The sequence below is a fragment of the Kitasatospora sp. NPDC085879 genome (genome assembly GCF_040686255.1).
GTDB lineage: Bacteria > Actinomycetota > Actinomycetes > Streptomycetales > Streptomycetaceae > Kitasatospora.
This window is the reverse complement of sequence record NZ_JBFBJZ010000039.1, coordinates 1-55,855: the sequence shown is the minus strand read 5'-3', so window position 1 is coordinate 55,855 and position 55,855 is coordinate 1. Positions and strand designations below refer to the sequence as shown.

48 protein-coding genes, 1 pseudogene and 1 riboswitch (1 of these 50 cut by a window edge) are annotated in these 55,855 nt (G+C 74.5%); of the genes and pseudogenes, 19 read left to right on the top strand and 30 right to left on the bottom strand.

Going from position 1 to position 55,855, the window contains the following annotated elements; translation table 11 throughout:
• The 5 genes from AB0P35_RS26760 to sbnA form a co-directional block, all read right to left on the bottom strand.
• A protein-coding gene (locus AB0P35_RS26760) for an amino acid adenylation domain-containing protein (protein WP_363515337.1) crosses the window boundary here: on the bottom strand, positions 1–4,263 show its 5' portion. It extends 3,060 nt beyond the left edge of the window; the window shows 4,263 of its 7,323 coding nt (coding positions 1–4,263); its start codon is at positions 4,261–4,263; its stop codon lies off the left edge, out of view.
• Positions 4,260–10,721: an amino acid adenylation domain-containing protein gene (locus AB0P35_RS26755; RefSeq protein ID WP_363515334.1), complete on the bottom strand. Its 6,462-nt coding sequence runs from the start codon at positions 10,719–10,721 to the stop codon at positions 4,260–4,262. Before AB0P35_RS26755 ends, AB0P35_RS26760 begins: the two co-directional genes overlap by 4 nt.
• Positions 10,718–10,972, bottom strand: coding sequence for an MbtH family NRPS accessory protein (locus AB0P35_RS26750; RefSeq protein WP_363515331.1), 255 nt, complete (start codon positions 10,970–10,972; stop codon positions 10,718–10,720). Before AB0P35_RS26750 ends, AB0P35_RS26755 begins: the two co-directional genes overlap by 4 nt.
• Before the next feature lie 97 nt (positions 10,973–11,069).
• A complete protein-coding gene (gene sbnB / locus AB0P35_RS26745) occupies positions 11,070–12,056 on the bottom strand; it encodes a 2,3-diaminopropionate biosynthesis protein SbnB (RefSeq protein ID WP_363515328.1) in 987 nt (328 codons plus the stop codon).
• A complete protein-coding gene (gene sbnA, locus AB0P35_RS26740; protein ID WP_363515364.1) occupies positions 12,050–13,114 on the bottom strand; it encodes a 2,3-diaminopropionate biosynthesis protein SbnA in 1,065 nt (354 codons plus the stop codon). Before sbnA ends, sbnB begins: the two co-directional genes overlap by 7 nt.
• 360 nt (positions 13,115–13,474) lie before the next feature.
• Here sbnA and AB0P35_RS26735 point away from each other — a divergent pair, with 360 nt between their 5' ends.
• Positions 13,475–14,515, top strand: a complete 1,041-nt coding sequence (locus AB0P35_RS26735) for an LLM class F420-dependent oxidoreductase (RefSeq protein ID WP_363515325.1) — start codon at positions 13,475–13,477, stop codon at positions 14,513–14,515.
• 105 nt (positions 14,516–14,620) lie between these two features.
• Positions 14,621–15,205, top strand: a complete 585-nt coding sequence (locus AB0P35_RS26730) for a hypothetical protein (protein ID WP_363515322.1) — start codon at positions 14,621–14,623, stop codon at positions 15,203–15,205.
• A 14-nt stretch (positions 15,206–15,219) separates the two neighbouring features.
• On the opposite strand, the gene AB0P35_RS26725 is transcribed toward AB0P35_RS26730, so the two are convergent.
• Positions 15,220–16,776, bottom strand: a complete 1,557-nt coding sequence (locus tag AB0P35_RS26725; protein ID WP_363515319.1) for an FAD-dependent monooxygenase — start codon at positions 16,774–16,776, stop codon at positions 15,220–15,222.
• Positions 16,777–16,861: 85 nt separating this feature from the next.
• On the opposite strand from AB0P35_RS26725, the gene AB0P35_RS26720 reads away from it, so the two are divergent.
• Positions 16,862–17,503: a TetR family transcriptional regulator gene (locus AB0P35_RS26720; RefSeq protein ID WP_363515316.1), complete on the top strand. Its 642-nt coding sequence runs from the start codon at positions 16,862–16,864 to the stop codon at positions 17,501–17,503.
• Between the two features lie 89 nt (positions 17,504–17,592).
• On the opposite strand, the gene AB0P35_RS26715 is transcribed toward AB0P35_RS26720, so the two are convergent.
• Genes AB0P35_RS26715 through AB0P35_RS26705 form a run of 3 tightly spaced genes read right to left on the bottom strand, consistent with a single transcriptional unit; the run spans position 17,593 to position 22,845 of the window.
• Positions 17,593–19,083 (bottom strand): hypothetical protein, encoded by a 1,491-nt coding sequence (locus AB0P35_RS26715; RefSeq protein WP_363515313.1) that lies wholly within the window; start codon positions 19,081–19,083, stop codon positions 17,593–17,595.
• Positions 19,084–19,094: 11 nt separating this feature from the next.
• On the bottom strand, positions 19,095–19,970 hold the full coding sequence (locus AB0P35_RS26710; protein WP_363515310.1) for an endonuclease/exonuclease/phosphatase family protein: 876 nt from the start codon (positions 19,968–19,970) through the stop codon (positions 19,095–19,097).
• A 49-nt stretch (positions 19,971–20,019) separates the two neighbouring features.
• Entirely contained in the window at positions 20,020–22,845 is a 2,826-nt protein-coding gene (locus tag AB0P35_RS26705; RefSeq protein WP_363515307.1) for a LuxR C-terminal-related transcriptional regulator, read from the bottom strand.
• A gap of 198 nt (positions 22,846–23,043) precedes the next feature.
• On the opposite strand from AB0P35_RS26705, the gene AB0P35_RS26700 reads away from it, so the two are divergent.
• Both AB0P35_RS26700 and AB0P35_RS26695 read left to right on the top strand, forming a co-directional pair.
• A complete protein-coding gene (locus AB0P35_RS26700) occupies positions 23,044–23,496 on the top strand; it encodes a pyridoxamine 5'-phosphate oxidase family protein (RefSeq protein WP_363515304.1) in 453 nt (150 codons plus the stop codon).
• Positions 23,497–23,545: 49 nt separating this feature from the next.
• Positions 23,546–24,022 carry a DUF1801 domain-containing protein gene (locus tag AB0P35_RS26695; protein WP_363515301.1) on the top strand — a complete coding sequence of 159 codons (477 nt, stop codon included), beginning with the start codon at positions 23,546–23,548 and terminating at the stop codon, positions 24,020–24,022.
• Between the two features lie 138 nt (positions 24,023–24,160).
• Here the strand turns inward: AB0P35_RS26695 and AB0P35_RS26690 are convergent, their stop codons facing one another.
• The gene (locus AB0P35_RS26690; RefSeq protein ID WP_363515298.1) at positions 24,161–25,003 is read right to left on the bottom strand and encodes a LysR family transcriptional regulator; all 843 of its coding nucleotides are present in this window, start codon (positions 25,001–25,003) and stop codon (positions 24,161–24,163) included.
• A 101-nt stretch (positions 25,004–25,104) separates the two neighbouring features.
• Here AB0P35_RS26690 and AB0P35_RS26685 point away from each other — a divergent pair, with 101 nt between their 5' ends.
• The gene (locus AB0P35_RS26685; RefSeq protein WP_363515361.1) at positions 25,105–25,800 is read left to right on the top strand and encodes an SDR family NAD(P)-dependent oxidoreductase; all 696 of its coding nucleotides are present in this window, start codon (positions 25,105–25,107) and stop codon (positions 25,798–25,800) included.
• A gap of 117 nt (positions 25,801–25,917) precedes the next feature.
• Here the strand turns inward: AB0P35_RS26685 and AB0P35_RS26680 are convergent, their stop codons facing one another.
• On the bottom strand, positions 25,918–26,568 hold the full coding sequence (locus tag AB0P35_RS26680) for a hypothetical protein (RefSeq protein ID WP_363515295.1): 651 nt from the start codon (positions 26,566–26,568) through the stop codon (positions 25,918–25,920).
• Between the two features lie 168 nt (positions 26,569–26,736).
• On the bottom strand, positions 26,737–27,171 hold the full coding sequence (locus tag AB0P35_RS26675) for a hypothetical protein (RefSeq protein ID WP_363515293.1): 435 nt from the start codon (positions 27,169–27,171) through the stop codon (positions 26,737–26,739).
• Between the two features lie 216 nt (positions 27,172–27,387).
• On the opposite strand from AB0P35_RS26675, the gene AB0P35_RS26670 reads away from it, so the two are divergent.
• Positions 27,388–28,512: an NADH:flavin oxidoreductase gene (locus AB0P35_RS26670; RefSeq protein ID WP_363515290.1), complete on the top strand. Its 1,125-nt coding sequence runs from the start codon at positions 27,388–27,390 to the stop codon at positions 28,510–28,512.
• A 330-nt stretch (positions 28,513–28,842) separates the two neighbouring features.
• Here the strand turns inward: AB0P35_RS26670 and AB0P35_RS26665 are convergent, their stop codons facing one another.
• The 8 genes from AB0P35_RS26665 to AB0P35_RS26630 form a co-directional block, all read right to left on the bottom strand.
• Entirely contained in the window at positions 28,843–29,211 is a 369-nt protein-coding gene (locus AB0P35_RS26665; protein ID WP_363515287.1) for an STAS domain-containing protein, read from the bottom strand.
• Between the two features lie 211 nt (positions 29,212–29,422).
• Positions 29,423–30,445: an LLM class flavin-dependent oxidoreductase gene (locus tag AB0P35_RS26660; RefSeq protein ID WP_363515284.1), complete on the bottom strand. Its 1,023-nt coding sequence runs from the start codon at positions 30,443–30,445 to the stop codon at positions 29,423–29,425.
• A gap of 213 nt (positions 30,446–30,658) precedes the next feature.
• Positions 30,659–31,390, bottom strand: coding sequence for an alpha/beta hydrolase (locus AB0P35_RS26655; RefSeq protein WP_363515281.1), 732 nt, complete (start codon positions 31,388–31,390; stop codon positions 30,659–30,661).
• Between the two features lie 136 nt (positions 31,391–31,526).
• Positions 31,527–31,769, bottom strand: coding sequence for a hypothetical protein (locus AB0P35_RS26650; protein ID WP_363515278.1), 243 nt, complete (start codon positions 31,767–31,769; stop codon positions 31,527–31,529).
• Positions 31,769–32,167, bottom strand: coding sequence for a carboxymuconolactone decarboxylase family protein (locus AB0P35_RS26645; RefSeq protein WP_179419229.1), 399 nt, complete (start codon positions 32,165–32,167; stop codon positions 31,769–31,771). Before AB0P35_RS26645 ends, AB0P35_RS26650 begins: the two co-directional genes overlap by 1 nt.
• Positions 32,168–32,676: 509 nt before the next feature.
• On the bottom strand, positions 32,677–33,534 hold the full coding sequence (locus AB0P35_RS26640) for a glutathione S-transferase C-terminal domain-containing protein (RefSeq protein WP_363515275.1): 858 nt from the start codon (positions 33,532–33,534) through the stop codon (positions 32,677–32,679).
• Positions 33,535–33,720: 186 nt separating this feature from the next.
• Positions 33,721–33,858: a hypothetical protein gene (locus AB0P35_RS26635; RefSeq protein ID WP_363515272.1), complete on the bottom strand. Its 138-nt coding sequence runs from the start codon at positions 33,856–33,858 to the stop codon at positions 33,721–33,723.
• 31 nt (positions 33,859–33,889) lie between these two features.
• Positions 33,890–34,003: riboswitch (SAM riboswitch) on the bottom strand.
• A 180-nt stretch (positions 34,004–34,183) separates the two neighbouring features.
• A complete protein-coding gene (locus AB0P35_RS26630; RefSeq protein WP_257018849.1) occupies positions 34,184–34,747 on the bottom strand; it encodes a TetR/AcrR family transcriptional regulator in 564 nt (187 codons plus the stop codon).
• A gap of 153 nt (positions 34,748–34,900) precedes the next feature.
• Between AB0P35_RS26630 and AB0P35_RS26625 the strand changes: the two genes are divergently transcribed.
• From AB0P35_RS26625 to AB0P35_RS26615, 3 genes are all read left to right on the top strand, one after another.
• On the top strand, positions 34,901–36,163 hold the full coding sequence (locus tag AB0P35_RS26625; protein ID WP_363515269.1) for an MFS transporter: 1,263 nt from the start codon (positions 34,901–34,903) through the stop codon (positions 36,161–36,163).
• An 83-nt stretch (positions 36,164–36,246) separates the two neighbouring features.
• Positions 36,247–36,690, top strand: coding sequence for a hypothetical protein (locus tag AB0P35_RS26620; protein WP_363515267.1), 444 nt, complete (start codon positions 36,247–36,249; stop codon positions 36,688–36,690).
• 357 nt (positions 36,691–37,047) lie between these two features.
• Positions 37,048–38,241: a S1 family peptidase gene (locus tag AB0P35_RS26615; RefSeq protein WP_363515264.1), complete on the top strand. Its 1,194-nt coding sequence runs from the start codon at positions 37,048–37,050 to the stop codon at positions 38,239–38,241.
• 135 nt (positions 38,242–38,376) lie between these two features.
• On the opposite strand, the gene AB0P35_RS26610 is transcribed toward AB0P35_RS26615, so the two are convergent.
• Positions 38,377–39,531 (bottom strand): glutamate--cysteine ligase, encoded by a 1,155-nt coding sequence (locus tag AB0P35_RS26610; RefSeq protein WP_363515261.1) that lies wholly within the window; start codon positions 39,529–39,531, stop codon positions 38,377–38,379.
• 46 nt (positions 39,532–39,577) lie between these two features.
• The gene (locus AB0P35_RS26605) at positions 39,578–40,636 is read right to left on the bottom strand and encodes a magnesium and cobalt transport protein CorA (RefSeq protein WP_363515258.1); all 1,059 of its coding nucleotides are present in this window, start codon (positions 40,634–40,636) and stop codon (positions 39,578–39,580) included.
• A 698-nt stretch (positions 40,637–41,334) separates the two neighbouring features.
• Between AB0P35_RS26605 and AB0P35_RS26600 the strand changes: the two genes are divergently transcribed.
• Positions 41,335–43,194: a transglycosylase domain-containing protein gene (locus AB0P35_RS26600; protein ID WP_363515255.1), complete on the top strand. Its 1,860-nt coding sequence runs from the start codon at positions 41,335–41,337 to the stop codon at positions 43,192–43,194.
• A 61-nt stretch (positions 43,195–43,255) separates the two neighbouring features.
• Here AB0P35_RS26600 and AB0P35_RS26595 read toward each other — a convergent pair whose 3' ends face one another.
• The gene (locus tag AB0P35_RS26595) at positions 43,256–44,530 is read right to left on the bottom strand and encodes a hypothetical protein (protein WP_363515358.1); all 1,275 of its coding nucleotides are present in this window, start codon (positions 44,528–44,530) and stop codon (positions 43,256–43,258) included.
• Positions 44,531–44,779: 249 nt separating this feature from the next.
• On the opposite strand from AB0P35_RS26595, the gene AB0P35_RS26590 reads away from it, so the two are divergent.
• Complete coding sequence (locus AB0P35_RS26590; protein ID WP_363515252.1) at positions 44,780–45,349, top strand: hemerythrin domain-containing protein; 570 nt, start codon at positions 44,780–44,782, stop codon at positions 45,347–45,349.
• A gap of 23 nt (positions 45,350–45,372) precedes the next feature.
• Here the strand turns inward: AB0P35_RS26590 and AB0P35_RS26585 are convergent, their stop codons facing one another.
• Together AB0P35_RS26585 and AB0P35_RS26580 are read right to left on the bottom strand one after the other, a co-directional pair.
• A complete protein-coding gene (locus tag AB0P35_RS26585) occupies positions 45,373–45,756 on the bottom strand; it encodes a VOC family protein (protein ID WP_095871295.1) in 384 nt (127 codons plus the stop codon).
• Positions 45,757–45,824: 68 nt separating this feature from the next.
• Complete coding sequence (locus AB0P35_RS26580; protein ID WP_363515249.1) at positions 45,825–47,273, bottom strand: DHA2 family efflux MFS transporter permease subunit; 1,449 nt, start codon at positions 47,271–47,273, stop codon at positions 45,825–45,827.
• 94 nt (positions 47,274–47,367) lie between these two features.
• Here AB0P35_RS26580 and AB0P35_RS26575 point away from each other — a divergent pair, with 94 nt between their 5' ends.
• From AB0P35_RS26575 to AB0P35_RS26555, 5 genes are all read left to right on the top strand, one after another.
• Entirely contained in the window at positions 47,368–48,114 is a 747-nt protein-coding gene (locus tag AB0P35_RS26575; protein ID WP_363515246.1) for a TetR/AcrR family transcriptional regulator, read from the top strand.
• A 145-nt stretch (positions 48,115–48,259) separates the two neighbouring features.
• Positions 48,260–48,796, top strand: coding sequence for a cupin domain-containing protein (locus tag AB0P35_RS26570; RefSeq protein WP_363515243.1), 537 nt, complete (start codon positions 48,260–48,262; stop codon positions 48,794–48,796).
• 71 nt (positions 48,797–48,867) lie between these two features.
• The gene (locus AB0P35_RS26565; protein ID WP_179419231.1) at positions 48,868–49,032 is read left to right on the top strand and encodes a hypothetical protein; all 165 of its coding nucleotides are present in this window, start codon (positions 48,868–48,870) and stop codon (positions 49,030–49,032) included.
• A 120-nt stretch (positions 49,033–49,152) separates the two neighbouring features.
• A complete protein-coding gene (locus AB0P35_RS26560; RefSeq protein WP_363515240.1) occupies positions 49,153–49,509 on the top strand; it encodes a PRC-barrel domain-containing protein in 357 nt (118 codons plus the stop codon).
• A gap of 16 nt (positions 49,510–49,525) precedes the next feature.
• On the top strand, positions 49,526–49,693 hold the full coding sequence (locus AB0P35_RS26555) for a hypothetical protein (RefSeq protein WP_363515237.1): 168 nt from the start codon (positions 49,526–49,528) through the stop codon (positions 49,691–49,693).
• A 23-nt stretch (positions 49,694–49,716) separates the two neighbouring features.
• Here AB0P35_RS26555 and AB0P35_RS26550 read toward each other — a convergent pair whose 3' ends face one another.
• Positions 49,717–50,535 (bottom strand): ABC transporter permease, encoded by an 819-nt coding sequence (locus AB0P35_RS26550; RefSeq protein WP_363515234.1) that lies wholly within the window; start codon positions 50,533–50,535, stop codon positions 49,717–49,719.
• A complete protein-coding gene (locus tag AB0P35_RS26545; RefSeq protein WP_363515231.1) occupies positions 50,532–51,509 on the bottom strand; it encodes an ATP-binding cassette domain-containing protein in 978 nt (325 codons plus the stop codon). The genes AB0P35_RS26550 and AB0P35_RS26545 overlap by 4 nt, the downstream gene beginning before the upstream one ends.
• A gap of 230 nt (positions 51,510–51,739) precedes the next feature.
• Here AB0P35_RS26545 and AB0P35_RS26540 point away from each other — a divergent pair, with 230 nt between their 5' ends.
• The gene (locus tag AB0P35_RS26540; protein WP_257018854.1) at positions 51,740–51,862 is read left to right on the top strand and encodes a hypothetical protein; all 123 of its coding nucleotides are present in this window, start codon (positions 51,740–51,742) and stop codon (positions 51,860–51,862) included.
• Between the two features lie 22 nt (positions 51,863–51,884).
• On the opposite strand, the gene AB0P35_RS26535 is transcribed toward AB0P35_RS26540, so the two are convergent.
• A complete protein-coding gene (locus AB0P35_RS26535; protein ID WP_363515228.1) occupies positions 51,885–52,616 on the bottom strand; it encodes a pyridoxamine 5'-phosphate oxidase family protein in 732 nt (243 codons plus the stop codon).
• Between the two features lie 11 nt (positions 52,617–52,627).
• Positions 52,628–53,671, bottom strand: a complete 1,044-nt coding sequence (locus AB0P35_RS26530) for an alcohol dehydrogenase catalytic domain-containing protein (protein WP_363515225.1) — start codon at positions 53,669–53,671, stop codon at positions 52,628–52,630.
• Positions 53,672–53,866: 195 nt separating this feature from the next.
• Here AB0P35_RS26530 and AB0P35_RS26525 point away from each other — a divergent pair, with 195 nt between their 5' ends.
• Positions 53,867–55,585 carry a GAF domain-containing protein gene (locus tag AB0P35_RS26525; RefSeq protein WP_363515222.1) on the top strand — a complete coding sequence of 573 codons (1,719 nt, stop codon included), beginning with the start codon at positions 53,867–53,869 and terminating at the stop codon, positions 55,583–55,585.
• Here the strand turns inward: AB0P35_RS26525 and AB0P35_RS26520 are convergent.
• Positions 55,586–55,855, bottom strand: a pseudogene (locus tag AB0P35_RS26520) (hypothetical protein); the annotation flags it as partial.

Sequence of the window (55,855 nt, the reverse complement as noted above, 5' to 3'; positions counted from 1 at the left end):
GCGTACCTCCGGGCGGCCGTTGGTGACCAGTCCGGACAGGAACGGGGCCTGGTCGGTCAGCCGGGACAGCACGGTCAGGTGGGCGGCCAGCAGCACGCTCTTCAGCGGGGCACCGGCGGTGCGGCCGAGCTGCTGCAGGGCCGGGATCAGGTCGGCGAAGTCGACGCGCAGCTCGTAGCCGCCGGCGTCGGCGGCCGGGTCGGCCCAGGTCTCGGGCAGCGTGAGGACCTCACCGCGGGCCACCCGGCCGGCCCAGAAGGCGGCGTGCTCCGGATCGGCCAGCGCGGCCCGCTCCAGGGCGACGGCGTCGGCGAAGCGCACGGCCGGCGGGGCGCTGTCGGTCTGCGGGCCGCCCTCGCGCGCGTCCCGGTAGCGCTGCAGCAGTTCGGTGAGCAGCGAGTTGTGGCTCCAGCCGTCCAGGATGGCGTGGCACTCGGTGAACAGCAGCCGCCAGCGGCGGTCCTCCTCCAGCACTGCGGTCAGCCGCCAGAGCGGGCCGCGGTCGGCCAGGTCGAAGGGCTCGGCCCGCTCGGCGCGGATCGCCTCGCGCAGGGCCTGTTCCCGCTGCTGCGCGGTCAGCGGGCGCAGGTCCAGGTGGCGGATCTCCACCTCGGCGGCGGCGTGCACCAGTTGGAGCGGCTCGGACAGGGCGAGCTCGAACGAGGTGCGCAGCAGCTCGTGGCGGGCGGTGACGGTGTCGACGGCGGTGCGCAGCGCGTCCGGGTCGAAGGGGGCGTCGTCGCGGACGAGGTAGCCGGTCACGTTGTGGTAGAGCAGCCGTTCGGCGTCGGCGAGCATCTCGTAGACCATGCCGCTCTGCACCTCGGAGAGCGGGTAGGCGTCGGCCAGGCCGTCGGGGAGCGCGGCCCGGTCCTCGGGGCGCAGCAGGGCGAAGGGTTCGACGCGGGCGGGGCCGGCGGCGGGTTCCGCGGCGCGCAGCGGTGCGGCGAGCTCGGCGACGGTCTGGCGGCGGAACAGGTCCTGCACCGTCACGTCGTAGCCGCGCTCGCGCAGTCGCCCGACGACGCGGACGGCCCGGATGGAGTCGCCGCCGAGGTCGAAGAAGTTGTCGATCACGCCGACGTGGCCGAGGTCCAGCACCTCGCCCCAGACCTCGGCGAGTTCGCTCTCGACGAGGGTGCGCGGCAGGACGTACTCCCGGCCCGCGAGCAGCCGGTCGGCGGCCGGGTCGGGCAGGGCACGCCGGTCCACCTTGCCGTTGACGGTGAGCGGCAGCGCGTCGAGGCGGACGAACGCGGCCGGGACCATGTACGAGGGCAGGCGGCGGCCGAGCGAGGTCCGCAGCCGGGCGAGGTCGGGTTCGGCTCCGCCGGCGGGGACGAGGTAGCCGACGAGCTGCCGGTCTCCGGTCGCCGTCTCGTGGACGGCCACGACGGCGGCCTCGACCTGCGGGTCGGCGGCGAGTGCGGCCTCGATCTCGCCGAGTTCGATCCGGAAGCCGCGGATCTTGACCTGGCCGTCGATCCGGCCGAGGAACTCGATCTCACCGTCGGGGCGCAGCCGTGCCCGGTCCCCCGCGCGGTAGAGCCGGGCTCCGGGTTCGCCGCCGAAGGGGTCGGGGACGAAACGCTCGGCGGTGAGCCCGGGACGGTTCAGGTAGCCGCGGGCCACGCCGGGGCCGCCGACGTGGATCTCGCCGGGCACGCCCACCGGGACGGGGTTCATCGCCGAGTCGAGCAGGTGGAACCGCAGGTCGGGGATGGGCCCGCCGATCGGGCTGCGGGCACCGGCGGCGAGGTCGTCCGCCGTCATCGGACGGTGGGTCACGTGCACGGTGGTCTCGGTGATCCCGTACATGTTGACCAGGAGCGGGAGCCGGTCGCCGAACCGTTCGAACCAGGGGGCCAGCGTGCCCGGGTCCAGGGCCTCGCCGCCGAACACCACGGTGCGCAGCGCGAGGCGCTCGGCGGCCGCATGGTCGGCGCCGACGGCGGAGACCAGCCCGGTGAAGGCCGAGGGCGTCTGGTTGAGCACGGTGACCCGCTCGCGGGCGAGCAGGTCCAGCAGGTCCTGCGGGGAGCGGGAGACGTCGAAGGGGACGACGACCAGCCGGCCGCCGTGGACCAGTGCGCCCCAGATCTCCCAGACCGAGAAGTCGAAGGCGTAGGAGTGGAAGAACGTCCACACGTCCTCGGGGCCGAAGCGGAAGTCCTGCCGGGTGGTGGTGAACAGCCGGGCCACGTTGCGGTGGGTGACCATGACGCCCTTGGGGCGGCCGGTCGAGCCGGAGGTGTAGATGACGTAGGCGAGGTCGTCGGCGCCCACGCCGGTGATCGGTGCGTCGGTCGGCCGGGCGGCGAGGTCGGCGGCGGTCGTCGGGTCGTCCAGGGACAGCACCGCGAGGTCGCCGAGGCCGGTGTCGAGCGGTCCGGCGTCGCGGTCGGTGAGCAGGATGCGCACGCCCGCGTCCTCGGCCATGAACGCCAGCCGGTCGTGCGGGGCGTCCGGGTCGAGCGGCAGGTAGGCGGCGCCCGCCTTGAGGACGCCGAGCAGTGCGGTGACGAGGGCGGTGCCGCGCCGCAGGTGGACGCCGATCAGGCTGCCCGGGCCGGCGCCGCGGGCGCGCAGCGCGTGGGCGAGCCGGTTGGCGTCGGCCTCCAGGTCGCGGTAACTGGTGCGTTCCTCGCCGGAGGTGAGCGCCTCCGCGTCGGGGCGCAGCCCGGCCTGGCGGCCGATCAGCTCGTGGATCGGGGTCGGCGCGGCACCGTCCGGGGTGGGCGCGACGGGGCGGGCCTCGCGCTCCGGCGGGGTGCGCAGGTCCAGCCCGCTGATCGGTTCGTCGGGCGCGTCGCAGGCGGCCCGCAGCAGCTGGACGAGGTGGCCGGCCGTCCGCTCGGCGGTGGTGCGGTCGAAGAGGGCGGTGGCGTAGCCGAGTTGGCCGCCGAACGAGCCGTCGGTGTGCTGCTGGAGGGCGAACGCCAGGTCGAACTTGGCCGGGGCCCAGCCGATGTGTTTCGGCGCGAAGCCGAGCGTGCCCTCGGCCGGCGTCGGCGCGGTCGCGGCCTCGACCGTGAGGCTGACCTGGAAGAGCGGGTTCCGGGACAGGTCGCGGTCCGGTCGGAGTTCCTTGACCAGCAGGTCGAACGGGGTGTCGGCGTTGGCGTAGGCGGCGAGCGCGTCCTCGCGGGCGCGCTCGACGAGTCGGGCGAAGGAGGGGTCGTCCGAGGTGTCGGCGCGCAGCACCAGGGTGTTGGCGAACAGGCCGATCAGCGGCTGCGACTCGGGCACGGTGCGCCCGGCCACCGGGGTGCCGACGGCCACGTCGGGCCGGCCGCTGTAGCGGGACAGCAGGGCCTGTACGCCGGCCAGGACGGTCATGAACGGCGTCGCACCGTGCCGGCGGCCCAGGTCGACGAGCCGGCGGCCGAGGTCGGCGGGCAGGTCGAGGTCGACGGCCGCGCCGGAGGAGTCCCACTGCGGCGGGTGCGGGCGGTCGGTGGGCAGTTGCAGCGGTGCGAGGCCCGCCAGCTTCTGCTTCCAGTGGTCCAGTTGGGCCCGGCCGTCGGGGGTGTCGAGCTGCGCGGTCTGCCAGGCGGCCACATCGGCGTACTGGGCCCGGATCGGCGGCAGCGGCGAGTCGCGGTGCTCGCTGAACGCGCCGTACAACCGGGTCAGTTCGCCGGTGAGCAGCTCCGCGGACCAGCCGTCGAAAGCGATGTGGTGGATCGTCAGCAGCAGCAGGTGCTCGCGCTCGCCGAGGGTCACCAGCAGGGCGCGGACGGGGTGTTCCGCTGCCAGGTCGAAGCCGCGCTCCCCCTCCTGCGCCAGCAGCGCCGCGAGCCGGCCGTCGCGCTCTGCGTCCGTGCAGTCGCCGAGGTCGGCCCGGGCGGGCACGAGCGGGCGCGGCGGGTCGACGGCCTGGACGCCGCTCCCGTCACCGGGCAGGTAGCGGGTGCGCAGCACCTCGTGACGGGCGGTGATCTCGGTCAGCGCCCGCTCCAGGGCGGCGTGGTCGAGTTCTCCGCGCAGCCGCAGCGCGACGGGCACCAGGTAGGCGGCGCCGCCGGTGCCGAGCTGTTCGGTGAGCCAGATGCGCTGCTGGGCCGGGGAGAGCGGCAGTGCCGCCTCGCGCGGGAGCAGCGGCACCCGCTCGGCGGCGGGCCGTTCGGCGTCGGGCCGTTCGGCGCCCGCTCCGGTGCCGGCCTGGCCGGCCAGGCGCCGGGCGAGCAGCGCCCGGCGCAGTGCCTCGCGGTCGCGACGCGGGGGCGCGGCGCCCTGGTCGCTCAGGATCTGATCGGTCACAACAGCCCCTCCTCCTGCGCGAGGAGCGTCTCGAGCTCCTCGTCCGACAGCGCTTCGACCGCCGCTTCGACGGCTTCGCGGACCAGCCGGGCATGGGCCGCGGCGGTGGTGTGCTCAAAGAACTGACGCAGCGTCAGCGTGATCCCGAAGGCGTCCTCGACGAGCAGCCGCAGCCGGGTGACGAGCAGCGAGTGCCCGCCGAGGTCGAGGAAGAAGTCGTCCTCGACGCCGATCCGGTCGACTCCCAGGACCTGCTGCCACAGCTCGCACAGGCGCTCCTCCAGCGCGTCGCGCGGGGGCGTGTGCGGCCGGTCCGCCTGGATCCGGTCCAGGTCCGGTGCCGGCAGGGCCTTGCGGTCGAGCTTGCCGTTGCGGGTGACGGGCAGGGCCGCCAGCGGAACGAAGACGGCCGGGACGAGGTGGGCGGGCAGCGCGGCCCGCAGGTCCTCGCGCACCCGGTCGAGCGCACCCCGGTCGTCCGAACCCCGGTCGCGCAGGACCACGTAGGCGGCCAGTGCCCGGTCGCCGGCCCGCAGTTCGCAGGGCTCGACGGCGGCGCCCGCCACGTCCGGGTGGGCGGCGAGCACGGCCTCGATCTCGCCGGGCTCGATCCGGTAGCCGCGGATCTTGACCTGGCGGTCGGCGCGGCCGACGAACTCGATCACTCCGTCCGCCCGGGCCCGCACCAGGTCGCCGGTCCGGTAGAGCCGGGCCCCCGGCTCGGTGGCGAAGGGGTCGGGCACGAAGCGGTCGGCGGTGAGGTCGGGGCGGCCCAGGTAGCCGCGGGCGACCCGGCTGCCGCCGATCATCAGCTCGCCGACGACGCCGGGCGGCACCGGCTGCTGCCGACCGTCGAGGACCCTGGCCACGGTGCCGACCAGCGGCCGGCCGATGGGCAGCGCGGCGGCGTCCTGGCGCCCGTCTGAGTCCGCGCCCGCCGTGTGCATGGTGCAGGCGACGGTCGCCTCGGTGGGGCCGTAGGTGCAGGCGAACGCCCCGGGCAGCCCGGTGCGTGCCCAGCGCCGGGCGTCGAGCGCGGTCACCACGTCGCCGCCGACGCTCATCAGCGCCAGGCCCTCCAGCCGCCGGTCGCCGGGCCGCAGCCGTTCCAGCAGTTCGCGGTAGTAGACCGGGGTCACGTCGAGGACGGTGACCCGGAGCCGCTCGATCTGGTCGAGCAGTTCGTCGGGCGAGACCGCGCGCGGGTCGAGCACGACCACCGCGCCGCCGGCGGTGAGCGGGGCCGCGATCTGGTCCATCGAGGCGTCGAAGCTGACGGCCGCCATCAGCGCGAACCGTTCGCCGGGCCCGAGCCGGTATGCCTGGGCCATCACGTGGCAGTGCTCGACGTACGAGCGGTGCTCGACCATGACGCCCTTGGGCCGTCCGGTCGATCCGGAGGTGTAGATCAGGTAGGCCAGGTCGCGCGGCGAGACGGGCTCGCCCACCGGACGCGTGTCGGCGGGCGGCCCGGGCTCGTCGAAGTGCAGGACGGGGATCCCCGCGGCGGGCAGCGCGGACCGGGTGGCCGCCACGGTGACCACCGCGCTCGCCCGGCTCTCGGCGAGCAGGCCAGCGAGCCGTTCGGCCGGGTCGGCGGGGTCCACCGGCAGGTAGCAGCCGCCCGCCTTGAGGATGCCGAGCCAGGCCACCACCAGTCGGTGGTCGCGGGGCATCGCGCTGGCGACCACGGCGCCGGGACGGATCCCGAGGGCGCGCAGCCGGGCGGCCAGCCGCTCGGCCTCGGCGTCGAGCCGGGCGTAGGTCAGTTCCGCATCGGGCGAGATCACGGCCGGGGCGTCCGGCGTGGCCCTGGTCTGCGCGGCGACCACCTCGTGCATGGGACGCCGGTCCGTCCGGCCGCGTCCGAAGTCGCCCTGCCCGACGGCCTCCTCCGCGGTGAGCAGCGGGTGCTCGGTGATCGGGCGGTCGGGCGCGGCGGCCAGGGCGTCCAGCAGGCGGACCAGGTGGTCGGCCATCCGCTCGACGGTGGCGGCGTCGAACAGTGCGGTCGCGTACTCGAACTCGCCCTGCCAGCCGCCGCCCTGCCGGGCGCGCAGCACCAGGGAGAGGTCGGTGAGCGCGGGCGCGTCGGCGACCCGGAACGGGCGGACCCCCAGCGGGCCGAGCGCGAGCGAGGGTTCCGCGCCCTCGAAGGTCTGGAACATGGTCTGGAAGACGGGCGTCCGCGACGGGTCCCGCTCCGGACGGAGCTCGGCCACGACCCGGTCGAACGGACAGTCCTGGTCGGCGAAGGCGCTCAGCGCGCCGGCCCGTACCCGGTCGAGCAGCTCGGCGAAGGTGGGTGCGGCGGAGAGGTCGGCCCGCATGGCCAGGGTGTTGACGAAGCTGCCGAGCATCGTGTGGGTCTGCTCGGCGTCGCGTCCCGCCACGGGGGTGCCGACGGCGAAGTCGTCCTGGCCGGTGTAGCGGTGCAGGAAGGCGAGGTAGCCCGCGAGCAGCGACATGAAGGGGGTGGCGCCGCGGCTCCTGCCGTAGGCGGCCAGCGCCTCCGATGTCCCGGCGGGGAGCGCGAAGACGTGGTCGGCGCCCGCGCCGTCGCGGACCGCCGGACGGGGCCGGTCGGTGGGCAGTTCCAGGGCCGGCACGCCGGCCAGGGTCTGCGCCCAGCGGCGGGCCTGTTCCGCGCCGAGGCCGCGGTCGACGCGGTCGCGGTGCCACTGCGCCCAGTCGGCGTACTGCAGCGCGGGCGCGACGCTGTCCGCCGTTCCGCCGCCCGTGAGCGCGGTGTACGCCCGGTCCAGCTCGGTGCCGATCAGGCCCAGCGACTGCCCGTCGCAGGCGATGTGGTGCAGGGTCAGCAGCAGGACGTGGTCGCCGTCGGCCAGCCGTGCCAGGGTGGCCCGGAGCGGGTGCTCGGCGGTGAGGTCGAAACCGCGCCGTGCGCGCTCGGCGAGTGCGGCCCGGGCGGCCTCCTCACGCCGGTCGGCCGGCAGGCCGGTGAGGTCGAGCAGTTCGGGTGCCGGGTCGCCGGCGGGGTCGGCGAGCTGCCGCGGGCCGTCCGGGGTGTCCAGGTAGCGGGTGCGCAGGATCTCGTGGCGGGCGGTCAGGGCGCGCAGGGCTCCGGTGAGGGCGTCCGGGTCGAGCCGGCCGGTCAGCCGCCAGGCGATCGGGACGAGGTAGTCGGCGGAGCCGGGGTGCAGCTGGTCGTGCAGCCAGAGCCGTTCCTGCGCCGCGGAGAGCGGCAGCGGCCCCGGGCGGCCGGCCGGGCGGAGCGGCTCCGCCGGTGCGGCGGGCGCCGCCTCGCCGAGCCGGGCGCAGAGCGCCGCCACGGTGGGCGATTCGAAGATCCACGCGAGCGGCAGCTCGACCCCGAGCGCCTCGCGCGTCCTGGTCGCGGCCCGAGTGGCCATCAGCGAGTGGCCGCCCAGCGCGAAGAAGTCGTCGTGGACGCCGATGGCGGGCAGCCCCAGCAGCTCGGCCCAGAGTGCGGCGACCGTCGCCTCGGCGGGTGTGGCCGGGGCGGTCTCGGTGTGCCCCTGCTGGGCCAGGGCGAGCGCGAGCGGATCGGGCAGCGCCCTGCGGTCGAGCTTGCCGGTGCTGGTCCGCGGCAGCGAGTCGACCAGGCCGATCAGCGAGGGCACGTACTGCTTCGGCAGCCGCTGCGCGAGCCGGTCGCGCAGCAGGGCCGGGTCGGTCGCGGAGGGCTCGGTCGGGACGACGTATCCGACCAGTCGGGCGCCGCTCTCGGGGTCGGGCCAGGCGACGACGGCCGCGGCGGCGACGCCGGGGCAGTCGGCGAGCGCGGCCTCGACCTCGCCGGGCTCCACCCGGACGCCGCGGATCTTGACCTGGTGGTCGAGGCGGCCGAGGAACTCCAGCGTGCCGTCGGCGCGCCGCCGGACCAGGTCTCCCGTCCGGTACAGGCGCCCGCCCGGGGAGGCGGCGAAGGGGTCGGGCACGAAGCGGTCGGCGGTGAGGTCGGGCCGGCCCAGGTAGCCGCGGGCCAGACCGGCTCCGCCCAGGTGGAGCTCCCCCGGCGCGCCGTCGGGTGCCGGCCTGCCGTCGCCGTCGAGGACGTGGGCCTCGGCGTTGTCCAGCGGCCGCCCGATCGGCACCACGGGGCCGGTGTCCTCGGCGGCGCGGTAACGGTGGGCGGTGGCGTCAATGGCGCACTCGGTCGGCCCGTAGGTGTTGAACACCTCGGCCCCGGTGCGCTTCTCCACCTGGCGGGCGAGCTCGGCGGGCAGCGGCTCGCCCGCGGAGAGCACCAGCCGCAGGGCGTCGCAGTCGGCGAGGTTCGGCTGCTCGGCGATGTCGCGGAGCACCGAGGGCACGAACTGGAGGATCGTCACCCGGTGGGCGGCGGCGGTGCGGAGCAGTCCCGCCGGGTCGGCCTGCGCGGCGGCGGGGGCCAGCACCACCGTGCCGCCGGCGACCAGCGGGGCCACCAGTTCCCACACCGAGGCGTCGAAGGTCGCCGTGGTCTTCTGCAGCACCCGGTCGGCGGGGCCGATGCCGTGCCGGCGCACCGTCCACAGCACCCGGTTGCGGATGCCGGCGTGGGTGACCAGGACTCCCTTGGGTCTGCCGGTGGAGCCCGAGGTGTAGATGAGGTAGGCGACGTCGTCGCCGGCCGGGGCGGTCTCCGGCGCGGTCGCGGGCAGGTCCGGGAGGGCGGCCCGGTCGAGGCTGACGGGCGTGCGGTCCGGGTCGGCGGGCAGGGCCGGGAGCAGGTCGGAGCGGGTCAGCACGATGCGGGCGGCGGAGTCGGCGAGCACCGCCGCGGTGCGGGCGGCCGGCTGCGCCGGGTCGAGCGGGAGGTAGACGCCGCCCGCCCGCCACACCGCGAGCAGGGCGGCGACCAGGTCGGCGCCGTGGGCGCCGTCCCGGTCCAGGAGGACCGCGACCGGCTCGCCCGGGGCGACGCCGAGGGCGATCAGGTGACGGGCCAGCCGGTTGGCGCGGGCCTCCAGTTCGGCGTAGGTCAGCTCGCGGCCGTCCGTCCCGATGACGGCGGTGGCGGCGGGGTGGGTGGCGGCGGCCGCGGACACCAGGGCCGGCAGCAGGGCCGGGCCGTGGTCCGTCTTCGGGCCGCGTCCGGCGGCCAGCGCCGCGGTGCGCTCGTCCGCGGTGAGCAGTTCGAAGCGGTCGAGCGGCAGTTCCCGGTCGCCGGTGAGCCGGTCGAGCGCGGCCAGGTAGCGGTGGGCGAGCCGCTCGACGGTGGCGTGGTCGTACAGCGCGGTGGCGTACTCGAAGACGGCTTCGAATCCGCCGTCCTGCTGCCGCTGGACCTTGACGGTGAGGTCGAACTTGACCGAGGTGAGAGGGCGGCGCACGGTCGACATCGCCAGGTCGCCCAGCCGCGTCTCGGCGGAGGAGACGCCCTCGTAGAGGAACTGCACCTGGGCCAGCGGGTTCCGCGCGAGGTCGCGCTCCGGCCGCAGCCGTTCCACCAGCAGGTCGAACGGGAGGTCCTCGTTGGCGATCGCCTCGAAGGCGGAGTTGCGTACGGCGCCCACCAGCTCGCGGAAGGTCTGCCGGGGGCCTGGCCTGGTCCGGATCACCGCGGTGTTCACGAAGAAGCCGACCAGCTCCTCCAGTTCCGGGTCGCGGCGCCCGGCGACGGCGGTCGCCACCGAGACGTCGTCCTGCCCGGTGTACCGGGCGAGGACCACGGAGAGCGCCGCCAGCAGCACCGCGTACGGGGTCGCCCGGCAGGCGCGGGCGGTGGCCATCAGGCGGTGCCCGGTCTCCTCCGGCACCGCGATCCGCACGGCGGCGCCGCCAGCGTCCCGGCGCGCCGGACGCGGCCGGTCCGCCGGGAACTCGGTGGGCGTCAGGTCGGCCAGGGCCGCGCGCCAGTAAGCCAGCTGCCCGTCCAGTTCGCCGGACTCGACCCGGGCCCGCTGACCTGCCGCGTAGTCGGCGTAGGTCGTCCGCGGTGCGGGCAGCTCTGCCGGCCGGCCCTCCCGGTGGGCGCCGTAGACGGAGTCGAGGGCGCCGAAGAACCGCTCTTCGGACCAGCGGTCCCAGGAGATGTGGTGGATCGTCATGACGAGGATCTGCTCGTCGTCACGGAGCCTGAGCAGCGCGGCCCGCACCGGCAGGTCGGCCGCGAGGTCGAAGGGGCGGGCGAAGATCGCGTCGATCTCCCGCTCGGCGCGCGGCTCGCGCTCGGTCTCCGGCAGCTCCCGCAGGTCGAGGACGTCCAGCCGGAGTTCCGCCCGGTCGTCCACCACCTGGACGGGCTGCCCGTCGTCGAGGACGGGATAGCGGGTGCGCAGGGCCGCGTGCACGGCGAACAGGTCGGCCAGCGCCCGGCGCAGCGCCGGCAGGTCGAGCACCCCGGCCAGCCGCAGTGCGTACGGCAGCACGTAGTCGACGGTGCCCGGGGTGAGCTGGTCGAGGAACCACACCCGCTGCTGGGCGTAGGAGAGCGGGGTGCCGGCGCCGCTGTCCGGCGGCCCGCCGCGGTCGGCCGGGGCTGTGGTCACCGCGCCGCTCCGGCTTCCAGGGTGGCGGCCGGGGCGGCGGCCGGCTCCTCGTCGCGCAGGCGCAGGCTCAGCGGGCGCATGTCGGTCCACACCTCGCCGATGTGCGCCAGGCACTCCTGGCGGCTCCCGGCGAAGCCCTCCGCGCGCCAGCCGGCCGGCAGGTCGCGGTCGGCCCGCCAGACGGAGTACTGCTCCTCGTGGTTGACCACGACCAGATGGCGGATGTCGAGGGCGGTGTCGTCGCTGCTCATGGTGCGTCTCCTTGGTGTCGTCGAAGGGTCGGTGCGGACGGGGGCCGGGCCGGCCACCGCCCGAGGGCGCGGGTGCGCCGTCGGGTGGTGGCGGTGGTCAGCCCTGGAAGCCGGGAACGGCGGTGCCCAGCCCGGCCCGGGCGGCCTCGGCGCGGACCGCCTCGGCGAGCGCGAGGTCGAGGACGCCGAGGCCGAAGGGCGAGTAGACGGTCACCCGGTCCGGGTCGACCGAGCGGCCGGGCTCCCGCAGCAGGTCGCCGATCTCGGCGTGGACGAACGCCCGGTCGCCGGTCCGCCGCTCGGCCAGGTGGATCGAGGTGGCCTCCCGGCTGACGTGGTCGGTGTCGTCCACCACGTTCCGCGCGGCCAGCACGGACTCGACGGTGAGGTCCCGCAGGGACAGGTGCAGCACGACCCCGCCGGGCCGCACCGCGTCGGTGGTCAGGTGCGGCCGGGCGGCGGTGGTCGCCAGCGACACCACCGGCTGCGCGGCCATCGCCGCGTCCTGGTCCGCGGCCCGGTCCACGGTCAGCCCGGGCCAGGCCGCGGCGACGCGCTCGGCGAACGCCTCGGCGCGCTCCGGGTCCAGGTCGAACAGCGTCACCGCGCGCAGCTCCGGGAGGGCGGCGGTGAGGAAGCGCAGCACCTCGAAGTTGATCGCGCCGCAGCCGAACAGGGTGACGCCGTCGGCCGCCCCGTCGGCGGTCAGCTTGCGGGCGGCCAGCGACGCACTGGCCGCTGTGCGGCGCGCGGAGATCACGGTGCCGTCCAGCAGCGCCTCGGCCCGGCCGGTGCGCAGCGAGTTCAGTACGACGACCGCCGAGGCGCGCTCCAGCCCGGAGTCGATGTTCCCGGGGAAGGAGGAGACCCACTTGAAGCCCGCGACGGGGCTCCGCCCGCCGAGGTAGGCGGGCAGACCGATGATCCGGTCGCGCTCGTTCTCCGGGAACCGGAGGAAGATCGAGTGCGGCAGTGCGGTGCCGCCGTCGGCGTGGACGAGGTAGGCGTCGCGGACCAGGTCGAGGACCAGGTCCTCGCGGCCGTCGAGGACGCTCTCCACGTCCTTCCTGCCGAGGATCAGCATGGTGCGGGCTCCTTGTGGTCGAAGTCGGACGGCAGTTCCGACACCGGGTCGGCCAGGCCGAAGGAGGGCCCGGCGCCGGTGCCGGCGAGGAGGTGGAACGGGTCGGGGGTGCCGGCGAGGTCCAGTCCCAGCCGGTCGCGCACCCAGGTGTCGCAGTAGACGGTGTCGAGGTACCGGTCACCGCGGTCGGCGAGGATCAGCACGCAGTTGGCCCCGGCCGGGATCCGGTGCCGGTGTGCGAGCAGTGCCGCCACCACGGCGCCGGCCGAACCGCCGGCGAGGATGGCCTCGCTGGCGACCAGCTGCCGGCAGCCCCGGACGCAGTCGCCGTCGCCGATCAGGGTCACCTCGTCGGCGAGGTCGGGCACCAGCAGTGCGGGCGGCATCGCCGCACCGTGGCCGGGGATCCTCCGGCTGCCGGTCGGCGGCCCGAAGATCCCGCTGCCCTGCGCGTCCACCGCGACGATCCGCGTGCCCAGCCCGGCCCGCCGCACGTAGTCGGCGCAGCCGCGCAGCGTTCCGCACGAACTCGTCGCGACGAACAGGTAGTCGACCTGGCCGGCGAGTGACTCGGCGATCTCCGACATGGTGCGCTCGTGGGCCCGGGCGTTGAGCAGGTTGCCGTACTGGTTCGGCCAGTAGGCGTGCGGGATCCGCGCCACCAGCCGGCGCACCCGGCGCAGCCGCTCGGGCAGGAACTCCCCGGTCTCCGGGTCGACCTCGGTGACCATGTCGACCTCGGCACCGTAGGCGCGCAGGATCGCCACGTTGTTCTCGGTGGTGCGCGGATCGACGACGCAGATCAGCCGCACGCCGAAGTAGCAGCACACCTGGGCGAGGCCGATCGCGAGGTTCCCCGAGCTCGACTCGACGACCACGGACCTGCCCGGCACGATCGTCCCGTCGGCGATCAGCCCGCCCAGCATCGAGAACGCGGCGCGGTCCTTCATGCTGCCGCCGGGATTCATTCCCTCCAATTTCGCGTAGAGGCGGAAAGGTGCGTCGGGCACCAGTCTTCGAAGCTCGACGAGCGGAGTCGAGCCGATGGCCGACAACACCCCGAGTGGCAGGTTCTCCACCACTGTCTAGTCCCTCTCAATCCGGTCAGGAAGCGAAAGGCCGTAGTGGCCGGCGGCAGTGCGGTCACTGCTGACGGCCGCACCCCCGCCGACTTCCGCCATCATGCGACAGACCCCTCCCGGCATATTCTCGGTTTCTTCCCGACACCCTCCGGAAGTTCTCCTCGAACGCTATCGATCCGCTGCTGAAATATTCCTGGAAATCTTTTGCACGAAATTCCCGGCACAGCGCTGCGATTTCATTTGCGCCGGCGGCTCCGGTGCGCTTATCGTCATGGGTCGAAAAGGCGGGGAGGCGCTCGTGAAACACCCGCCGCGGGCCACAGGGAGGAAACCCCGATGAGACTCGGACTGGCTGTCGGCTACTGGACCAGGCAGCCGCCGCAGGACCTGATCCCGCTCGTCCAGGAGGCGGAGCGGCTCGGGTACCACTCGGTGTGGACCTCGGAGGCCTGGGGATCCGACGCGTTCACACCGCTCACCTGGATCGCCGCCCACACCTCGACGATCGAACTCGGCACCGCGATCGCGCAGATGGCGGCCCGCGCACCCGCGGCCACCGCGATGCACGCCCTGACCCTGGATCACCTCTCCGGAGGCCGGCTGGCGCTGGGCCTCGGCCTCTCCGGTCCGCAGGTGGTGGAGGGCTGGTACGGCCGGCCGTTCCCGCGCAGCCCCCTGACGGCGACCAGGGAGTACGTCGGGGTGATCCGCGCCATGCTGGGCAGCGGCCGCCCGCTGACCCTGGACGGCTCGTACTACGGGCTGCCCTACCCCGGCCCCGACGGCACGGGCCTCGGGAAGCCGCTCCGCCCGGCGGTCAAGCCGCTCCGCCGCGACCTCCCGATCTTCCTCGGGGCCGAGGGGCCGAAGAACATCGCCCAGACCGCGGCCATCGCCGACGGCTGGCTCCCGCTGTACTGGTCACCGGAGCGCAGAGACGTCTACGCCGAGTCGCTGCGCGACGCGCCGGAGGGCTTCCGCATCGCGCCCATGGTGTACGCCCGGCTCTGCGAGGACCCGGGGCCGGCGCTCTTCCAGGTCAAGGCGATGATCAGCTTCTACATCGGCGGCATGGGGGCGAAGGGCGCCAACTTCCACGCCAACCTGATGGCCCGGATGGGCTTCGCCTCAGAGGTCGCCAGGATCCAGGAGCTCTTCCTGGCGGGCCGCCCCGACGAGTCGATCGCCAGCGTCCCGGACGACTTCGCCCACGAGATCTCCCTCATCGGCTCCCGCGACCGGATCGCGAGCCGTCTCGCGGCCTTCCGCGACAGCGGTGTGACCGACCTGCTGATCACCAGCAAGGACCTGCCCACCCTCCGCACCCTGGCCGAACTGAACCTCGGGGCCGGGGCCTCGCTGACAGGTCGTCACTGACGGATCGCGACGGGCGGGAAAGTTCTCGCCGACCGGGTGGGACGTGGCGGCGGTTCGACGCGTATGGAGAGGTGTCAGCTCATACCGCAGTACCCAGGGGGATCAGTGACCAACTCCGTTTCCGTGCGCCGTGCCTCGCTTCTCACCGCGGCGGCCGCCTCGACGCTGTTCGCGCTCGCGGCGTGCGAGTCGCCCGGCGCCTCGTCCGCCGCGCCGGCCGCCGCCCCGTCGGCCGTCCCGTCCAGTGCTTCGGCGGCCGTTCCTACCGCCGCTCCGGCCGCACCGGCGGCCGTCGGGTGCGGTGCGCCGGCCGGGGCCGCGTGGGTGTTCGTGTCGTCGGCCGCGGGCTCCGGTGACGGCGGCGCCGACCTCGCCGTGTCCGACACCAGGGTGACCTGCAGCCCCGACGGGCTCGACCCGATCGTGGACGGTGCCGGCGGCGCGGGTGCCCGGACGGTGCACCTGGCCGCCGACGCCGCCGTCCACCTGCTCACTCCCGACAACCGGCTCGCCAAGGTCACCGCCGCGGACGTGACCGGGCTGTTCGCCGCGCACTCCGCGGGCCGGTCCGGCACCGGCGCCTTCGGCTGGAAGGGCAACGTCTTCACCGTCCGCCTCGACGACGCGGGCCGGGCCGTCTTCCTCGGACAGGGCCCGTGGTCGACGCTGAACGCCGCGCCCCCGAAGTAGGCCTCCACACCGGCTCAGGGCGTCCTCGCGAGGTTGTCGGCGATCGCGGCGCGCAGTGCGTTGCCGGGGTCGGCGGGGCCGTCCGTCGCCCAGCAGACGTAGCCGTCGGGTCGGACGAGCAGGACGGAGGCGCCCGGGTCGGGGGTGCAGGTGGCGCGGACGAGGTCGACTCGCGGGGGGAGCCGGAGGTCGGCCGGGACGGCCCCGGCCAGGTCGAGCAGAACGGCGTGACCCGAGTGGAAGAGGGACGACAGCCGAAGGGGTCCGGTCTCGGTGACCAGGTCGGCGTCCGGCAGGCGCTGCCCCGTGAGCGGATGGTCGCCCGGCAGGGGGTAGCTCAGCGAGAGGCCTGAGATCAGTCCGGCGATGTGGCGGTTGGCGTCGGGCAGCCGCAGCAGGTCGGTGACGATGTCGCGCAGGGCGGCCACGTCCTCGCCCGGGTTCGGGTCCGCCAGGAGGCGCTGTGCCGAGGTGTGGTGCAGCACCTGGGCCGCAACGGGGTGCCGTTCGGCGTGGTAGCTGTCGAGGAGGCCGCTCGGCGCCCGGTCCTGGACGGTGGCGGCGAGCTTCCAGCCGAGGTTGATCGCGTCCTGGATGCCGAGGTTGAGGCCCTGGCCGCCGAGCGGCGGGTGGATGTGCGCGGCGTCCCCGGCGAACAGGACGCGCCCCGCGCGGTACTGCTCCAGTTGGCGCGTGGCGTCACCGAACCGCGAGGCGTTGTCCACGGCCGCGAGGGTGGTCCCGGGGCCGTAGACCGCGTGGAGCGCGGCGGCGATCTCCTCGTGGGCGACCGGGCTGTCACGGTCGCCGTCCGGGCCCGCGTCCACCGTGCCGTCCGCCTTGCCGTCCGCGCTGCCGTCCGCCCGGTCCGCGCGCCCGAAGGTGAACCGGTACCGGTCGCCGCCGAGCGGGGCCAGCATGGCCCAGTAGCCGCCCGCCTGACGGGTCAGTGTGCTGATGTGTCCGATCTGCGGCGGCACCAGGGACGACACTGCGGACAGGCGGATGTCGGTCAGCACCGCCCGGTGGGTTCCGGGCCGGCCGGGGAACGGCAGCCCGAGGAGCTTCCGCACCGTGCTGTGGGCACCGTCGCAGGCCACCAGATGGCGTGCCCGCACGCGCAGGGCGTCCGTGGTCACGACCACGCCGTCCTCGTCCTGCTCGACGCCCGCGACGGCGGCGCCGCGCCGCACCCGCGTGCCGGCGGCGAGCGCGCGCTGTTCGAGCACGTCCTCGATCTCCCACTGCGGGACGGCGATCGGGAAGGGGTGTCCGGTCTGCCACGGGGTGCAGTCCAGCGGCACGGGCAGGGCCGCGAAGTGCCCGCCGACCGGCTCGTGCGACGCGGCCCGCGCCAGCAGCGGTTCCAGCAGCCCGCGCGACTCCAGCAGCTCCGCGGTGCGGGGCTGGATCGCGCCGCCCTTCACCTGCTCGACGCGCCTGGGCAGTTGCTCCAGCACCAGCGTCTCGACGCCGGCCACGGCCAGTTCGTACGCCAGCATCAGCCCGGTCGGGCCGGCTCCCGCGACAACGGCCTCGGTCATGGTCTCGTTCTCGGCCAACACCCTCATCACTGCCTCTCATTTCTCGCCCGAGAGCAAATGTATACCAGGTGCAGAAATCCTCCGAGGGCAACTCTCTGTTACGGTGTGCGTCGTGGACGGCACGCCAGGGCTACGGGAGCGCAAGAAGCAGCGGACCCGCGCGGCGATCTCCGACGCGGCGATCACGCTCTTCCTCGAACACGGCTTCAACCAGGTCTCGGTGGCCCAGGTGGCCGAGGCGGCCGAGGTGTCCAAGCGGACGCTCTTCGCCTACTTCCCGACGAAGGAAGACCTGGTGGTGCACCGCCTCGCCGACCACGAGGCCGAGGCCGCCCGCGTCGTACGGTCGCGCCCGCCCGGCGCCACCCCGCTCGCCGCGCTGCGCGAGCACTTCCTCACGGGCCTGCGCGAACGGGACCCGATCACCGGGCTCAACGACCACCCCCAGGTGCTGCGGCTCACCCGGATGATCCTCGACGCGCCCGCCCTGGTGGCCCGGATGGAAGGCTTCAAGGCCGGCGCCGAACGCGCCCTCGCCGAGGCACTCCGGGAGACCGCCGACACCCCTGAGCTCACGGCGCGGCTCGCCGCCGTCCAGATCGTCGCGGTCCAGTGGGCGCTGGCGCAGGACAACGCCGCACGCCTGGCACACGGAGAGTCGGCCGACGCGCGCAGTGCGACGGCGACGGCGGACGCGGAACACGCCTTCGCGCTGCTGGAGAACGGACTGCGCCACCTGCCCCCGGGGCAGTGACCCGCGGCGCATCCGCGAACCGACCGCGCCGTTGCCACGGCCTCCCGGCTCTCAGGCTCCGCGACGGCACCCTCCGCCGCGGTCGCCCCTCACGCGCCGAGTGCTGCGGCCCGCGCGACCCGGTCCGCCGTCCGGACGTGGCCGTGACGGCGCAGGTTGGCCGCCAGGACCTCGGCGGCCGTCGACAGGCGGGCCGTCCGACCGGGCTCCGCCGCCCCCGGGTGGTCGCTGGCCGCGCACAGGTGCGGAGCGAGCGCCGGCCACCACGGTGCCTGCGCCGGGTCCTCGGGGTCGACCGAGAGCACCGCCGACTCCAGCATGTCGAGAAGGCATCCGTGCAGGGCCAGGGCCTCGGCCGGCTCGTGGTCCAAGGCCGCGCGCATCGCCTCCCGGACCAGTGGATCCACCGTCACGAACGAGCGTCCGTGGGCGAGGCCGATCTCGCGCAGCCCGGCGACGGTGCGTTCCAGCTCCTCCTCGCTGATCCGCGTCCCGCCCGCCACCGGGGTGGCGGCGGACGCCGACAGCTTCAGGAACGCCTCCGGCACGGGCTCCGCCGCGCACAGCGCGAGCAGCGCCAGCACCGGCCGGGCCCGGCGGAGGCCCTGCCCTTCCAGGTGGTCCAGGGACGACTCGCACAGCGCCCCGACGATCCCGCGCAGAACCGTGCCACCGACGTCGGCGGGCCGCGCCGGCGCACGGTCGAGGGCCGGCGCACGGTCGAGGGCGGTCCGAAGGGCGGCGATACCCTCGCGGTGGGAGGTCTGCGTCGAGGCCGTGAGGCTGTGGACGTGCCGCCCGGCGAGCCGCAGCGCCAGGGGTAGCCGCCGGAGCCGTGCCGCGAGCTCCGTCAACTCGGGGTCGTGCTCCGGGCCCGCGCCGGTCTGCAGGCGCAGCAGCTCGACCGCGGGATCGGAGTGCCACGGCGTCACCTCGGCGACGGAGATCCACCGCCCCCAGGCGGAGCGGTCGGCGATCCGGGAGGTGATCAGGATCCGGCCGTCGGCGCGCCAGGGGAAGGGCGGTGTCCGCTCCCGGAGGATGCCGCCGGGCGCCTGGACGCGCTGCAGGAGGTCCGGGTCGTCCAGCCCGTCGAGGATCAGCAGCCACCGCCACGCGGGCGCATGGAGACGGTTCAGCACCAGGTCCTCGAGCGAGGCCTCGCCGTCTCCGGGAGCCGGGGGCTCCGCCGGTCGGTGGAGGTGGCGCAGAACGTTCATCAGGCCGGCTTCGAGCGAGGCCTCGTCCCGCGCGGACACCCACCGGATGTCCGTGTAGCTCCACAGGTACGGATCCCAGTTGTGGCCGCCCGAATAGCTCTGGCCGAGCGCCAGAAGCGTCTTGCCGCAGCCTCCCGGACCGACGAATGCGCGGACGGGAACGCGTCTGCCGGGCATGTTCGGCAGGCGGAAGCCGGAGGGTGGGGCGAGCCGGCCGCGGCCTGTCCTGGTCCGCGTCCCCTTCACCCGCCGGTCCGGCAGAGCGGGGCCGCCATACAGCGGAACGGGGTACAGGTGGGTCGGCAACGCGTGCAGGTCGCCCTTCAACGGGCCGAGGGAACGGGCGGGGACCGGGTCCACCGGGTCCTCCTTCAGAGGTCGGACGTTGCCTCGGGCCGGTCGGGCGCCGCGGCGGGCATCGCGACGCGGACCAGCTGCGCCATGTGGTCGGACAGGTACGACGTGGCCCCGGACGGCAGCCGCACCGGTTCGGTGAGGAGGAGGTCGGCGGCGGTGACGGGATGGCGTCCGGGATCGCCCTGGACCAGGACGTAGTCGACGCGGTGCGCCCGCGCCCCTGCGGGCAGCAGCGGGGCATGGAAGGTCGGCAGGTCGGCCGCGGCGAACGGATCGCGCCACGCACCGCCGTCCACCGCCTCCCGGTAGAGGCCGCACGTACTGGGAAGATTGAAGTCTCCGACGAGCAATGCCAGTCGGGTGTCGCTGCGCCTGGCTCGTCGCAGGGTTTCGTGGACCGCTCGCAGCTGTACCCGCTGCAGGGCCTCGTGCCGGTTTCCCGCGGACCAGTCCCCGTCCCGGTTCGCGCTCACGTGGGCGTTGCCCAGGATCGTCCGGCGTCCGGTGAGCTCGTAGGTCAGCACGCCCTGCAGACCGGCGGTCACCGCCGCACTCGCGCGGAAGAGGGGATTCCCGCGGTCCGGCCGCGTGCCGCGGAACGACCGGAAGGCCACCGACTGCACCGGCACCCTCGCGAACGCGACCAGGCCGCCCATCGGCCGGCCGAACACCCCCGTGCTGCAGGCGACATGGGGGAACGACGGAAGACGCCCGCGCAGGAAGCCCAGCAGACCGGGCGTCCAGACCTCCTGGAGGTTCAGGACGTCCACGTCCGCCTGCTCGAGATACGCGCAGATCTCGGCCGCCCGCTCCTTCACCGGGCGCAGCGAATTCCTCAGCCCGCAGCAGACGTTCAACGTCGCCACCGCGATCGTCCCGGCCCCGCTCACCGCACCCCCGCCTCCCGCCCCTCGCCCCCGCCGCACTACCGACGATAGGTCAGTCGTCCCGCCGGGCCGCAAGTCCGAGGTCGGAGAGGGCGGCCGCGCCGGCCGCGGTGTGGGTGCCTCCGGCGAGCAGCAGGGTGCGTACCGCCTGGTAGGGACAGCCGGCCGTGTCGAAGGCGGCCGCGGCGGCGAGCAGGCGCGGCCGGTCTCCGTCCAGCAGGGCCTCGGCGCGGTCCAGTTGGGCGGCGGCGACCCGGTTCCCGGCGACGGTGGTGCGGGCGGCGGTGATCCGGGCGCGGGCGTCCGGGTGCCCGGCGAGTGCGGAGGCCTCCGCGCGGAGTGCGGTGTACCAGTGCAGCCAGACCCACGAGATCCACTTCCACACCTGGGCCGGCTCGGGTGCGAGCCGGTCCAGGGCCGCGTCCGGCTCACCCCGGTGGAGCAGCACCACTGCGTCCAGGACGGCGCCGTAGCCGTGCCGGTGCTCCGGTGCGGTGCCGGCCCGGCCGGCGATCGCGAGCCAGTCCGTCCGGGCGTCGTGGTCGCCGCGCAGGCCGTGCACCATGGCGACCGCCGCGGCGGCCGGGCCGAGCGAGAAGGACCGTGGCCGGCCGCTCTGCTCCCAGGCGTCGAGGAAGCGCACGCTGGTGGTGAGGACGTCCTCGGCGCGGCCCGCGAAGGCGTCCACGACGAGGAGCCAGGAGGTGGCCTGGTGGCCGACCTCGGCGAGCAGCGGGTGGCCGGCGAGCTGTCTGCCCCACCTGCGGGCCTGTGCCAGCTCGCCCACGCCGAGCGCGGTGGCGGCGGCCATGGCCAGGGCGTCCATCCGCTCGTGGGTGACGGCGGGGGTGTCCGTCGCGGGGGCCAGCAGGTCGATCCGGCGCCGGGCGGCGGCCGCGGCGGCGAACGAGTCCCCGGCCCAGCTGCGGGCGCCGGAGAGCGCGTCGAGGGCGGCCGACTCGGCGACCGGATCGCCGGCCGGGCGGGCGAGTTCCACCGCCCGTTCGGCGTAGCCGACCGTCTCCGGCGCGGTGTTGTCCGGGTCGCCCTGGACGGAGCCGAAGGCGTCCGCGACCACCGCGGCCTCGGCCAGGGCGACCGCCGCCCGGGCGGCCGGCCCGCCGTCACCGCTCAGCTCCCGGGCGGCCGCCAGGACGGCGGTGACCTCCTGCGCGGTCGGGAGGACGGCGAACTCGCTGGAGAAGCGGTACGCGGCGGTGGCGGCGTTCGCCAGGTCGCGGCAGGCGCCGGCGGTGTCCCCGGTCTGCCGGGCGGCCTCGCCGGCGGCCAGGTGGAGGCGGTACAGGTCGTCGCCGAGCCTGCGGCAGCCGGCCACCCCGGCGGCCTCCCGCAGCGCGGCGGCGGTCTCCGTCCCGTCGGCCAGCGCGGCCGCCTGCTCGAAGCGCTGCTGGGCCTCGCCGAGGAGGGTGCGGGTGAAGGCCAGTCCGGCCAGGGCCAGCGCGAGCCGGTGGGCGTCCGCCCGCTGTTCGGGGCGGGCGGCGGCCCGACCGAGGGCGGCCCGGAGCTCCTCGGCCACGGCGTCGAAGCGGGCGCGCCAGTCGGCGCCGTCCGCGTCGGCGAGCTCGTCGGCGCGGGCCGAGCACCAGGCGAGGTGGCGGGCCCGGACGTCGGTCGTCTCCTCGGCCCGGGCGAGCCGCTCCGCGCCGTACTGGCGGATGGTCTCGGCTGCCCGGTAGCGCGTGCCGGTCTCGGAGGGTGTCGCGGTGAGCAGGCTCTGCTCGGCCAGCCTGCCGAGGCCGTCGGCGACCGCGGCCGGTCCGAGCGGGGCGAAGCCGGCGACCTGAGCGGCCGCGTCGGCGGTGAACGGCGTGACGAACACCGACACGCGGCGCAGCAGGGTGCGGTCCCGCGGTTCCAGCAGGTCGTGGCTCCAGTCCAGTGCGGCGCGCACCGAGCGGTGCCGGTCGTCGGCGCGGGGCCCGCCGGCCAGGATCCGCAGCTGGTCGTCGAGGCCGGCGGTGAGGCCGTCCGGCCCGAGGGTGGGCCAGCGTGCGGCTGCCAGCTCGATGGCCAGTGCCATGCCGTCGAGGCGTTCGCAGACGTCCGCGATCTGCTCCCGGGCGGCCGGGTCGGGTTCGGCGCCGGCGGCCGCGGCCCGTTCCACGAACAGGGTCACGGCCTCGGACGCGCCGCCGCCGGCCCGGGAGAGCGGGGGGACGGGGAAGACCCGCTCGAACGGCACCGTCATCCGGGCCCGGCTGGTGGCCAGGACGTGGGTGAACGGGCAGGCCGCGAGCAGCCGTTCCACGAAGGGTGCGACGCCGTCGCGGATCCGTTCGCAGTTGTCCAGCACCAGCAGTGCCCGGCGGTCCGCCAGCGCGGCCAGCACCGCCTCGTCGATGCCGCGTCCGGGCTGCTCGCCCACGCCGGTGGCGGCCGCGACCGCCGCCCCCACCCGCTGCGGGTCGGTGACCGGGGCCAGATCGACGAACCACACCCCGTCGGCGAAGTCGCCGGCCGTGTCCGCAGCGACCGTGAGGGCGAGCCGGGTCTTGCCCACCCCGCCGGGGCCGACGGCGGTCACCTGGCGGTGCGCCCGGACGGTCTCGGCCAGCACGGCACGTTCCCGCGCCCGGCCGACGAACGGGGTCAGCGGTGCCGGGAGGAGGGGTGCCGCGGGTGGCCGCCCGGCGCCGGCGAGGTCCGCGCGGGCGAGGTCGGCGCGGGCGAGGTCGGCGGCGCTCCGGGAGAGGGCCCGCCGGTCCGCGGCGTCCAGCTTCCGCAAGAGCGAGGAGACGTGCGACTCGACGGTGCGGACGGAGATGAACAGCTGCGCGGCGATCTCCGCGTTGCTGAGGTGCTCGCCGAGCAGCGCGAGCACATCGGCTTCCCGCGCGGAGATCACTGGAGTGGACACCGGCCCATTATCCGTGGCTCCGTGGCGCACTCCGTGGTGGTTTCCGTGGTCGGTACGGAGGCGGGCCCGGCCCCCGACGCGGGAAGGTGGGTGCACGGCGATCGAGCCGGGCGGGCCGCCCGGCGGGTCGCGACCCGCGAACCCAGGAGTGACCATGACCGGCTCCCCCACCCGACAGCACCGACGAACGCCGGACCGATGAGCGCCGGACCGCGCGCACGTGCGGTGCGCCGCCGCGACACCGAGCACCGGCTCGGCCACGACGTGGACGTCTGGGTGGCCAGCGCCTCGGCGGACGGGGTGCCGTACCTGGTGCCGCTCTCCTTCGACTGGGACGGCGAGGCGCTGCTGGTGGCCACGCCCGCCGACAGCCCGACCGGCCGGAACCTGGCCTCGACCGGGACGACCCGGCTGGCACTGGGCCACACCCGCGACGTCTCCGTGATCGAGGGCGAGGTCGAGAACCTCGCGATGGACGCGCTGCCACCGGAGACCGGCGACCGGTTCGCCGCCCGTACCGGCTTCGACCCGCGCGAGTCGGCCGCCGTCTACCGTTGGTTCCGCATCTCCCCGCGCCGCATCCAGTCCTGGCGCCAGGCGGACGAACTGACGGACCGTGAGCTCATGCGCGACGGCCGCTGGCTCGGCTGACCGGGCCCGCGCCACCCCCACCCACCCGTACGAGAGAGGATCGTCCACCATGACGAAGACCCAGAAGCCCGCCCGCGGCGGCGAGTCGGCCGAGCAGAGGTTCGACGGCTTCACGGCCGAGGAACGCGAGGCGATGAAGGAGCACGCCAAGGAGTTGAAGACGTCCGCACGCCGCAACCCGCGCACGGCGAAGGCCGACGCGGAGGCCGACGTGCTCGCGAAGATCGCCGAAATGCCGGACGCCGACCGGGTCCTCGCCGAGCGGATCCACGCGATCGTCACCTCCACCGCGCCGGACCTCGCGCCGAAGCTCTGGTACGGGATGCCCGCGTACGCCCGGGCCGGCAAGGTCGTCTGCTTCTTCCAGAGCGCCCAGAAGTTCAAGACCCGGTACGCCACCCTCGGCTTCAGCGACCAGGCGCACCTCGACGACGGCACCCTGTGGCCGACCTCCTACGCCCTCACCGAACTCACCGCCGACGCGGAGGCACTCATCGGCGACCTCGTCCGGAAGGCGGCCGGCTGACGGCGGAGCATCCGGACGGCCACCCCACCGGCCGCGCGTCGGCCCCTCCCCATGGTGCCCGGGAGGGGTCGACGACTGGTCCGCGGTGACGGATGGAGGCCCGGGCCGGCGTGCGGGCGCGGGTCCTCGACCGCCCTGTCAGGTGGGCAGCGGAGTCGAGGTTCCGGCATCGCGGGCAGGTGGGCGCAGTACGGCGGTGGCGATGTCCAGGAAGTCGGCCGCGGGGCCCGCGCAGCCGTCCTGCGGCACCGCCAGGCAGGTCTCGACGGGGAGGATGTCGGTGACGGGCAGGTAGACGAGGTCGGGGCGGGAGTACGAGCCGGCGACGCTGACGGGGACGAGTGAGATGCCCAGTCCGGAGGCGATGAGTTCGAACTTCTCCTCCAACGAGGACGTTCGCCGCCCGGCGTCGATGATCGCCTCGCCGTCGAGGTCGGCCGAGGTGAGGGTGGGCCGGTCGGCCAGCGGATGTGTCACGGGCAGGCAGGCGACCTTGGTCTCGTGCCCGACGGGCACGGTGCGCAGCCCCGTGTCGTCGAAGGGGCGGCGGAGGTACCCGACGTGGGCGCGGCCCTCGCGGAGCGGTACGTCGCGCTCCCACCAGCGCAGCGGGAGGACGTCGACGACGACGTCCGGGTGGCTCGCCGTGAACTCCCGGACGGCGTCGGACACGTGGAGGCCGGGCGAGAAGGCGACGACCAGGCGCTGCTCGCCCCGCGCGGCCTCGTGCACGCGCTGCAGCGCCACGTCCACCACCGTGGTGATCCTCCGCGCCTCGTCGTACAGCCGGCGGCCCGCGGGGGTGAGCTCGACGCTGCGTGTGGTCCGCGTGAGCAACTGGCATCCCAGCTCTCGTTCGAAGGTTCGGATCTGTCGGCTGAGGACGGGCTGTGCGATGAACAGCGCCTGTGCCGCCCGGGCGAAGTGCCGGTGTTCGGCCACCGCGACGAAGTAGCGGAGCTTTCGCAGGTCCAGATCCATACCCGGACGGTATCAATGCGTTCCGAAGGGTATTGGACGGCCGGTCGGACCGCTCGGAGACTCGGATCATGACGACTCGTCACCAGTTCGACAGGAACGACATGACCGACACCCGCAAGACCGCTCTGATCGTCGGAGCCTCCCGGACCCTGGGCCTCGCGATGGCCGCCGAGTACCTGCGCCGCGACTGGGACGTCATCGGCACCGTCCGCGGCACCCGGCGCACCGGCCTGCACGACCTGGCCGAGGCGTCCGGCGGACGGCTGACCGTCGAATCGCTGGAGATGACCGAGCCCGACCAGGTCTCGGCCCTGCGCGACCGGCTCGCAGGACGCACGCTCGACCTGCTCTTCGTCAACGCCGCCATCACCCGCGGCGACATCCCGATCGGCGAGGTCCCGGCGGAGATGTTCACCGAGGTGATGATCACGAACGCGCTGAGCCCGATGCGCGTCGTGGAGTGGCTGCGCCCGCTGGTCGCGCCGTCCGGCACCGTCGGCGTCATGTCCTCGGACCAGGGCAGCATCGCCCTGAACATCGACGGCGGCCAGGACCTGTACCGGGCGAGCAAGTCCGCGCTGAACCAGCTGATGCGCTGCTCCGCCGCTCGCCACGCGGACGACGGGCGGACGGTGCTGCTGATGGACCCGGGCTGGGTCCGCACCGCACTCGGCGGCCCCGACGCCGATCTCAGTGTCGAGGAGAGCATTCCCGGCGTGGTGGAGACGATCGAGCGCCACCACCGCAAGCCCGGTCTCCACTTCGTCGACCATCTCGGGCAGACCGTGCCCTGGTAGCGGAGGCGGAGGTGGTCGGCCGCGCGCGAGCCCGCCACCTCTACTGATGCCGCCGCGTTGTCGGCAAGCCGGAGCAGCGCCCGATGGCCGGCGGCGAGTGCCGTGACGGCGGCGGCATCACCGTTCAAACACCTGGCGGTGCCCGCCCTGTGCCTGCTGGCAGCAGAGGCCTCGGCCGAGGGCTCCGGCACCTTCGCGCTCTCGCTCCCGGCCGTCGAGATCGAACCCCTCGACGCGATGGCAGCGGCCACCGTCGCCACGATGGTCCACGACGGCATCGGCGCCCAGGACACCTCCCATGCCCTGTACACCGCTCTGCCGACCGGCTCGCGCGGCGCGATGCACATGATCCTGACGAACCAGGAGCACCGCTACCCGCCCGGAACGATCACCGTCCACATCGACGACCCCGCCTCCTCGGCTGAACGGCGAGCCCCCGCACACCCACCGGACGACGGGGCGATCTGCGCCCGGTGCCCGCGCATGCCGGCCGGCCGACGGGGCACGACGGCCGGGCACGTGTCCGGCACCGATCTCGTCGGCCACCACGTCGAAGCCACCGACGGCCGGATCGGCAAGGTCGACCGGCTCTCGCAGGAGGTGGGATCCTCCTTCCTGGTCGTCGACACCGGTCCGTCGATCTTCGGCAAGCACGTCCTGCTGCCCGCCGGCACCGTCGTGCAGGTGGACCAGGACTCCCGCACGGTCTTCGTCGACCGGTCGAGGGACGAGATCAAGAACGGTCCCGGGTTCGAGCCCGACCGCCACGAGACGGACACCGGGTACCGCGAGCGGTACGCGGGCTACTACGGGCCGTTCTACGGCCACCCGGCCCACTGGCCTCCCGTCACCACGAGCCCGGAGTCCACCCCGAGGCCCGCCCGCGCACCGCGGGCGGGCCTCGCCGTGCGGCACGCCTCGGCGGGGCCGCGGGGCTCACTGCAGGTCCGCGGTCGCGATGCCCTGCAGCACCGTCCCGGTGGCCCGCGCCTCTTCGAGCCGATCCTCGAAGGCCTCCGCCTGGCGGTCCGGGGTGAGCCCGGCGAGGTCGGGCGGCCAGGTACCCGGCAGCATCACCGTCACCAGCACGCCGCCCGCCTCGGCGGCGGCAGACAGCCAGGCCGGCGGCGCCTCCATCGCGGGTTTCGGCTCCCACGCCTCGCGGCCGCCGACCAGCACCAGCCGTTCGAACCGGCCCCCGCGGACCTGTACCACCGCGGTGGTCGTCGGCGTGCCGCCGGGTGCCACCACGAACCCGCTCTCCCAGGCGTCCACCGCCAGCGACCCGTAGTGTCCCTCGTCGACCTCGACGACGATCTCCGCGACGACGCCGTCGTCGTCGATCTCCCGCACCACCAGGGCCCACAGCACCGACCCGTCACCCGCCGCACCTGTCACATCGGGTTCAACGAGCCGGCCCGGCCGAGCACACGCCCACGGATGCCACCATCTCCTCTTCGGCCGGTCGCGAATGTGACGGCGATCACGGCGCGGCGCGCCGGGCGGGCGGAATGGCCCGGCGGTCGGGGCGGTTGGCGCCATGGAGTACATGCACATGCATCTGTCGTCCAGTGCCTGCGAGGAACCATGACCGCCACCGCACCGTCCGCCTCCCGCGCCGCCGATCTTCTGTCGCGGCCCGTCGCCATCAACGGTCTGACCGTGCCCAACCGCATCGCGATGGCGCCGATGACGCGCATGTTCTCGCCGGGCGGCGTGCCGGGTGAGGACGTGCGCTCGTACTACGGCCGCCGTGCCGCCGCGGGCGTCGGTCTGATCGTCACCGAGGGCACCTACGTCGGCCACGACTCGGCGGGGCAGAGCGACCGGGTGCCGCGGTTCCACGGCGAGGACCAGCTGGCCGGCTGGGCGAAGGTCGCCGAGGCCGTCCACGCGGCGGGCGGCACCATCGTGCCGCAGCTGTGGCACATCGGCATGGTGCGCAAGCAGGGCGAGCCGCCCTTCGCCGACGCCCCCGCGGTCGGTCCGTCCGGTCTGCGGATCGACGGCACCGAGGGCGGCCGGGCGATGACCCGGGGCGACCTGGACGACGTCATCGGCGCCTTCGCGGACGCCGCGGCGGCGGCCGAGCGCATCGGCTTCGACGGCGTCGAACTCCACGGCGCCCACGGCTACCTGCTCGACCAGTTCCTGTGGGCGGGGACGAACCGCCGCACCGACGCCTACGGCGGCGACCCGGTGGCCCGGACCCTGTTCGCGGCCGAGATCGTGGAGGCGGTCCGCGAGCGCGTCTCCCCCACGTTCCCGGTGATCTTCCGCTACTCGCAGTGGAAGCAGGAGGCCTACGACGCGCGGCTCGCCGAGTCCCCGGAGGAGCTCGACGCGATCCTGGCGCCGCTCGCCGCCGCCGGTGTCGACGCCTTCCACGCCTCCACCCGCCGCTACTGGATCCCCGAGTTCGAGGGGTCGGACCTGAACCTCGCCGGCTGGACGAAGAAGCTCACCGGCCGTCCCACCATCACCGTCGGCTCGGTCGGCCTGGACGGCGACTTCATCCGCGGCTTCGCCGGCGAGGGCTCCCCGGTGCAGGGCATCGACAACCTCCTGGACCGCCTGGAGCGCGACGAGTTCGACCTGGTCGCCGTCGGCCGTGCCCTGCTCCAGGACCCGGACTGGGCGGTCAAGGTCCTCCAGGGCCGCCACGAGGAGCTGAAGCCCTTCGAGGCCTCGGCGCTGCGGACCCTCAGCTGAGACCGACCGGCAAAGGGGTGCTCCCGCCGGCCGACCCGCACCGCCGGGCCGGCCGGCGGGCCCTGCGCGCACCCGCCGCGGGCACCCGCCGTCGTGTCAGCCCGCCGGGCGTGACGCGCCGTCCGTCTTCGGCGGGTCTTGGCACGTGGGCGGGGGCGGTGCGTCGGGGCAGGGGCGATGCGTCGGGGCTGCGGTGAGTCGGCGGGCCAGCCCGAGCACGGCCACGGCCACGGCCAGTCCCAGCCCCGTCGCGAAGAGTACGACCACAAGCGCGAACACCGTTGCTGTCGCCTCCACATCGACCTCCCGTGCATCGCGGCCCGGCCCGTATCAGCCGGTGCCCGACCGATTCCCCGGGTGCCGAAGGGCCTCCTGGAGGGTTTCGTACACGGGGAAGAGCCCGGCCGTCCCCGTGAGTTCCACGACCCGCCGCACTGCGCCGCTCGGCGCCACCAGCACGACGGGCACGCCGCGGTCGGCGGCCGCGGCCCGGGCGGCGGCCAGTTCGTTGAGGCCGCTCGAGGTGAACAGTCGGACACCGCTCAGGTCGATCGCCAGCACGCGCGGGAGGCGGCCGATTGCCTCGGCCAGGACCTGCCGCACCTCGTCCTCGGTGTCCAGGTGGATGTCGCCCGCGAAGGTGCACACCACGGCCGGGCCGACCGCGACCGTGCTGGTTCGCAGCTCCGTTCCGGACACGGCACCGCGCTCCTTCCGGGAACGGGCCGTCGCCGGTGGCCGGCGCGCCCCGACCCACCCGGCGACGGCACGCGGTGTTCGGCCGCGCACCGGACCTCCACGGTATGCCGGGACCGTCGGAACCGGCGGCCGCACCGAATTCGCACCGAATCCGCACCGTACCGAGTCCGCGCCGGGCCGCCGTCGACGGGCCGTCCGGCACGCCGCCGCCTCACCCGGCGGCGGGCCGCCAGCCGAGGGCGGGGCCGAGCACGGTGGCGATGTCGGTGAGGATCTGTACGTAGTCCTCGTACTCGAAGGTGAACGGCAGCGCGAACGCGACCTCGTCGATCTCCCGGAAGGCCGGGTGCGCGTACAGCTGTTCGGCGATCTCCGCGGAGCTGCCGACGAGGTCGGGGGCGAACAGCAGGCGGGCCGGGCCCTGCGGCGCGGCCGTCCGCGGCAGGCGGGCGCGGGCGTACTCCCGGTACTTGGCTCGCTGCGCGGGGGTCGCGCTGTCGGTGGGGACGACGACCAGCCCCTGGGAGACCCGGGCGCGGGCCCCGGCGGGGTGGCTCTCCCGGAAGTCGCGGACGTGGGCGAGCTGGATGCTGCCGAAGTCCTCACCCTCCTCGGCCTTCACCACACTGCTGACCAGCAGGTTCATGCCGCTCTCGCCGGCCCGTCGGGCCGAGCCCAGGCTGCCGGCGCCGTACCACATCCGGTCGCCCAGGCCGGGCGCGTGCGGCTGGACGCGGTCGGAGTACGCCTCGAAGCCCTCGGTGCCGCGGAAGCCGGTGGCGGGCTCGCCGCGGACGAGGTCGAGGAGGCGGCGCACCCGGGTGTGGCCGAAGTCCTCGGCGTCGGCGGTGTCGGGGTAGAGGGCGTCGCGGACGCGGTCGTAGTGCAGGGGCGGCCCGACGCTGACGCCGGGGTTGAGGCGGCCGCCGGAGAGGATGTCGACGCTGGCGAGGTCCTCGGCCAGCCGCAGCGGGTTCTCCCAGCCGAGCGGGGTGACCGCGGTGCCGAGTTCGATGCGGCGGGTGCGCTGGGAGGCGGCGGCGAGGACGGCGACCGGTGAGGAGATGCCGAACTGGAGGTGCCGGTGGCGCAGCCAGACGCTGTCGAAGCCGAGGCGTTCGCCGAGTTCGACGAGTTGCAGGGTGGATTCGTGGCCCCGTCCCGGGTCGGCCTCGTCGAACAGGCCGATCGTCAGGAAGCCGAGCCTGCGCAGCGGTTGCGAGGGAAGGGGCATCGTGTTCCTCCGGGTGGTCGGGGGCGGTCGCCGGTCGGTCTGCGGCGCGGCCGCCGACCGTTCGGCCTCCAACTGCTCGGCAGGGACGATACCTGGGACGGCCGGCGGGTCGGCGGGTCGGCCGGCTCCAGGAGCCGGGCTGGCCCTCGGCGGCTGCCCTCGCACGACCGCCGTCGGTACGGCCCGCACAGGGCCGCACCGACGGCGGTGGGATCAGCCCAGGTGGCGGGCGAGGAAGCGGACGGTGCTGTCCAGCTCGAAGGCCGGGACGTCCGCGTGCCGGCCGGGGTTGGCGTGGAGCGTCTTCTCGGCCGAGGCCAGGGCGTCGTACAGGGCCAGGCACTGCTCGCGCGGGACCCGCTCGTCGTCCCACTGCAGCAGGAACTCCACCGGGACGGTGATCCGCGCGGCGTCCCCGGCCGAGGCGGCGGCCCCGCCGAGGCCCAGCACCGCGGCGCGGACCCTCGGCTCGGCCGCGACGAACGGGACGCCGAGGCCGCAGCCCAGCGACACGCCCCAGTAGCCCACCGGACCGGCGCCGACGTACGGGAGTTGCTGGACGGCGTCCAGTACCGCCCGCCACTCCGGGACGGTCTGACGGGCCACCATCGCCTGGAAGCCGGCGATCAGCGGCGCCAGTGCCTCCCCGGCGGCCACCCGGGCCTGGTTCTCGGTCGCGATCCGGTCGTACTCCTCGACCGTGGGCCGGTCGCCGTGGCCGGGCACGTCGACCGCCACCGCGGCGAAGCCGCACTCGGTGACGAAGCGGCGGGCGCGGGCGAGCACGTCGGGGGCCTTCTTGTGCTGTCCCCCGCCGTGTCCCAGCAGGACGAGCGGACGGGGACCGGCGGCGGCGTCGGGTGTCCAGAGCACGCCGGGGACGCCGTCGAGGGTGAAGAGCTGTTCGCGGACGCCGTCGGACGACGTCCCGGAGGTGAAGCGCATGAGCGTTTCGAGCCTTTCGGGGCCTATGCCTGTGTGGGCACTCCCCGGGCCATGCAACGGAGGGAGTCCCGACCTGTCACAGTGTTGATCGGTCCCACCTCCTCGGGTCGCAGGGCGCACGGCGACCCGGAACGTATCACACGGGCTCCCTCCCGTGACCGCCCGCACCGGCCGGTCCGCCCGGTGGCGGCGCCGCGGACAGGCCGTGCAGCTGCCGGTCGTAGTCGGCCAGCAGCTCGCCGAGTTGGGCGAGCGATTCCGCGGGGACGTCGTCGGGGGCGGTGTCGACCACGTACCTGGCGGCGGCCACCAGCGAAGCCAGCTCGTAGGCGTGGAACGTGGCGCGGAGGACGGTCGGCCGTATCCGCTCCAGCTCCATCACTGGGCCTTCGACCGGACGTAGTCCGCGACCTGGGCGAGCTCGGCGGCGAACCGGTCGTAGTCCTCCTGCATGCCGTTGATGTAGGCGCTCCAGCCGAGGCTGGCCTTCGCGTAGTGCACGGCCTCCTGGATCTCCTCGTCCGTCGCACCGAACAGCTTGGCGGCCTCGGTGTGGAACAGGGAGCAGTACCGGCACTTGGTCTCGGCGTGCAGTCCGACGCCGATCAGTTCCTTGTACTTGTTGGGGATCAGCGTCTCGCCGAGCTCGATCCGCTTGAAGATCTCCCACTCGGGGCCGAGCAGCTCGGTGGGGATGCTGGTGAAGAAGTGCGGCACCAGACCCAGGGTCTCCTTGATGTCGGCCTCGATCTCCGCACGGTTCGCCGGGGCAGCCATGACGGCCTCCTCCTCGCCGACCCGCATGCCCGGCTCGGCCCCGTCCGCACCGAGCGCGGGCTCCGAGGGCCGAGCGCTCCCGCACAGCCCGCACGGCCCGCGCGCGGAGCTCCGTGCACCGGCGTGCGGTCCGCGGAGCACCCCGCCGGCGGCGGACGGCGGCGGCATCAGGTCCTGACTCCACCGTACCCACGCCGACCTGCGGACTTCCACGCCAGTGGCCCCGACGTTCGGGATCCGTAAGACCTGGGAGCCGCGGGGCGGTGCCAGCTCCGCCCGCCCGGCCTCGGCCCCCTCGACGCCGAGGTCCGCTCCCGGACCGTCCCATTCCCCGGTCCGGGCGGCGCCGGATCGAGCGACAAGAGCATCGACTGCCGGCAGGAAGGCCCGCTGACACGCGTTCAGCCCCGCACCTCGACCGCCGACCTGCACCGTGTCCGCATCCGTCCCCTCCGTCCCGAACGACTGGGCAGCACGTGGCACCCGCCCCCGGTGGCACCCGCCGGACGTCAGGCAGCGTCGGCGGCGGCCGGTCCTTCCGCGGCCGCGCAGAGCCGGCAGGGCGGGGTGCCGGGCCGGTCGGTGTGGAGGCCGCCGCGGAAGGCGGGGTGGCGGTGGAGGCGGCGGACGTAGGCGCGGAGCCGGTCGAAACGGGCCGGGGCAACCGCCGTCTCGGTGCCGTGGAGGAGCGCGTCGACGGCGTCGAGCCGGACGAGGGCGACCCACAGGTCGACGTCGGCCGCGGTCAGGGTCTCGCCCAGGACGTACGGGCCCGCGCCGAGCCGGCGGTCGAACCCGTCCAGTGCCGCGAGGACGGTCTCCGGTGTGCCCTCGGCGAGGTCGGTGTCGAGGAGGTGGCGGACGGCGTCGATCTCGGCGGCCAGGGCGGTGGGCCACAGCTCGGGGAGGTCCGGCCGGCCGCGGTCGCACAGGTGCTCGGCGAGGTCGCGCAGGATGTCGGGGGTGTGGTTGCTGACGATGCGTCCGGTCCACCGGTCGCAGAGCGCGGGCACGGTCGGCGGTCCGTCGTAGCGGTGCACGGTCGCCTGGTAGGCCAGGTGCAGCGCCGCGTGTCCGTCGCGGCCCTCGGGGGCCGGGGCGGCGGGGGCGGTGAGCAGCACGGCGCCGACCGAGTCGGCGAGGTCGAGCAGGTCGAGGGTGATGGCGACCCGCAGCGAGCGCGGACAGTCCGGACAGAGGTAGATCTGGTAGCGGTGCGGCGCCGGGTAGAAGCCGCCGGCGCGGTCGGTGCCGATCCGGTTGCGGACGGCGGGGCCGGGAGCGGCAGGGGCGTCGGGGGTGGCGGCCGGGGTCTCGGGGCGGCACAGGACGGCCGGGCCGGAGGCGGACGGGAGGATCTCGGGCATGGTTCTCCAGGGTGTGTGGAGCCCGGCGACGTCACGGCGGGCGCCGGAGGCGGAGGACGGCAGGGTCCGGCCCCGGCCGCGTGCGGTACCGGTGCTGTGGCTGCCTGGGTGGCTCGGTGATTCGGCCCGGACGGCGCAGAGACGGCACCGACGGCGCGATGCGGGCGGCTGTGCGGCGTTCCGGGCTCAGGCGGCCGGGCGGCAGGCGCTGCAGACGCGCAGCAGGTCGATGTGCAGACGTCTGGTCAGGAACCATCGGCGGGACGTCCGGCGCAGCGGTCGGCGGGTGTTCCGCGCCGCCCTGTCCGTCCCCTGCATCGCCACCGGTCCGATCGTGGGGCCCGCGCACGAGGCGTGGCCGCGCTTGTCCCGCCGCTCCGGCGGGGCCAGGTCGTCACCCGGGGCACCCCGTCGCGGTGGAAGGGTTGCCCGTCAGCGGACCGGGGCCGATGACCCACCTGGCAAGAAGGCCTGCGCGGTGGGCGCTGACTGTCGTGACCGTCCCCCGAAGTCTGGGCGCCCAACCGTCGGAGCGTCAAGAAGTCTGCTCCGCCCGGCATGCTCGAAGGCGCCGACACCGACCGCACCATCGGCAGCGCACGCTGAACGCCCGCCTACCCCACGCCCCGCCGGAACGCGCCGGCAAGGCCTACGCCGGCGCGTCGAGCAGTGCGGCCACCAGCCGGCGGGCGTAGGCGGCGTCGAGCAGGTCGGGGCGGAAGAGGATGCGGTACATGACGGGGGCGACGACACGGTCGAGGACCGTCTCGACGTCGGGCGCGCCCTCTCCGCGGTCGGCCGCACGGCCGAGGATGACGGCGATCTGCTCGGCGGCGTAGGCCGAGCACTGCCCGGCGTTGCTGCCGTCCGGGTCGCCGAGCAGGGCGTCGCGGACGTAGGCGCGGCCCGAGGCGGAGGCCATCTCCTCCAGGAACTGCTCGGCCCAGGCCGCGAGATCGGATGCCAGCCGCCCGGTGTCCACGGGCGGCGCCTCGGGCCGCAGGCGTTCGACCGCCACGTCCGACAACAGCTCCTGCAGGTTGCCCCAGCGGCGGTAGATCGTGGACGGGGTGACCCCCGCGCGGTCGGCGACCAGGGGCACCGTCAGCGCGTCGCGACCCACCTCCGACTCCAGTTCGCGCACGGCGGCGTGCACCGCCGCCTGCACCCGGGCGCTGCGCCCGCCGGGGCGCACCATCGGTCTGGAACTCATGCGACCAGCTTAAAGCAAATCCATTGCTTCAAGTGCCTCACGCCAGTGGCCGACCGAGACCGGCCACCGACAAAAGCCAATCGTTTGCCTTAACAAACGACAGGCCCTACCGTGACTTAAAGCAAACGAATCGCTTTTAGCGCAAGGAGTCCCATGTCCGGCGTCACAGCGGGCGCACCCTCGACCCGACCCCGCACGGCAGTCCGCGGCGGCACCGCGACGCGCAGGGCGCCCTTCGGCCTCCACGCGTCGGTCCTGGCGGCCCTTCTGGCCGCGTCCAGCGCGCCGACGCCGCTGTACCCGCTGTACCAGGACCGATGGCAGCTGTCCGCCCTGACCGTCACGGTGGTCTTCAGCGCCTACTCCTTGACGCTGCTGGTGGCCCTCCTCACCGTCGGATCGCTCTCCGACCACCTGGGACGGCGCCCCGTGCTCGCGGGCGCCCTGGCGCTGGAGGCCGCGTCCGTGCTGCTCCCGGCCGCGGCGGACGGCGCGGGGCCGCTGATCGCGGCCCGAGTCCTGCAGGGGGCTGCCACCGGCGCGGCCACCAGCGCCGCGGGCGCGGCCCTGCTCGACCTTGAGGACCCGTCACATCCGGGCCGCTCCACCCTCGCCAACAGCATCGCCCCGGTCGCCGGCATGGCCGCCGGCGTGCTGCTCTCCACCGTCCTCGTCCGCTTCGCCCCCGCCCCCACGGCCACCGTCTACGTCCTGCTGGCCGCGCTGGTCGCCGCCCAGGCGATCGCGGTGGCGTTCACCCCGGAGACGGCCCACCGGCGCGCCGGTGCACTGCGGTCCCTGCGCCCGCGGCTCGCGGCGCCGCCGTCGGCCCGCCACGCCCTGCTGACCGCCGGCAGCGGAATCGTCGCGGTCTGGGCCCTCGGCGGCCTCTACTCCGCCCTCGGGCCGGCGCTCGTCCACCTCGTCGCCCCCGGCGCCCCGCAGGCGGCCGGCGGCCTGGTCTTCTTCACCGTCAGCGCCGCGGCCGCGCTCACCGTGTGGACGCTGCGGCGGACCGCGCCGCTCGCCGCCACCGCCGGCGGGGCCCTGGCGGTCGTCCCCTCGGCAGCCCTGAGCCTGCTCGGGCTGCACGGCGGCGGCCTGCTCGCCGTCCACGGCGGCGCCGCCCTCGCCGGCGTCGCCTTCGGCGCCGTCTCCCAGGGGGCGCTGCGGATGACGCTCGACACCCTCGACGAGCAGGACCGCGCCTCGACGCTGGCCGCGTACTACGTCCTCAGCTACCTCTCCATGAGCGTGCCCGCCGTCGCCGCAGGCGCCGCCACCGTGCACGTCGGCCTGCGGACCGCCGCACACGTCTACGCCGCGGCCGTGGCCCTGCTCGCCGTCACGGCGGTGGCCGCACTCACCGCATCCCGGCGCAAGGCGCTGCGCACGGCGGACGACCGCCTCCGCTGACGACCGGATCCCGGATACCCTCTCTCCTTGCGCGCAGCCGGACGTCGGAGCCGACGGGTCGCGGTCGACGGTGGGGCGGGGCGATGGGAACGGTCGAGGGGCTCTGGCGGGCCGGAACGATGCCGCACCACGACGGGCTGTACCGGCCGGACGACACCGCCTCGGTGCTGCAGGTCGACGGCCCGGGGGCGTACCACCCGGACGCCGGCCAACCGATTCCCTTCCGGATCGGCGCACCGCTCGACGTGACCCTGGCCGTCGGCCGGCACGGCATCGAGGGGGTCGCCACCAACTTCGAGACCGCGCTGCCGAACCGCTCGGGGTGGATGTCCGGCGGGGGCGCGGACGGCATGGGCAACATCGGCTACCTCGCCCGTCTAGACGCGGACCGCTCGCTGCGGTGGGTCGCCGTGATGCATCTCTCCAACCCGTTCGTCGGAGTGCGCTACGAGGGCACGAACGCCGTCTTCACCAACGACTGGGGGAACCTGCTCAGGCTCGATCTGACGAGCCCGGCTCTCGCCTGACAGGCCCCTGGGCCATCCAGTCGGTGAGAGCGCGTTCAGAGCGGTCGGATCCCGTACCAGCCCTGCCTTTCACCCGTCACTACCAGCCACGACGCCTCGCCGGCCGGCTGCCGTGCCGACTGCGTGCAACACCGTCCTGCCGCCCGTCCCGGAGCACACTGCTGTGGCTCGCCGGGCACCGAGCCGGGCAGTCCCACCCCCGTGATCGGCAACTCTCCAGGCAGCAAAGCCCGTTGAAGGCATTGACGTGAACACACAACGCTGTGAAGCTCATGACACCGGTCTGGACCAGTACCTCTGAGAGCGCTCTCCCCCTTGCAGGCCGTCCGCCTGCCCGAACCGAGGAGAACCCCCGCAATGAGGCACGTCAACGGCATACGGGTGGTGCTGCCCGCCCTGCTCGCCCTCACGTCGCTGGGCTTCGGCCTGTCCCCCGCGACGGCCGCACCGGACACCGCTCCGGCAGCGGCCGCCGCACAGCCCGCCCCCGCCCCCGCCCCCGTCGCCGACCCCGGGCTGGTCGGCGCGCTCCAGCACGACCTGGGGCTGACGCAGGATCAGGCCCGTACGCGTCTCGGCCAGGAGACGACCGCGGCCCGGCTGCTCCCCCGGGTGCGCGAACTCGCCGGAGCCGCCTACGGCGGCGCCTGGTTCGACCCGGCCCAGGGGCGCCTGGTCGTCGGACTCACCGATTCGTCACGTGCCGAGGTGGTGCGGGCCGCGGGCGCGGCCACCGCTCCCGCGGCCCGCACCGAGGCCGCCCTCGACCGGGCCAAGGCCGCCGTCGACACCGTGAGCAGAAACCGGCCGGCCCCCGCCGCCGTCACCGGCTGGCGTGTCGACCCGCGCCGCAACGCGGTGGTCGTCACCGTGGCGGCCGGCGCCCGCCAGGACGGCCGGGTGCAGGCCTTCCTCGACGCCGCCCGGGCGACCGGGCCCGTGACGGTCGAGGAGACCGCGCAGCAGACCCCGCGCACCCTCTCGGCGGGCGTGGTGGGCGGCGACCCGTACTACATCAACGGCAACACCCGCTGCTCCATCGGCTTCGCGGTGCAGGGCGGGTTCGTCAGCGCCGGGCACTGCGGCCGGGCCGGCAGCAGCGTGGTCGGCTGGGACGGCTCGGCGATGGGCTCGTTCGTCGACTCCTCCTTCCCCGGCAACGACTACTCCTACATCCGCATCGGCAACGGCTGGTGGACGGTGCCCGTCGTCCTGGGCTGGGGCACCGTCAGCGACGCACTCGTCCGGGGCTCCTGGCAGGCGCCGGTCGGCTCCTCGGTGTGCCGCTCCGGCTCCACCACGCACTGGCACTGCGGCACGGTGCTCGGCCTCAACGAGACGGTCAACTACAGCCAGGGCGCCGTCTACCAGCTGACCCGCACCAGCGTGTGCGCCGAACCCGGCGACTCCGGCGGCTCGTTCATCACCGGCGACCAGGCCCAGGGCGTCACCTCGGGCGGCTGGGGCAACTGCTCCTCCGGTGGCCAGACCTGGTTCCAGCCCGTCAACGAGATCCTCTCCCGGTACGGCCTGACGCTGGTCACCGCCTGACGGGTCCGACCTCCCGCACCGCCCGGTCCCGCGTGGGCCGCCCGTGCACGAATCGCGCGGGCGGCCCGTGGGCGGCCTGCGGCGCTGCACGTCGTTCGTCCGCGCTCAGGGATGCCATGCTCAGGGCTGCCGCCCTCAGGACGCCGCGCTCTCCGCCGCGATCAGGGCGATCAGTCCGGCGCGTCCGTGCTCCGCCAGGTGCCGGCGCTGGCGTTCGGCGCCGTTCCCCTCGGCCAGCAGACGGTGGACCAGCGGGGCCACCGCGCGGGTGTCGCCCAGGGCCTCCAGGACGGGGCCGAGTCGCTCCAGCATGGCACCGACGACCTCGCCGGCCGGCCGGGACAGCCCGGTCGCCGGCTCGTGCAGGGTGCCGTCCAGGCCGTACCGGGCGGCGTGCCAGGCCGCGCCCTCCAGGCTCTCCGGCGTCCGCGTGTCCGGCGGGCGTCCGGCGGCGGCGTCCCGCGTCACCGACACGACCAGCGCGCGGACGAGCCCGGCCAGCATGACGGCCTCGTCGGCCCGCAGCTGGACGTCCATCGAGCGCAGCTCCACGGTCGGGAACTTGGCCGAGAGCCGGGCCTGCCAGTACAGCTGCCCGCGGTCGCGGATCAGCTTGGCCTCCAGCAGGTGGTCGATGCGGCGCTCGTAGTCCTCGGCGTCCGCGAAGCGCGGGGGGATCCCGCTGATCGGCCAGCGGCCGAAGACCACCGTGCGCCAGCTCGCGTAGCCGGTGTCGGTGCCGTACCAGATCGGCGAGTTCGCCGACAGCGCGGTCAGCACCGGCAGCCAGGGCCGGAGGCGGTTGAGCACCGCGACCCCGGTCTGCGGGTCGGGGACGGCCACGTGCACGTGCATGCCGTTGATCATGGCCTCGTCGGCCAGCCGAGAGACTGTCCTCCGGATCCGGTGGTAGCGCGGGGCGTCGACGATCTCCGGGGGCACGGAGGGCGCGTACGGGGCGGTTCCGCAGGCCGCCAGCCGACAGCCCGAGGCCTCCGCCGCCGTCGCCAGCGCGTGCCGCAGCCGCAGCAGGTGCCCGCCGACCTCGTCGAGGTCCTGGCAGACCGGGGTGGCGACCTCGACCTGTGCCTGCAGCAGCTCGTTCTGCAGTTCGTCGTGGTGCACCGCCGGGTGCAGCCCGGCGATCCCCCGCACCGCGTCGACCCGTGGCACCGGCAGGCCGCTCTCCGGGTCGAGCAGCAGGTACTCCTCCTCGACGCCGACGGTCGGGCGGCCCTCCGTGGCCGGGGTGGATCGTCCCCCGCCTGGCGTGTCGGTGCCTGCGTCCATGACTCCGGGCTACCACGTCCGGCCGATGACCACATCCGGGCGGGGATCAGGCCGCGTCCGGTGGACGGGCGCCCCGGTGCGGCAGACCGTCTCCGCCGGGCATCGGCGCCGCGGGGCGGCGGCGCCGGCGGCGCAGCCAGAGGTACAGCAGCAGGCAGGGCAGCAGCAGCCCGCCGACGGTCAGGACGAGGAAGGCGGTGAAGCTGCTGATGTTGCGGACCAGCCAGGCGAAGTTCTGTCCGAAGAAGCCGACCACGAAGGAGAGCGGCAGGAACACCGTGGCGACGATCGTGAGTCGCTCCATGGTGGCGGTCTGGCGGAGGTTGATGGTGTTCTGCTCGACCGAGATCACCGCGATGTTCGCCTCCAGCACGGTGGCCAGCAGGTCGCGCTGGGCGGCGACCTCCTCGTTGACCAGCAGCAGGTGGTCGTGCACGTCGCGGAAGTAGGGCAGGAGTTCGCCCGGGGCACGGCCGGGTTGCAGACGGCGGGCCACCACGGAGAGCAGCGGGTGCACGGCGCGGTAGAAGTCGGTGGCCTCGCGGCGCAGCGAGTAGATCCGCTCGGTGGGGGCGATCGTGCCGGAGAAGACGGTTTCCTCGATCTGCTCGATGTCGCGGTCGAGCTCCGCGACGACGGGCGCGTAGCCGTCGACGACCTGGTCGAGGATCGCCCACAGGGTCGAGACGCTGCCGGTGCGCAGCAGATCGGGGCGGCGTTCGAGGCGGCTGCGGGCGCCGGCCAGCTCGCTCGCGATGCCCTGCCGGACGGTGATCACGAAGTGTTCGGCGAGGAAGATGCTGATCTCGCCGGTGTCGATCTCCTCGCGCTCGTCGTCGTAGCGCGCGGTGCGCAGGATGATCAGTTCGGTGCCGTCCTCGTACTGCTCGGCCTTCGGGCGCAGGTGGAAGGCCTGCGCGTCCTCGACGGCCAGTTCGTGCAGTCCGAAGGTCCGCTGGACGCCGGCCAGCTCCTCGGGGCCGGGTTCGAAGACGCCCAGCCAGACGAATCCGCCCTGTCCGGCGTGGGCGGCCGCCTGTTCCAGGGGCATCGCGCCCTCGTGCTGCCGGCGCCCGTCGCGGTAGTGCGCGCAGTCCACGATCATGGCCGTTCTCCTCGCGTCCTCCCGGCCGCGCCGCTGTCGCCCGTCCGCGGGCACGGCGCGCCGTGCCTCCACGGCACCTGATGTTCCTCCCCCTCGCCGCGCCGCGCTCAGCGGCGGGCCGCCGGGAGGCGTGGGGCGCGGCCGCCGGGGTGTGCGCGCCGCCGGGCAGGCCGCACGAGCGCGTACGGCACGGCGAGTCGAGGACCGCCGGCCGCTCCTCCCTCCGGGACATGTCCTCCTCGCGGCGCGGCGGGCAGCGTTCGCACTCCGGCGCCCGGGGCCCAGGTGCGACCAGCTCTACAACGAGGCCGGGCAGCGTGACATCCACGGCCGCTCGGAGGCGAACTGGGCGCAGCTCGCCGACGCCCTCGGCCGCTGACCCCCGATCGCCGGGCGGGGGTTCCTCAGGCCGGGAAGAAGTTCCCGACGCGAGCATGGCAAAGATCACACGCCGTCGGCGGGTCCGTGGAGCGTCTGTACGGACGGGGGGACTTCCTGTCGTCGACGGAGCGGAGCGGAGCGTGCGCGAGCCAGGACAGCGCCGGAGGATCACAGCGGCACCGGGGAGGCGGCGCCGGACGGGCGCCCGGGCGAGACCGGTCCGCGCGGTGCTCCGGCGGCTGCGGCCGGACCGCCTCCGGCCGGGCCGGCGCGGGTTCCGGTTACGGCTGCCGTCCTGGCGGCTGCTGCTCGGAGTGGTGTCGGCCGGCGCGGCCGCACTGGCGGGCGCGGTCTGCTGGCTGTTCGTCAGCACCGAGGTCCCCGAGGACCTCAACTCCTTCGCCACCCAGCAGAACAACGTCTTCTACTGGGCGGATGGCACCGAGATGGCCCGCACCGGGCAGGTGAACCGGCAGGAGGTGCCGCTGGAGCGGGTGCCGGAGTCCGTCCAGTGGGCCGTGCTGGCCGCGGAGAACGAGACCTTCTACTCGGACGCGGGCGTCTCCCCCACCGGCATCGGCCGGGCGCTCTGGGCCGTTGTCACGGGCGGCGACACCCAGGGCGGCTCGACCATCACCCAGCAGTACGTCAAGAACACCTACCTGAACCAGCGCCAGGACGTCTCCCGGAAGGCCAGTGAGATCGTCATCGCGGTCAAGCTGGACCAGCGGCTGAGCAAGCGCGAGATCCTCTCCGGCTACCTCAACACCAGCTGGTTCGGCCGCGGCAGCTACGGCATCCAGCGGGCCGCCGCCGCGTACTACGGCAAGGACGTGTCCAAGCTGAACCCGAGCGAGGCGGCCTTCCTGGCCGCGCTGCTCAAGGGCGCGGGGCTGTACGACCCGGCGCTCGGCGCGGAGAACCGGCAGCGGGCGGTCGAGCGGTGGTCCTGGATCCTGGACCGGATGGTGACGACCGGGAAGCTGTCCGCGGCCGAACGCGCGACGTACACCGCCTTCCCCGAGCCGGTGGCGCCGCCGGTCGCCCGCGGCCTCGCCGGGCAGACCGGGTACCTGGTGGACCTGGCGGAGAGCTACCTGATCGGCCACTCCACCGTCACCCCGGCCCAGCTGGACCTGGGCGGCTACCAGATCCACACCACCTTCGACCGGCAGCGGACGGCCGCGCTCGGCGCCGCCGTGAAGACCGCCGGCCCGGTCCTGGACCCGGCGCGGGAGGCCGACCGCCATGTGCACGTCGGCGCCGCGTCGGTCGCCTCGGACGGGCGGATCCTCGCCGTGTACGGCGGGCCCGACTACCTGAAACAGGGCTTCGACGACGCCAACACCTCGAACGTGCCGCTCGGCACGGCCTTCACCCCGATCGTCTACGCGGCCGGGCTCGGCCAGGGCGTGCAGAGGGGCCGGGAGGGCGGGCGCGGCCCGGTCCACCCGACGACCCGCTACGACGGCCGTGACGGGGTGCCCGTGCAGACCCCGGAGGGCCCGTACTGGGGCCGGGACGGGCGGATGGCGAAGACGGCCAACGACGGCCACCGGAACTGGGGCAGCACCAGCCTGCGCAGCGCGGTGGCGCAGTCGGTGAACGGCCCGATGATGCAGCTCGGCATGGACGTCGGCCTGGACCGGGTCCGGGCCACCGCGGCGTCCCTGGGGCTGCTGCCGGACACCCTGGGCGAGCTGGTGCCGTCCTTCTCGCTCGGCACCTCCCGCCCCAGCGCGATCCGCGCGGCCGCCGCGTACGGCACCTTCGCGGCCGGCGGCATGCACACCGACCCGTACTCGGTGGCCTCGGTGACGCGGAACGGCGGCCCGGTCGGGGTGGCCCGGCCGGCCGCCGTCCGGGCGCTCCCGGAGCCGGTCGCCGACCAGGTCGACGACGCCCTCAAGGAGGCCGTCCGCGAGGGCACCGCCCACGAGGCGGCCGCCGCGGGCCCCGGCGCGGCGGGCAAGACCGGGACGACCGAGGACCGGACCGCCGGCTGGTACGTCGGCTACCAGGGCATGGTCAGCACGGCGGTCACCGTCTTCCGGATGGACCCGACGAGCCTGAAGCTCGCGCCCGTGGACGGGATCGGCGGCGCCGGACCCGACGACCCGGCCTCCGTCTACCCCACCAGGATCTGGACCGCCTACGCCCGGCAGCCCGCCGGGTAGCGGCCGGCCCGCGAGGACCGGGGCCGGACGCCGGCACGTCCGGCGCCCGGCCCCGGGGCGGCTACTTGACCACGGTGGACCAGTCGGCGGGATGCTGCCCCGGGTCGAGGCCGCGCAGCCGTTCGAGCACCTGCGGGTCCTGGGCGTCGAGCCAGTCGGCGAGCTCCTTGAAGGAGACGCAGCGCACGCCCTCGCGCTTGCAGACGCCCTTCACCACGTCCTCGATGGCCTGCATGTAGATGCCGCCGTTCCAGGTCTCGAAGTGGTTGCCGATGAACAGCGGTGCGCGGCTGCCGTTGTAGACCCGCTCGAACCCGTTGAGGTAGCCGTCGCGGGTCTGCCTCTCCCACTCCGCGTACTTCTTCGGATCGCCGTTGGTGTTGTCCCCCGACTGGTTCGCGAGGAAGTTGAAGTCCATCGACAGCACCTGGACGGGCTTGCCCGGGTAGGGGACGAGCTGCAGCGGGAAGTTCCAGATCCCGTCCTTCTTGGCCGGCCAGACCTGGAACTCCCCCGGGGAGCTGGCGTCGTACCGGAAGCCGGCCGCCTTCTCGGCCGTCAGCAGGTTCTTCTGGCCCTCCAGGCAGGGGGCACGGCCGCCGACCAGTTCGCGGGTGTAGTCGAAGGGCAGCGCCGGTACGTCCTTCAGACCGGTGTTGGTCTTCCAGTCGGTGACGAAGGAGCGGGCCTGGTCCAGCTCGCTCTGCCACTCCGCGACGCTCCAGTCGCCGCCGCCCTTGGCGCCGCAGAAGTGGCCGTTGAAGTGGGTGCCGATCTCGTTCCCGTCCAGCCAGGCCTGCCGGACCTGCTCCAGGGTGGTCCTGAGGTGGGCGTCGGTCGGGAAGGAGATGTCGGCCGCGCCGGCCGCGTGCTGCGGCGGGTGGTACAGCGAGCGCTTCGACTGCGGCACCAGGTAGATGCCGCTGAGGAAGAACGTCATCCGGGCGTTGTTCTCCTTCGCCACCTGGCGGAAGTGCGAGAACAGGTGGTCCTCGTTCTCCAGCGCGCCGTCCCAGGAGAACACCACGAACTGCGGCGGCTTCTCACCGGGTTTCAGTTTCTCCACGGGCGGCTGGTTCGGCTGCGGCCCGGTGTCGGACGTGGAGCCGTCGCCCATCGGGCGGACCACGCCGTCCCAGGTCGGCGACGGCGACCGGGAGGGCGGCGGGGTCGGCCGTGCGGCCGTGGTCGCCGGCGCCGCCGAGGTGCCCGCCGCGGCGGCCGGTCTTGTGCCCGCGGGCCTCGGGTCGCCTTCGGGGTCGGGCAGCAGCGCCGCGCCGACGGCCCCGGCGACGCCGGCCGCTAGCAGGCCGACCAGGATGCGTGAGGTTCTCATCATCTGACCCGATTCACTGGAGGCAGCCGTGCGGAGGCTGCCGGTGCGTACTGGTGCCGAGTGGTGGGCGGCGGACCGGCCACCACTCACCATCAAGAACGCCTCTGACCGTGTGTCAGGTTGCCTACGATCCACGGCCGGTCGACGGCGGGTGCATCCGGGACGATCGGCAGGTGTGCGCGGAGCCCCACGGGGCAACCGTCCGGCAACCGGCCCGCACCGCACGGGCCCCGGACCGGAGGAGGCGCGATGGCAGGCCACGGCGGCGACGTCATCAGGGAGCTGGAGACGGATCACCGCGGGATCGAGGAGCTCTTCGCCCGGGTTCTGAAGAACACCGGAGAGCGCCGCAGGTCCCTGCTCGCCGAGGCGGCGGCCGAACTCCTCCGGCACGCCGCGGCCGAGGAGGCCCACCTCCACCCGGCGCTCCGCGCCCACGTGCCGGACGGCGACGCGATCGCCGACCGCGAGGCCGCGGACCGGGCGCGGGTCCGGCGCCTGCTGCGGGAGATCGAGGGCAGGCGGGCAGGCGACCCCGGCCTGGCGGGACTGGCGAACATCCTGGTCACCGAGGTCGCCGCGCACATCCGGGACGTCGAGCGGACCCTCCTCCCCGCCCTGCGCGCGGCCTGCACCCGGGCCGAGCTGGACGAACTCGGCGTCCGCGTACGCCGATCCAGGTCGGCCGCCCCCGCCCCTCCGGCGGCCGGCAGACCGCCCGCACCCGACATCGGGCCGATCGGCCGGGTCGGAGACCGGGGAGACCCGAAGTGGGCCGGCTCCGTCGACTCGGCGAGCGCGCGTCCCGCGGCGGACTGACCGCCGCGACCCACCTCACGTGGTCAGACGGGCCGGATCCGGGTGCGCAGGAGGCAGAACTCGTTGCCCTCCGGGTCGGCCAGGACGTGCCAGCTCTCGGTGCCGGTCTGGCCGACGTCGACGGGCCTGGCGCCGAGGGCGAGCAGCCGCTCCAGCTCGGCGTCCTGATCGCGGTCGGTGGCGCTGACGTCGATGTGCAGCCGCAGTTTCCCCGTCCGCGGGTCGCTGCTGGGGCTGATGACGAGGGTGGGCTGCGGGCCGCCGAAGCCCGCGTCGGGCGGCCCGATCTCGATGCTTCCGTCGTCCTCCCGGCCGAGTTCGACGTAGCCGAGGACCTCGCTCCAGAATGCGGCGAGCCGATCCGCGTCGGCCGCGTCGAGGACCAGCTCACTGATGCGGCATGCCATGCCCGTCAGTGTAGGTGGACACCCCGGAACGCACGCACCGACGAGCGGACGATCCGAAGGAACCCGGCCTAGCCGTGCGCCCGTTGGGCGTGCTCGGGCAGCAGGCCCACCAGCAGCAGCGTCAGCAGGTTCAGTCCCGCGGCGATGCCGAAGACCAGCTCCGCGGCGGCGAGGGAGGATGGGACGGTCGCGCCCCCGGCCCGGGTGAAGAACACCGTGCCGAGCGCGGCGACGCCGATCGCACCGGCGAACTGCTGGACGGCGTTGAGCATGCCCGCGCCGGTGCCGACCTCTTCGGCGGTGGCGTCGCCGAGGATGAAGTCGACCAGCGGGACGAACACCAGCCCGGAGCCGAAGCCCGTGACCAGCAGCGCCGGCGCCAGCCTCCAGACGGTGATGTCGGCGCCCCAGTGGGCGACGGACCACCACAGGGCCAGCAGGCCGACGACGGCGATGGACAGACCCAGATGCAGCGCGGCGCGTCCCAGCCTCTCGGCGAGCACGGCACCCGCGAGCAGCACGGCGACGGCGGTGCCGAGGGCCCAGGGGAGCAGCGTGAGGCCGGTGTGCAGCGGCGTCCAGCCCAGGCCCTGCTGCAGCAGCAGGTTGACGACGAGGACGAACGCACTGAGTGAGGCGTAGAACCCGCCCACGATCATCAGACCGACGACGAAGCTGCGCCTGCGGAACAGCGACGGCGTGATGACCGGGTGCCTGCTGCGCCGTTCGGAGACGGCGAACAGGGCGAGCAGGGCGACCGCGGCGGCCATCATGGCGTACGTCCAGGCGGGCCAGCCGAGTTCGCGTCCCTGGATGAGCGGGACGATGAGCAGGGCCGAGGCGGCGGTGAGCAGGCCGACACCGGTGAGGTCGAGGCGGGCGGCCGGGTCCTCCCCGCCGTGACGGGGCAGGACACGCCGGCCGAGCAGGCCGGCGATGACGCCGAACGGGACGTTGATCAGGAAGATGGAGCGCCACTGGCTGCCGAACAGGTCCAGGTGGAGCAGCCAGCCGGCGAGGACGGGCCCGGCCACGGTGGCCAGGCCCATCAGCGGGCCGATCGGGATCAGGGCCTTGCGCAGGTGCTGGGGCGGGAAGACGACCTTCACCAGGGCCATCCCCTGCGGGATCATGACCGACCCGCACAGGCCCTGCAGCGTGCGGGCGACGATCAGGAAGCCCGGGCTGGGGGCGAGACCGCAGGCCAGTGACGCCAGCGTGAAGCCGGTCATGCCGAGCAGGAAGAGCCGTCGGCGCCCGAGCAGGTCGCCGAGCCGTCCCGAGGTGACGAGGCCGAGCGCGAAGGCCGCGGTGTAGGCGCTCAGCACCCACTGCAGTGTCGCCTGGCCGCCGCCGAGGTCGGCGTGGATGGACGGGCCGGCGAGGTTGGCGACGCTGGAGTCGATGAGATCCATGAGGTCGGCCATGAACACGACGGCCAGGACGAGCCACGCGGTGCGCGGCGGAAGGGTGTTGGTGGTGGGAGGCGCCTCGGAAGGGCGCTGGTCAGTGGACACGAACACCGTTCTACATCAGATCACTGTTCTGTTCAATACGAACACTGTTCTTCATGGTGCAGAACACTGTTCGCCGATTCGCTAGACTGGCCTCATGTCACCGACTCCGGAACAACGGCGCGCAGCGCGGCACCAGCTCGGCACCGGCCCGAGCACACCCGCAACCCGGCGCGGACCGTCCGGCGGGCGCAAGAAGCCGATCACCGTCGACGCCATCATCGACACCGCGCTCGGCATGGTGGCGGAAGAGGGCTACGAAGCCCTGACGATGCGGCGCCTGGCGACCGCGCTGGAGACCGGGCCCTCCTCGCTCTACGCCCACGTGGTCAACAAGGAGGACCTGGACGAGCTGCTCATCGGCCGCCTGTGCGCCGAGATCGACCTGCCCGAGCCGGACGCGGCCGCCTGGCGGCAGCAGATCACCCACGTCTGCACCCAGCTGCGCGACCAGTACCTGCGGTACCCGGGCATCTCCCGGGCGGCCTTCGCCGCCGCCCCCTCCAACCTCGACACGCTGCGCGTCAGCGAGGGAATGCTCGCCATCCTGCTCGTCGGCGGCATCGACCCGCAGGCCGCCGCCTGGGCGATCGACGCACTGATGCTCTACGTCGGCGCCTACAGCCTCGAGGTCTCCCTGGCCGACAGACGGCTCGGCCGCGGTGACGACGACTGGGTCGTCAGCCGCGACGAACTGCTGCGCCGGTTCGCCGCACTGCCCGACACCTTCCCCCGGACCAAGCGCTACGCCGCCGAGCTCACCGCCGGAACCGTCAACGACCGCTTCGACTTCACCCTCGGCCTGATGATCGACGGGCTCCCGGGTTCACGCCGGGATCCGTGAGGCCCGCCCCGGAAGGGCGGGTTGGGCCGCTCGGGCAGAGGGCGCCTCTTGACGTCGTTTGTGCGGCGCGCCTAGCGTCCGGACTGCGCCGCTGCTGAGCCGTCCGCCGATCCCCCGCGCCTCAGTCCCAGTCCAGGGAGCCGCCATGTCCACCGCCCCCCGCCCCACCGACCCGGCCGCCGGCGGGACCCGGGCGAGCCGCGCCGGCGACGGCTTCCATCCGCACCTGCCGGACGACGGCGCCGCCGCCGCGCCGCCGCGGGCCCAGCTCCACCACATCAAGGCCGGCGAGCTCGACGGCGACACCGCGCAGACCGGCGGCATGCGCCGCTTCGCGGCGATCAGCGGCCGCACGGTCGGCTCGGAGAAGCTCTGGATGGGCCAGACCCACGTGGCACCCGCCACGGCCTCCTCCGACCACCACCACGGCGAGTCGGAGACCGCGATCCACGTGGTCAGCGGCCACCCGGAGTTCGTCTTCGTGGACGACTCCTCCGGCGAACCGGTCGAGGTGCGGCTGCGCACCGGGCCCGGCGACTACGTCTTCGTACCGCCGTTCGTCCCGCACCGCGAGGAGAACCCCGACCCCGAGGAGGAGGCCGTCGTCGTCATCGCCCGCAGCACCCAGGAGGCCGTGGTCGTCAACCTGCCCGGCCTGTACGCCCGCCCCGAGGGAACCTGACGGTGTAGTCCCGGGCGGTCCTGGGCAGCCGCCCCTGTGTCGGCACACGAACTCCCCGAGAGGACGAGGCCATGACCAGGACCCACGACGACGACACCACGGGCCCGGACGAGCAGACCCGGGAGCGCTCCGCCGAGGAGCGGTCGATCACTGCCCCCACACCCGCGGACGTGCGCGCCAAGGCCGAGGACGACGACGAACCGGAGCCGCCCGCGGCCGACGCCGAGGCACCGTGACCGCAGCGTCCGCACCGTCCTCGTCGCCTGTGCCCCCGGCGGGTGCGGCGGCGCTCCGGGTGGCTGGGCGTGGGGCTGCGGCGGCAGGATGGACAGGACCCAGCGTCCGGGAGGCCGTGAATGATCCAGCTCGCCGACATCCGGGAATGGCGCCAGCACGACGTGGTGGACCAGGACGCCAAGAAGATCGGCACCCTGGAGTCCGTGTACGTCGACACCGCGACGGACGAACCGTCGTTCGCCACCGTCACGGTCGGCCTGCCGACCCGCCACCGGCTCGTGTTCGTGCCTCTCGGCGGTGCCACGGCCGGCCCCGGCTACCTCAAGGTGGCCTACCCGAAGACCCTGGTCAAGGACTCGCCGTCGATCGACGTCGACGGCGTCCTGGCCGCCGAGCAGGAGCCCGCGGTGTTCGCCCACTACGCGCTCGAGTACGCGACCGGTGCCGGGGGCGAACGCCGCCTCGCCCGCCGCTGACCGGAGGGCCGTACGCATGGCGTGGATCCTCTTCCTGATTCTGGTGGCGATCGTCCTCGGCATCATCGGCGCCGCCGCGCACGGCCTGTTCTACCTGCTCGTCATCGGGATCGCCGTCTTCCTGGTGGCCCTCGTACTGGCCGGCTCCCGCCTCCGCCGCGCCGGCCGCCGCCCCACCCGCTGACGGACCCGCCCCGCGGTGCCCGGCTACACGGCGCGGCGGTAGAGCCACACGCCGAGCGGCGCGAAGACCGCGACGATGCCGGCGTCCCAGGCGAGGGCCTGCCAGACGTCGGCGGCGGCCGGGCCGCCGAGGACCAGGGTGCGGACGGCCTCGGCGGTGCGGGAGACCGGCTGGTGGGCGGCGAAGGTCTGGAGCCAGCCGGGCATGGTCGCGACCGGGACGAAGGCCGCGGAGGCGAACACCAGCGGCGCGAGGATCGGGAAGGCAGCGGCCTGGGCGGTCTCCGGGTCGCCGACCGCGAGGCCCACGACGGCGAAGATCCAGGACATCGCGAAGCCGAACGCGAGCACCAGCAGGACCCCGCCCAGGAAGGCCGGGACGCCGGCGTGGATCCGGAAGCCGATCGCGAAGCCGACGGCGGTCATCAGGGCGACCACGAAGACGTTGCGGGTGAGGTCGGCGGTCGTCCGGCCCACCAGGACGGCGGAGCGTGCCATCGGCAGCGACCGGAACCGCTCCATCAGGCCGGTCTGCATGTCGGTGGCCAGGCCGATCGCGGTGTTCATCGAGCCGAAGACGGCGGTCTGCACGAAGATCCCGGGGACCAGGAAGTCGACGTAGTGGACGGGGCCGAGCGCGGGCGACACCACGCCGCCGAAGACGTACCGGAACATCAGCACGAAGACCAGCGGCTGGATGAAGGAGAAGACCAGCAGGCGGGGCACCCGGAGCAGCCCGATGAGGTTGCGCCAGGCCACCGCTCCGCCGTCCCGGGCGACGGCGGCGACGCCGGTGCGCAGGCGGGCGGGGACGGGCGGGCGGTGGGCGGCGATCGCGGTCATGACTGTGCCTCGGCGGAGTGGGCGGCCGGCTCCGGTGTGCGGGTGCGGTGGCCGGTCAGGGAGAGGAAGACGTCGTCCAGGCTGGGCTCGCGGACGGCGACCCGGCGCGGCGCCAGCCCTGCCTCGTCGGTGACCCGGAGGATGTCGATGAGCAGCCGGGCGCTGTCCTGGGCGCCGATCCTGAGCAGGTCGCCCTCCTGCTGCGGGGCGGCGCCGAGGCGGTCGGCGAGCAGTTCGGACGCGCGGGAGGCGCGGCGGTGGTCGCCCATCGCGAGCTCGATCACGGTGTCCCCGAGGCGGGCCTTGAGGGCGGCCGGGGTGTCGTCGGCGATGATCCGCCCCTCGTTGACGACGACCACGCGGGCGGCCAGCCGGTCCGCCTCCTCGAGGTACTGGGTGGTGAGCAGGACGGTGGTGCCGTCGTCCACCAGGGTGCGGATGAGGTCCCACAGGGCGATCCGGCTCTGCGGGTCGAGGCCGGTGGTCGGCTCGTCGAGGAAGAGCACGGGCGGTTCGGCGACGAGGGCCGCGGCGATGTCGAGGCGGCGCCGCATGCCGCCGGAGTAGGTGCGGACCGGCCGGTCCGCGGCGTCCTCGAGGCGGAAGCGTGCCAGCATTTCGGCCGCGCGGGGGCGGACCTGGCCCCGGGGGGCGTGGGTGAGCCTGCCGATGAGCCGCAGGTTCTCCCGTCCGGTGAGGTTGGGGTCGACCGCGGCGAACTGGCCGGCCAGCCCGATCAGCCGCCGTACGGCGGCCGCCTGGCGCACCACGTCGTGGCCGAGCACCTCGGCGCGCCCGGCGGTCGGGCGGATGATGGTCGTCAGGATCCGGATCATGGTGGTCTTGCCCGCGCCGTTCGGCCCCAGCAGGCCGAAGACCGTCCCCGGTGCCACGTCGAAGCGGACGTCGTCCAGCGCGGTCATGGGCCCGAAGCGCTTGCTCAGCCCGAGGACGCTGATCGCCGGCTGCCCCATGCGCCGTCCCTCCGTCCCGCGACCGCCCGGCCCGCACCGCGGGCCCGGCACAACTTCCAGTCTCCCTCCCGCCGGCCCGTCCGGTCGGACACTCCGGTCGGATACCCCACGGGGTATGGTGGGGGCGAAACGTGAGGACGGCCCCGAGCGGGCCCGGGACCGGGAGTTGTGCGATGTGTCGACGGACGGTGTGCCGCAGCTGCGGAAAGGCCGGCTACGCGGGGTGCGGCATGCACGTCGACCAGGTGCTCGCCGGGGTTCCCCGGGCCGACCGCTGCACCTGTGACAAGGACGGCACGGACCGGGCCGCCGGCCGGCCCGGTCTGCTGGCGAGGCTCCTGGGCCGCCGCTGAGCCGGCGCGGCAGGGCCGGCCGTCAGGCCCGGCCCGGCGGGTCCGAGGCCACGGCGTCCGCCGGTGCGCCCGGGGCGGTGTGACTCCCGGCCCGGATGACGCGGCCGGTCACGGTGGCCGGGACGATCCGGATCCACAACTGCCGGTTCCCGCCCGCCCAGGCCTCGGTGGCGGCGAGCCCGGCCAGCCGCTGCTCCTCGGCCGGGTCGCGGACGCGCTCGGCCCGGCCACCGACCAGAACGCTCCAGCCGGTGCTGCGCCGGTCGTCCACCCGGTCGACCTCGAAGCCGACGTCCTCGCCCGCGGCGGTGGCCGCCACCCCGAAGTCGGCCGTGCGGTAGGCGAGCGTGGTGCCGTCGACGGTGTAGTTGACCGGGAGCACCAGCGGGAAGCGGTGGCCCGGCAGGGCGATCCGGCCGATGCCGTGGGTGCCGAGCCGCTCCCAGCACTCCTCCTCGGTGAGTCTGAGCAGCCGCGGGTGCGGCGCGGCGGCGGGACGGCCGGGCGGCGCGTCCGCACGCCCCTCGACCAGGTCGGCGACGGTGAAGCCCAGGACGCGGGCGAGGCGGAACACGGCGTCGGGGTCGAAGCCGGGCCCGAAGTCCAGCAGGTAGCCGACGTAGCGGGCCGACATGCCGGCCCGGGCGGCCGCCTCGTCCTGGGTGAGGCCGAGCTGCCGGCACCGGGAGACGACCCGTCGGGCGATGTCGTCCGGGGTGACCGGAATCGGCGGTGGAGCGGTGTTGTCGAGCATGTCCGGCTCCTTCAGGTGCGGAAGAAGGCCACCTTGAGCGCGCCGGTGCGCGCGGGGTCGGCGAAGACGTCGTAGCCCTCCTGCATCTCGTCGAGGCCGAAGCGGTGGGTGATCAGGTCGCCGCTCGGCAGGCGGCCGGCCGCCAGCATGTCGAGCAGCAGCGGGGTGCTGCTGGTGTCGACGAGGCCGGTGGTGATGGTGATGTTCCTGATCCAGAGGTCCTCGAGGTGCAGGGTCGCGGGCCTGCCGTGGACACCCACGTTGGCGACCCGGCCGCCGGGCCGCACCAGGCGGGTGCACTGCTCGAAGGTCTCCGGCAGACCGACGGCCTCGATCGCCACGTCGGCGCCGCGGCCCTCCCGGCCCAGGCCGTCCGCGGCCGCGCGGTCCGCCTCCCCGGGGGTGAGGAGGCTGTCGGCGCCGGCCTGTCCGGCGGCCTTCAGCCGGCTCTCCGCGGGGTCGACCGCGACGATCCGGGCCGGGCTGTACAGCCGGGCGGTGGCGATGGTGGCGAGTCCGATCGGGCCGGCGCCGACGACCACGACGGTGTCGCCGGGGCCCACCCGCCCGTTGCGGACGCCGACCTCGAAGGAGGTGGGCAGGATGTCCGCGAGCATCAGGGCGGCCTCGTCGGTGACCTCGGGCGGCAGCCGGTGCAGCGAGGTGTCGGCGAAGGGGGTGCGCACGTACTCGGCCTGCGTCCCGTCGACGAGGTGGCCGAGGATCCAGCCGCCCCCGCCGGTGCACTGCCCGTACGCCGTCTGCCGGCAGGAGGCGCAGCGGCCGCACGCGGAGATGCAGGAGACGAGCACCCGGTCGCCGGCCGCCACGGTGCGCACGCCGCGGCCGGTCGCGACGACCGTGCCGACGGCCTCGTGGCCGAGCACCCTGCCCTCGGCCACCTCGGGCACGTCGCCCTTGAGGATGTGCAGGTCGGTGCCGCAGATGGTCACCGCGTCCACGCGGACGATCGCGTCCTCGGGGTCGGCGAGGACGGGATCGGGGACCTCGCCCCAGACCCGGCGGCCCGGCCCGTGAAATGTCAGCGCCTTCATGTCCGGTCACTCCCTCGGAGGTCCCGGCGCGGCGGCCCGCTGCCGGTTCTCCTCTCCAGCGTCGGGTCCGGCCGGCGGCGGGCACCATGGGCCGGACGGTCCGGCGGCAGGGCCGGGCGGCCCCACCGTTCCCGCCCTGGGCGCGGCCCGGCCCCTACGCTGGGAGCCGGGCATCCGACGAGCACGGAGGACGCGGTGGGAAGCTCCCCGGAGAACGGGTCGTCCCCGCTCCCCCAGCTCCGCCTGGACGAGTTGCTGGACGAGCTCCAGGCCCGCCTGGACGCCGCCCGGCAGGCCCGGGACCGGATCCACAGCCTGCTGGAGGCCGTGCTCGACGTCGGCCGGGACCTGGAACTCACTCAGGCGCTGCGGCACATCGTCGAGGCGGCGGTGACGCTGGTGGACGCCGAGTACGGCGCGCTCGGGGTGATCGGCGAGGACCGCACGCTCTCCCAGTTCGTCCCGGTCGGGGTGGACGACGAGCAGCGGCGGCGGATCGGCCCGCTGCCCTTGGGCCGCGGCCTGCTGGGCGAACTGATCCGGCACCCGGTGCCGCTGCGGCTCGACGAGATCTCCGACCACCCCTCGTCGGTCGGTTTCCCCGCCCACCATCCGCCGATGCACAGCTTCCTGGGCGTGCCGATCCGGGTGCGGGACAAGGTCTTCGGCAACCTGTACCTGACCGAGAAGCGCGGCGGCGGGGGCTTCGACGCCGAGGACGAGGCCGTGCTTGCCACCCTCGCGGTGGCGGCCGGTGTGGCGATCGACAACGCCCGGCTCTACACCCGCGCCCGGCTGCGGGAGCGCTGGCTGACCGCCGGCGCGGAGATCACCAACGCCCTGCTCTCGGGCAGCCCGGAACAGGAGGTGCTGGACCTGCTCGTGACCCGGGCGTCCGAGATCGCCGGCGCGGACCTCGCGGTGGTGGCCTTCTGCCTGCCGGGGACGGCCGAGCTGGAGGTCCAGATCGCGGTCGGGCTGCGGGCGGCCGACCACCACGGGCTGGTGCTGCCGACCGAGGGCTCGTTCGCCGGCGCCGCGGTGCGCACGGCCGACCTGGTCGTCAGCACCGATGTCCGCAAGGACCCGCGGATCACCGCCGGACCGCCCCGCTGGGAGGGCCTGGGGCCGGCGGTCGCCGTGCCGGTCGGCACCGCGGAGGGCGGCATCCGCGGGGTGCTGATGCTGGCACGCACCACCGGCTCCGCGCTGTTCGACGACGACGAGTCCGCGCCGCTGAAGGGCTTCGCCGCGCAGGCCGCCGTCGCGATGGAGCTGGCCGAGCGGCGCCGCGACTCCGAGCAGGTCGCCCTGCTCCAGGAGCGCGACCGGATCGCCCGGGACCTGCACGACCTGGCCATCCAACGGCTCTTCGCGACCGGGATGACCCTGCAGGGGGCCACGCGGTTCATCGACCACCCCGACGCCACCGAACGGGTGCTGCGGGCGATCGACGACCTGGACGAGACCGCCAAGACGATCCGGTCGACCATCTTCGGCCTCCGGACCAAGCGGTCGGGGCCCGCCGGCCAGGGGCTGCGGGCCAGGGTGGTCGAGGTCGTGGAGCGGGCGGTGCCGGTGCTGGGGTTCACCCCGGCGCTGCGGATGACCGGCCTGCTCGACGTCACCGTCCCGCCGGAGGTGGCCCAGGAGGTGCTCGCCGTGCTGCAGGAGGCGCTGTCCAACGCCGCACGGCATGCCGAAGCCGGCGCCGTGGAGGTGTCGCTCGCCGCCGGCACGGACCTGGTCCTCACCGTCACGGACGACGGTGTCGGGCTGCCCGCGGACGGGCGGCGCAGCGGGCTGGCCAACCTCGCCGAGCGGGCCGCCGCGCTCGGCGGCGGCTTCGACGCCCACACCCGCCCCGGGGGCGGGACGGAGCTGGTCTGGCGGGTCCCGCTGCCGGCCGCCTGATCACTCGTCCCGGTCGTCCTCGTCGATGCTGTCGGTGACCGGGAGCCGCGGTGTCGGGGCGCCTTCGGGGCCGTAGCCGAGCCTGAGGATCATCTGCACGCAGCCGGGCCCGTGCGACGGGTCCCGCATCTCCCACCGCAGCTCGGGCCACTCGACGGCCTGGTGCAGCATCGATGCGCGGACCTGGTGGACGGTGGCGACCAGCAGCACGTGCTGCAGTGCCAGACCGGCCCTCAGCCAGTCCGCCGGGTCGTCCCGTTCGGTGGACAG

What these genes read in the sequence shown, in the direction of transcription:
- AB0P35_RS26750 (WP_363515331.1), bottom strand. Translation starts at nt 10,972, where the DNA reads ATGAGCAGCGACGACACCGCCCTCGACATCCGCCATCTGGTCGTGGTC.
- sbnB (WP_363515328.1), bottom strand. Translation starts at nt 12,056, where the DNA reads ATGCTGATCCTCGGCAGGAAGGACGTGGAGAGCGTCCTCGACGGCCGC.
- AB0P35_RS26735 (WP_363515325.1), top strand. Translation starts at nt 13,475, where the DNA reads ATGAGACTCGGACTGGCTGTCGGCTACTGGACCAGGCAGCCGCCGCAG.
- AB0P35_RS26725 (WP_363515319.1), bottom strand. Translation starts at nt 16,776, where the DNA reads ATGAGGGTGTTGGCCGAGAACGAGACCATGACCGAGGCCGTTGTCGCG.
- AB0P35_RS26700 (WP_363515304.1), top strand. Translation starts at nt 23,044, where the DNA reads ATGAGCGCCGGACCGCGCGCACGTGCGGTGCGCCGCCGCGACACCGAG.
- AB0P35_RS26695 (WP_363515301.1), top strand. Translation starts at nt 23,546, where the DNA reads ATGACGAAGACCCAGAAGCCCGCCCGCGGCGGCGAGTCGGCCGAGCAG.
- AB0P35_RS26690 (WP_363515298.1), bottom strand. Translation starts at nt 25,003, where the DNA reads ATGGATCTGGACCTGCGAAAGCTCCGCTACTTCGTCGCGGTGGCCGAA.
- AB0P35_RS26685 (WP_363515361.1), top strand. Translation starts at nt 25,105, where the DNA reads ATGACCGACACCCGCAAGACCGCTCTGATCGTCGGAGCCTCCCGGACC.
- AB0P35_RS26670 (WP_363515290.1), top strand. Translation starts at nt 27,388, where the DNA reads ATGACCGCCACCGCACCGTCCGCCTCCCGCGCCGCCGATCTTCTGTCG.
- AB0P35_RS26660 (WP_363515284.1), bottom strand. Translation starts at nt 30,445, where the DNA reads ATGCCCCTTCCCTCGCAACCGCTGCGCAGGCTCGGCTTCCTGACGATC.
- AB0P35_RS26655 (WP_363515281.1), bottom strand. Translation starts at nt 31,390, where the DNA reads ATGCGCTTCACCTCCGGGACGTCGTCCGACGGCGTCCGCGAACAGCTC.
- AB0P35_RS26650 (WP_363515278.1), bottom strand. Translation starts at nt 31,769, where the DNA reads ATGGAGCTGGAGCGGATACGGCCGACCGTCCTCCGCGCCACGTTCCAC.
- AB0P35_RS26645 (WP_179419229.1), bottom strand. Translation starts at nt 32,167, where the DNA reads ATGGCTGCCCCGGCGAACCGTGCGGAGATCGAGGCCGACATCAAGGAG.
- AB0P35_RS26640 (WP_363515275.1), bottom strand. Translation starts at nt 33,534, where the DNA reads ATGCCCGAGATCCTCCCGTCCGCCTCCGGCCCGGCCGTCCTGTGCCGC.
- AB0P35_RS26630 (WP_257018849.1), bottom strand. Translation starts at nt 34,747, where the DNA reads ATGAGTTCCAGACCGATGGTGCGCCCCGGCGGGCGCAGCGCCCGGGTG.
- AB0P35_RS26625 (WP_363515269.1), top strand. Translation starts at nt 34,901, where the DNA reads ATGTCCGGCGTCACAGCGGGCGCACCCTCGACCCGACCCCGCACGGCA.
- AB0P35_RS26620 (WP_363515267.1), top strand. Translation starts at nt 36,247, where the DNA reads ATGGGAACGGTCGAGGGGCTCTGGCGGGCCGGAACGATGCCGCACCAC.
- AB0P35_RS26615 (WP_363515264.1), top strand. Translation starts at nt 37,048, where the DNA reads ATGAGGCACGTCAACGGCATACGGGTGGTGCTGCCCGCCCTGCTCGCC.
- AB0P35_RS26610 (WP_363515261.1), bottom strand. Translation starts at nt 39,531, where the DNA reads ATGGACGCAGGCACCGACACGCCAGGCGGGGGACGATCCACCCCGGCC.
- AB0P35_RS26605 (WP_363515258.1), bottom strand. Translation starts at nt 40,636, where the DNA reads ATGATCGTGGACTGCGCGCACTACCGCGACGGGCGCCGGCAGCACGAG.
- AB0P35_RS26595 (WP_363515358.1), bottom strand. Translation starts at nt 44,530, where the DNA reads ATGAGAACCTCACGCATCCTGGTCGGCCTGCTAGCGGCCGGCGTCGCC.
- AB0P35_RS26590 (WP_363515252.1), top strand. Translation starts at nt 44,780, where the DNA reads ATGGCAGGCCACGGCGGCGACGTCATCAGGGAGCTGGAGACGGATCAC.
- AB0P35_RS26585 (WP_095871295.1), bottom strand. Translation starts at nt 45,756, where the DNA reads ATGGCATGCCGCATCAGTGAGCTGGTCCTCGACGCGGCCGACGCGGAT.
- AB0P35_RS26575 (WP_363515246.1), top strand. Translation starts at nt 47,368, where the DNA reads ATGTCACCGACTCCGGAACAACGGCGCGCAGCGCGGCACCAGCTCGGC.
- AB0P35_RS26570 (WP_363515243.1), top strand. Translation starts at nt 48,260, where the DNA reads ATGTCCACCGCCCCCCGCCCCACCGACCCGGCCGCCGGCGGGACCCGG.
- AB0P35_RS26565 (WP_179419231.1), top strand. Translation starts at nt 48,868, where the DNA reads ATGACCAGGACCCACGACGACGACACCACGGGCCCGGACGAGCAGACC.
- AB0P35_RS26560 (WP_363515240.1), top strand. Translation starts at nt 49,153, where the DNA reads ATGATCCAGCTCGCCGACATCCGGGAATGGCGCCAGCACGACGTGGTG.
- AB0P35_RS26555 (WP_363515237.1), top strand. Translation starts at nt 49,526, where the DNA reads ATGGCGTGGATCCTCTTCCTGATTCTGGTGGCGATCGTCCTCGGCATC.
- AB0P35_RS26550 (WP_363515234.1), bottom strand. Translation starts at nt 50,535, where the DNA reads ATGACCGCGATCGCCGCCCACCGCCCGCCCGTCCCCGCCCGCCTGCGC.
- AB0P35_RS26545 (WP_363515231.1), bottom strand. Translation starts at nt 51,509, where the DNA reads ATGGGGCAGCCGGCGATCAGCGTCCTCGGGCTGAGCAAGCGCTTCGGG.
- AB0P35_RS26540 (WP_257018854.1), top strand. Translation starts at nt 51,740, where the DNA reads ATGCACGTCGACCAGGTGCTCGCCGGGGTTCCCCGGGCCGACCGCTGC.
- AB0P35_RS26535 (WP_363515228.1), bottom strand. Translation starts at nt 52,616, where the DNA reads ATGCTCGACAACACCGCTCCACCGCCGATTCCGGTCACCCCGGACGAC.
- AB0P35_RS26530 (WP_363515225.1), bottom strand. Translation starts at nt 53,671, where the DNA reads ATGAAGGCGCTGACATTTCACGGGCCGGGCCGCCGGGTCTGGGGCGAG.